Source organism: Parasphingopyxis sp. (assembly GCF_028279465.1).
Classification (GTDB): Bacteria; Pseudomonadota; Alphaproteobacteria; order Sphingomonadales; family Sphingomonadaceae; genus Parasphingopyxis.
In genome coordinates this window covers 1-56,107 of sequence record NZ_JANQNS010000008.1, presented here as the reverse complement: position 1 = coordinate 56,107, position 56,107 = coordinate 1, and the positions used below count along the sequence as shown (strand labels likewise).

Sequence of the window (56,107 nt, the reverse complement as noted above, 5' to 3'; positions counted from 1 at the left end):
CAAAGGCTTCGGCGGCTTCCGCTTCGCGCTGGTCGATCTGCGCGGCCGTGCGCCCGAAATCGAGCAGCGGGCCGGAGACCGATGCACCGAGCGAGCCGATAACGGCATCGTCAGTGAACAGGTCGCCAAAGGCGAGCGCGATCAGGCCGATGACGCCGCTGATCGAAAAGCTCGGAAACTGGGCGGCAGCGGCCGAAGCGATCTCGGCATCGGCGGCGGCAAGGCGGTTTTCGGCGGCGACGACATCGGGCCGCTGGCGCAGCAGGATCGACGGCACGGCGAGGTCTGGCAGGGCGTCCGTCACGGCCAATGCGTCCTGTCCCTCGGGCACCGCGTCGAGTGTCTGGGAGATGGCGGTAACGGGCTGGGCCGTCAGCGTGGCGAGGGTCGCAAGGGCTGTCACGCGGTCGGCCTGCACGGGCCCGCGCCGCGCCAGCGCATCGGCTTCGAGTGATTGCGCGCGGACGAGATCGAAGCCCGGGACGATCCCCGCACGCGAGCGCACGCCGGTCAGGCTGACGAGATCGCGCGCCTCAGAGAGGTCCTGCTCGATCACCGCGAGCCGTTCCTCAGCCGCGCGATAGGCGATGACGGCGCGGGCGATATCGGTGGCGAGCGCGATCCGGACGGCGGCCGCATCGGCGCGCGCGGCATCGACCCGAACCAATGCGGCGCGCTCGGACGCGCGCAACCGGCCGAAAATGTCCAGATCCCAGCCGGCGTTGATCGACGTGCTGTAGATCGTCTGATCGGTGTCGAACGGGATATCGGCGGGCAAACCGCCGAACGCGGCGACGCTGGTGCGCTCGCGCGTGACCGAACCGCTCGCCGTGACGTTGGGCAGCCGCTCGGCCCCTGCCCCGCGTGCGCCAGCGCGAGCTGCGTCGATCCGGGCAAGCGCCGCCTGCAGATCGGGCGCGCTGGTGAGCGCGCGCTCAAGCAGCACACCATATGCGGGATCGGCAAAGGGCAGCAGCGCGGCGGCATCAAGATTCGCATCGACTTCGCTTGCGACGGTCGCAAAGCGATCCGGCACCTCGACCTCGGACGGCGCGCGCGCACCCTGATAGGTAGCGCAGGCTGTAAGCATCAGTGCGAGCGATCCCGACAAAAGAACCGCTCGGGCTGAGACCGTCGAAGCCCTGCCCTTTTCTTTCGCCGTGGAAAAGAAAGAACGACCCTTCGACAAGCTCAGGGTGAGCGGATGTTGGATAGGCTCGGGGGTCATTCGTCCGCCCCCTCCCCTTCGCTCTCATCCTCTTCATCGCCCTGGGCGGGCACGAAGGCATCGACCTGCTGGCCGACGAACATCGAATGGCCTTGACCGGGCAGCGCATAGAGCAGTTCGAGCACGCGCACGTCGACAAGCTCGGTCGCGGCATTAGTCAGCGAGGTTTTGGGGACGACCAGCGGTTCAGTGCGAACATAGCGGGCCTCGACCTGCCGCGCCGCATCGCCGCGCGCGGAAACGATGGCCGGCGCGCCGATATCGAGCCGCTCGATCTCATTCTCATCGATGCTGACGCGCACATAGAGCGGTTCGGTGACGCCCATGACGATCAGCGGCTCGCTGCTCCCGCCCATGCCCGGCCCCGCATTGGCGAACTCGCCGGTGCGGATATTGAGCTGGAGCACGGTCGCGGTCTGCGGCGCGCGGACCGTGTGGCGCTCAAGCTGGGTGCGGGCGCTTGCAAGTGCAGCCTGCGCCTCGCGATACTGGGCCTGGGCGACGGCGAGCTGAGCCCGCGCCGTATCGCGCGCGCCGCGCCGCTCGATTACTTCCTGATCCGAAATCGCGCGGCTGTCCTCGACACCCGCATACAGGGCAAGCTGCTCATTGGCGACGCGCAGCGAGGTTTGCGCGGAGGCGACCGTCTGGCGCAGGCTGGCAACGCGCGCACCGGCTTCGTTGACCCGGGCGCGGACATCGCGCGTATCGACCCGGAACAGCGGCTGGCCCTGCGTCACGAGATCGCCCGGCGCGACATAGACCTGATCGACGACGCCCGAGATATGCGCGCCGATCTCGATTTCTTCGCTCGACGGTTCGACGACGCCGGTTCCGGCGACGGTTCCCGTCGTGCTTTGCGCGTCGGGCGAGCGCGGCGGCTCGATCATCGGATCGGTCATCGTGCGATCGGGCAGGTTCGCGAAGATGAAGATCGCCGCAATGACGATCCCGGCGATCGCGAGAATCGGCAATATCTGGCGGGAAAAGCTTAAATTTTTCATGAGCGTAGCCTTTGGGCGGAGAGAAAAACGGCAACAGGAGCTTTCGCGTTATCCCAGATTCCCTCTCCCACTTGAGGGGGAGAGGATATGGAAGCTTGCCAGCTTGTCTGGCTAGTTGGAGTTGGAGAGGGGGTGAGCGGAGCAGGGCTCCGCGCGCTTGCCATGCAAGCGCACCCCCTCACCCAGCTTCGTCTAGGCTCGTTCCTCGCCAAGACTGCACATCCCTCTCCCCCTTGCAGGGGGCGAGGGGAATTTACGTCAATGGGCATCGGGAAGCTCCTTCCCGTCATGGGTGATGCGGCCGTCCTCGATCTCGATGATCCGGTCGGCGAGGTCGAAGACGCGATTGTCATGGGTAACGATAATGACAGCGCGATCCGGGGCGAGCGCGACCTCGCGCAGCAGGTCCATGACCCGGCGGCCGGACCCGGCGTCGAGCGCCGCCGTCGGTTCGTCGCAGACGACGATGCGCGGTTCGTGAATCAGGGCGCGGGCGATGGCGACGCGCTGCTGCTGCCCGCCCGAAAGCTGACGCGGCAGCTTCTCGCACTGATCGGCGATGTTGAGCGCATCGAGGATCGCCTTCCCCCGCTCGACGCCCTCCTCGCGGGCAATGCCGTTGGCGTAGAGTGGAACGGCCGCATTCTCGGCGGCGGTCAGTGCCGGCAGCAGATTATATTGCTGGAAAATAAAGCCGATATTGTCGAGCCGGAAATTGACGAGCTCGGTATCGGTCAGATCGTAAATGTCCGTGCCGAAGATATTCACCCGCCCCTCGGTCGGGAACAGGATACCGGCGATAATCGAGATCAGCGTCGTCTTGCCCGAGCCCGACTCGCCGATCAGGTAGGTGAGCTCGCCGGTGTTGATCTCCAGGTCGATCCCGTGAAGCACCCGGATCGACTCCTCCTTGGTGATCGGGAACTCCTTGACGATATTCTCGACCGCGATGCCAACGCTCATCGGAAGACCTCCGCAGGTTCGGTCTTGAGCACGCTGCGCAAGGCGAGAAAGCCGGTGAGCATGATCATCACAAGCGTCACTACGGCCGTCAGCAACGGTATCTGCCAGGGCATGTAAAAGCCCTTGAACGTATCGACGCCGCTGTTGAGGATGAAAAACATCTCGGCGACAAAGATGCCGATCCCGTAACCGACCAAGCCCACAAACCCGGCCTGGATCGCGACCATGCTGCGAATCTTGGCATTGGTGACGCCAATCGCCTTCAGCGCTCCGAATTGCTTGATGTTATCACGAATGAACAGGGTGAAAGTCAGCCCGACAATCGCCACGCCGACGATAAAGCCGAGTACGACAGTGATCCCGAAATTGACGGGAATCCCGGTATTTTCGATGATGAACCAGAGCCCGTCATTGGCGAAATCCTCTGCCGTGCGCGCCCTCAGCCCGGTCTCGGACTCAATCGCGGCAACCAGCTCTTCCGGCGTGTGATCGGAGTCCGAGCGAACGAGCACGAAGGACAGACGGTTACGCGTGCCCGGCGCATAGCGCAGCGCGTTCGAATAGCGCGTGTAGAGTATCACCTGTGAGGTGAAGGTCGGCACGGCGTCGGCGATCCCGCGGATGACCGCGCGCTGGTCATTGAGCTCTAGCCGGGTACCGATAACCTGTTCATCTTCCGCGAACAGTTTGCGCGAGCCGGTATCGTCAATGAAAACGGAATCGGGCTCGGCCAGTGCCTGGCGATCGCCTTCGGCCATGCGGCGCGGCAGGCCGATCAGCGTGGCGTCGTCTACACCAACGATATTGACCCCTTCCAGATCGCCCGATGGCGTGCGCACCACGGCATTGGACCGCAGCATTGGCGAGGCATAGGCAACGCCGTCCACCCCGCGCACGCGCTCGAGCGCAGTCGATGGCATCGGCGCGAACACGTCTATCGTCCGGCTCGAGGGATCCATGACCCAGACATCGGCCGTGGACACTTCCTGCACCGCGACGGCGCCGCGCATGATGAGGTTGACGAAGATCGTCAGCTGCTGACTTATGAGCAGCGTCGAAAAGGCGACGCCGAACAGCAGCCCGATGAGCTTGACCCGGTCGCCCGTCAGCATTCTCAATGCGATCCAGCCCATCGGCGTTCCTTGTTGCGGTTAATATCGGGTCGATTGCGATTCGTTCGCAACCGATTGAATCTATGACGCCCTTATTTGTGAACGTCAACGTTTAGTATTATAGTGCAACTGGATTGAACGTGGCGCTAGGCCATGTCCTGTGCAAGGCTGGAGCCAATGACCGACGAGGACAGCGATACCGAAGCCCCAGCGCGCGCTGGGCGTCCGACCGACGAACGCAAGACCGAGGCCATACTTGATGCGGCCCGCGAAGCGTTTTTCGGACAGGGCTATGCGGCGGCGTCAATCGAGCGGATCGCCGAGCAGGCCGGTGTGTCCAAGGTCACGATCTACAAACGGTTCGGCGACAAGGCGGGCTTGCTCGAAGCATTGGTCCGGCGTCAGGCGGACAATATGACGACCACGATCGGCGAGGCCAATCGCGACGCGGCGACGCTCGAGGTGCAGCTCGTCAATTTCGGTTTCACCCTGTTGAGCTTCCTGTTCGACGAAAGCCATTTCCATTTCGATTCCATGCTCGTCATCGAACGGGATCGCCAGCGCGAGGCCGCGCAGCGCTTCTTCGATGCCGGACCGGGCACGATGCGCCGCGAACTCACAAAGATGCTGGCGGCTGCCCATAAGCGTGGCGATGTGCATATCCCGCAGCCGCAAAGGGCGGCGGAAGATCTGCTGTCTTTATGGAAAGGCTTCGCGGATCTCGAACTGCGCTTCGGCGTCGTCGATATGCCGGGCCCGGCCCGGATCAGGAGCCATGTCCGCCATGGGGTAAAGGTGTTTCTGCGCGCGTACCGCGCCGAGTGAGCCCTAACGGCCGAGCGAATGTTCGGCGACCATATCGGCGAGATGGCCATGCTTCGCCTCGGGCAGATCATGCCCCATCTCTTCGATCAGCGCGAACCGCGCGCCGTCTATATTGTCGGCGACATCCTTGCCGCAGGGATGCAGGATCAGCGGATCGGTCTCGCCATGGATGACGAGCGTTTTCGCCCGTACGCGCTGCGCCCAGGGCCGCAAATTGCCGGTTTCGATAATCGCGGCGAGCTGCCGCGATGGCCCTTCGGGATAGAGGCTGCGCGCGACATTCTTGCGGATCAGCTCCGCGATTTCGGCCTGCCGCTCCGCCCCGCCGGGCGAACCGATCGCATTGAAAAAACGGATGCCAGCCGCGACCGCTTCTTCTTCCGTTTCCGGCCGGTTGCGCGCCGCCTGGATCAGGGTCTTGCGGATTTCCTTGTCCGGGCCGGGCAGGCCAGGCGCATTGGTCGAGGTCATCACCGGCATCAGAGATAGGACCCTGTCCGGGTAATCGGCACCGACAATCTGCGCGATCATCCCACCCATCGACACGCCGAGCACATGCGCCCGCTCGACCCCCAGCGCATCGAGCACGCCGACCCCGTCGGCCGCCATGTCCGTCAGCCGATAAGGGGCCATCTGCCGGTTCTTGAGGATCCGCTTGACGAACAGCTGCCAGAGCGGATGCGGGGCCTTCACACCGTCGAATTTGTGCGAGAGGCCGATATCGCGATTATCATAACGGATGACGCGAAAACCCCGCCCGACCAGTTCGTCGACGAAAGCATCGGGCCAGAGAGAAAGCTGCCCCGAAAACCCCATGATCAAGAGCAGCGCCGGATCGTCCGGATTGCCATGATCCTCGACCTCGATCTCGATCCCGTTCGCCTGCACCTTCATTCACGATCTCCTTTACGCGAACGTTAAGTGAGGGATTGGCTGCATTTCGTCAAATTGGAGAAGTTTGCAATCGCCGTACTAAGGAACATGCTTCGCCTTACTGGCTCGCCAGCCGAAGCTCCCGTAGGGAGGGAAGGCTGGTGGACGGGGCTGGATTCGAACCAGCGTACGCTTGCGCGGGCAGATTTACAGTCTGCTGCCTTTAACCACTCGGCCACCCGTCCATTGGGGTTCGCGGTGCATGGATGACCGCGCCGAAGGGCGGGTCAATGGCGAAACACCGCTTGCCTGTCAACGCTGCGTGTTGGAAAGCATGGGGCCATGGCGAAACGACGCAAAGCCAAACAGCGCGACAGCCGCGCACCGCGCTTCTGGGGCCGGCATGCGGTCGCTGCCGCGCTAGACAATCCGGCGCGCACCATCCGCAAGCTTTGGGCGACCCATGAAGGGGTGTCCGGCCTCGATCTACCGTCCAACCTTGCAGTCGAAATGGCCGGCGCCGCCGATCTCGGACGACTGGTTCCGCATGACGCGCCGCATCAGGGGTTGGTGGCGGAAGTCGAGCCGCTGCCCGATATCGCAATCGAGGATTTGCTTGCTGGCGCCGAAGACGGCCGGCCGCTCGTGATCCTCGACCAGGTGACCGACCCGCACAATGCCGGGGCGATCATGCGCTCGGCCCTCGCCTTTAATGCGCTGGGCCTGGTCACGCAGGATCGCCACGCGCCGCCCGAATCCGGCGCGCTCGCCAAGGCGGCGTCGGGCGCACTCGAGACCCTGCCCTGGTGCCGGGTCGTCAATCTCGCCCGCGCGCTCGACCAGATCGCAGACGCCGGTTTCTGGCGGATCGGGCTTGCCGGCGAGGCGGATATGGAATTGTCCGAGGCGCTGGGCGGCAAGCGCGTCGCGCTCGTGCTCGGCGCAGAAGGTGCCGGGATGCGGCCCAATGTCGCGGGCCATTGCGACGCCCTCGCCCGTCTGCCGATCAGCGACCGGATCGAAAGCCTGAACGTATCGAATGCCGCCGCCATCGCTCTTTATGCCCATCATGAAAGGAGATCGTCATGACCTTCATTCGCACTGCACTCGCGCCTTGCCTTGCACTATTGCTCACCGGCTGCCTGTTGGTGCCCGGCCAGTTTGAGGCCGAGTTGATGATCACGCCGGACGGCGAATTCGCGTTCGTCTATGATGGCGAAATCCGTGTCGGGCCGGATGACGAACAGGACCGATCGGGGAGCGGCGCCGGAGACACGGACGTAAATGGCGAAGACGATGGCATGGGCGCGGCGATCGACGCCGGCATGGAGGAAGCGGCGCAGATTTTCATGGGCGGGCTCAATCCGCGCGACGAGGACTCGGTGCGCGCCTTCGCCGAACAACTGCAGGCCCGGCGTGGCTGGGACCGGGTCGACTATCTCGGCGCAGGCCTGTTCGATGTCGACTATTCGGTTTCGGGACGGCTCGACAGGGATTTCTTCTTCCCGGTCGTGCAGGATTTTCTGTTGAACTTTCCGATGGTCGCGGCGGTGCCGCTCGACGATGGCAGCGTACGCGTCACCGTTCCGGCGCTGATGCCGCCACCGTCTCAGCCAAGCAGCGGTGACGCAACACGCGAAGAGGAAGAAGGCCCGCTCGGCTCGGGAACGTTCACATTGCGGACGACCGCCGAAATCGTGAGCACCAACGGCGCGGTGTCATCGGGCGAACTGCCCGGTGAAACGGTTATCCGCTGGTCTTCGGACGATCCGCCGGAGGAGCGGCCGGAGGCGATTATCCGCCTAGAGCCCTAAGCTGACGTCCTAGTCTTGCGCACTAATCCTCTTGGGCGATCGTCACCTTGAGGCCGTCCAGCTCGTCCTCGAACGGGATCTGGCAGGACAGGCGCGAATGCTCGTTGCGATGGTCGGAGCTTTCGAGGAGATCATTCTCGTCTTCGTCCATCTCCGGCAGTTTGGCCGCAAATTCCGGATCGACATGCACATGGCAGGTCGCGCAGGAACAGCAGCCACCGCACAGCGCGAGGAGTTCGTCAAAGCCATTGTCCCGGATCACTTCCATCACGGTAAGGCCGTTATCCGCATCGACGGCAGTTTCTTCGCCGGCGCGATTGACGACAATGAGCTTGGGCATGGAGACTTCCTTCTGGATTTTGGCTTCTGGCGGATTCGAAAAATGCTGCGGCGCGGCTATGTGATGACAGGCAGACGAAATCAAGGGCGGCAAGGGGTCAGGAACCGATGGGCATAGATGCGGATACGCTGCGGCGCGCAATGGACCAGCTGGCGGAGATCGAACCGGCCTTCGCAACCCGGCTGACCGAGATCGGCTACCCGCCGCCCCGGATCCGCGATCGCGGCTATGCGACATTGCTCAGAACCATCATCGGGCAGCAGGTCAGCGTCGCATCGGCCGATGCGGCTTGGCGGAAACTGGACGAAACGCTCGGCGACGCGAACGACCCGGAAAAGCTGCTCGCGGCCGATGCCGACATGTTGCGCGGCGCGGGACTCAGCCGACAGAAGAGCGGTTATGCGCGATCGCTTGCCGAGCTTGTGGTGTCAGGCACACTGGATCTCGCGGCTCTCCCGGAGGACGACGAAGAAGCCGTCGCCCAACTTGTGGCCGTGAAAGGGATCGGACGCTGGTCGGCCGAGGTCTATCTGCTGTTCGCCGAAGGCCGGCCGGATATCTGGCCGGCGGGCGATCTCGCCGTGCAGATCGAGGTCGGGAACCTGTTGGGATGGACCGACCGCCCGGCCGAGCAGGCGGTGCGCGATGCCGCAGAACCGTGGCGGCCGCATCGCGGCGCCGCGGCGATCTTCGCCTGGCATTCCTACAATACGGAGGTGATTTAGGATCTAGGCGGCGCGGTGACGGCGCAGAAAATCGTCGAGAACGGCCGGGTGGAAGGGCTCGGTGAATTTGCAGCCTGCTTCGAAGCCCCGCGACCAGGCGATCGTCGCCTGCATCGGCTGTAGCCCGGGAAATCTGATCCAGACTTCGGCACCGATGCCGAGGCTCATCGCGCTGTCAACCTTACAGCCCGTCAGCGAGATGTCGCTAACATCGGCCTTGGCCGCCTCATATCCCGTCTTGCGGAACCCGGCGCGCACATCCACAGGTTCGCGATGCGCGGCGCGGCGTTCGTCGAAACCCGGGTCTTTGACCAGCAATTGAGCGCGAATAGGCATCGGAAGTCCTCTTTCGATGCATTCGCTTATCGCTCACACTTATGAAGATCGGATTGACGGCGATGGTAAAAATCCCGTTCACACTCGGCGCAAACATATGAAAAGCGGCTATTCCGATCGCGCATTGCCGCCCGCGAACCGTTAACGAACGGCTTACCGGTACGCAGCCGTGTCCGTTTGGCAGTTGACGTAAGCGTAAAGCCATGCTCGGTAGCTGCATGACCGCTTCCGCTCCACCCGCCGCCATTCTCTCCGCTTATCAAGGCGCAAAGCCGCCCGCGCCCGACTGGTTTCGTGACGCACTCGCCCGCGCGCCCGAGCGGCACAGTATCGAGAGCGGCGGATCGACGATCGAATATTTCACCTGGGGAGCTCCCGGAAAACCCGGGCTTTTCCTGCTCCATGGCGGCGGCGCGCATGCATTGTGGTGGGCCCATATCGCCCCCTTCTTTGCCGACGAATACCGGGTCGCAGCCATGTCGATGGCTGGCATGGGCGGATCGGACTGGCGCGACGAATATGCGATCGCGCAGCACGCCGCGGATATGCGCGCTGTCGCCGATGCAGCGGGATTGATGGCACAGGGCAAGCCCGTCGTCGCTGGCCACAGCTTCGGCGGTGCGCCGACCGCGACGGCGGCGTCGGACCCCAATGCCTGGGTCGGCCGCGCGATCATCATCGATTCCTCGCTGCAGATGCGCCACTCCCCCGGGGACGCAGAACGCCCGCAACGCGAGCGGCGCTTTTTCGGCAGCGTCGCCGAAGGGCTCGGCCGCTTCCGCTTCCTGCCCGCCCAAAGCTGCGACAATCATTATATCGCGGACATGATCGCGCGCGACGCCATCGTCGAAGTCGAGTCCGGCCGCTTCAGCTGGCGCCACGATCCGAACGGCTTCACCAATACGAAGCGGCTCGACAGTGCAAAACGCGCGCGCAGCGCCAATTGCCCCATGGCCATGATCTATGGCGACCGTTCGGCCATCATGGACGATGAGGCGCTCGCGCATCTCGAAAAGACGATGCCCGCGGGTACGCCCTTCGTCGCGATCCCCGATAGCGGCCATCATGTCATGGTCGATCAACCGCTGGCGCTCGTCGCCGCGATGCGCGCGCTGCTCGCTGGCTGATCGCCCTTCGCGTGCCCGGACGGGGATGGTAAGGCGCGGACATGGAAACGATCTCGGAAAATCGCGCCTTTGGCGGCACGCAAGGCGTGTACACCCATGCGAGCGCCGAAACGGGCACGGAGATGCAGTTTTCACTCTTTATGCCCGACCATGAACCGGGCGCGACGCTGCCAGTTCTCTGGTATCTGTCGGGCCTTACCTGCACCCATGCCAATGTAACCGAAAAGGGCGAGTTCCGTAGCGCCTGCGCCGAACACGGCATCGCCTTTGTCGCACCCGACACCTCGCCGCGCGGCGACGATGTTCCGGATGATGAGGGTTATGATTTCGGGCAAGGGGCCGGCTTCTATGTCGATGCGACCGAAAAGCCCTGGGCAAAGCATTTCCGGATGCGCAGCTATATCGAAGAGGAACTGCCGGCGCTGATCACCGCCAAATTTCCGATGCTCGACATGGCCCGCCAATCGATCACGGGCCATTCGATGGGCGGCCATGGCGCGCTGACCATCGCGCTGCGCAATCCCGGCCGCTTCCGCAGCGTATCGGCTTTCGCGCCGATCGTCTCGCCGCTCAACTGCCCCTGGGGCGAAAAGGCGCTAGCCGGTTATTTGGGACCGGACCGCGCAGCCTGGCGGCCCTATGACGCCTGCGCGCTGATCGAAGACGGCGCGCGCGTACCCGAAATCCTTGTCGATCAAGGCGAGGCCGACCAGTTTCTGGAGGAACAGCTCAAGCCCGAACTGCTCGAACAAGCCTGTGCCGGTGGAGGCATCGCGCTGACCCTAAACCGCCAACCGGGCTATGATCACAGCTACTATTTCATTTCGACCTTCATGGCCGACCATATCGGCTGGCATGCAAAGCGACTGGCCTAAACCAATCTCTTACACACTCTCCGTAACCGCCATCTTGCCCGGTACGGCAATCCTGTCGATAAGAGCGACCAAGACGCTAAGGGGGCGGCATGGACGACCGGACATCGCATGACAATTTCGTAAAACGCGCCTTCGTCGTTCTCGCGATCGTCGCGCTGGCGGCGGCAGTTTACCTGCTCGGCCGGCTGATACTGCTGATCTTCGCGGCCATCGTCGTCGCCGTCATATTGCGCGCCATAGCGCGGATTTTTATCCGCTTCGGCCTGCCCCAAGGCCTTTCGGTGACGCTGGCGGTCATTGCGCTGTTCACAATATTGGGATCGGTATCCTGGATATTCGGCGATCTGCTGGTCACGCAATTCGCCGCGCTCGCCGCGCGGATACCCGAAGCTGTAGATGCGACACAGGCCGCGTTCGACAGCTGGGGCTTTGACTATGACATTCGCCAAGCGAGCCGCGACATCGCCTCCCAGCTCTCCGGCCTGACCACCCGCGCCGGGAGTTTCGCCATCATGTCGGCCGGTGGGGCGCTGACCAACATCATCCTCGTCCTCGCCGGCGCCGTGTTTTTCGCTGCGCAGCCCGATCTGTATCGCCAGGGCCTTATTCGCATCGTGCCGAAGCAGCGCGAAAAACTCGCCGAGGAAACGCTCGACGATCTCGGCCGGGCATTGGGCCTGTGGCTGCGCGCGCAGATCCTGTCTTCGATCATCGTGGCGATCATGGTCTATATCGCCCTGTCCGCGATCGGCGTGCCATCGGCGGCGGCGCTCGCGGTGATCGCGGGGTTGCTCGATTTCATTCCCTTTATCGGCCCGGTCGTCGCGGGCATCCCGGCCGTGCTCGTCGCGTTCAGCGTCAGCCCGACGACTGCGCTGTGGACATTGGGCGTCTATGTCCTGATCCAACAGATACAGGGCAATATTCTCCAGCCGATCATCCAGAAACGCTCGGTCGACTTGCTACCGGCGGTGCTGCTCTTCGCGGTGGTGGCGGCGGGGATATTGTTCGGCTTGCTCGGCGTGCTGCTGGCCGCGCCGTTGACGGTGGTCGGCTTCGTGCTCGTGCAGCGGCTTTATATCGAACAGGTGTTGCAGAAGGAGCCCAAGCGCCCGGCCCCGCCGAAAAAGGCCGAATGAACCCGGTCTTCGCCAAGCTGCCGACGACGATTTTCGAGGACATGTCGGCGCGCGCCCGGGCGAACGGCGCGATCAATCTGGGCCAGGGCTTTCCCGATACGGATGGACCGGAGGACGTGCGCCAGGCTGCGGCCGATGCGGTGCTTACCGGCTGGAACCAATATCCGCCGATGCGTGGGTTACCGGAGCTGCGCGCCGCGATCGGCGATCATTATGCCGCGCATCAGCGGCTATCGGCCGATCCTGAAACCGATATTCTCGTGACATCGGGGGCGACCGAAGCGCTGGCGGCGTCCATCCTCGGTCTCGTAAGTCCCGGTGACGAAGTGATCATCGTCCAGCCCGCCTATGACGCCTATGCGCCGCTTGTCCGGCAAGCGGGCGGCGTGCCGCGCTTCGTTTCGACGCGCCCGCCCGGTTGGAAACTCCGCGCCGAAGACCTGGAAACGGCGGTCAGCGATGCAACGCGCTTCCTCATTCTCAACAGCCCGCACAATCCCACCGCCACGATGCTCGACGCGGCCGACTTGGCGCTGCTCGCCGATTTCTGTGTTTCGCACGACCTGATCGCGATCTGTGACGAGGTGTGGGAGCATCTTATCTTCGACGGGGCGGAGCACAAGCCGCTGATAACCATGCCAGGCATGGGGGATCGGACGGTAAAGATCGGGTCTGCCGGCAAGATTTTCTCGCTGACCGGCTGGAAAGTCGGTTGGGCGATCGCGCCGGAGCCCTTGGCGGCGGCGACCGCCAAGACGCATCAGTTCCTGACCTTCACGACCCCACCCAATCTGCAATCGGCGGTCGCCTACGGCCTTGGCAAAGACATGTCCTATTTCACGGATATGCGCGCCGGCTATCAGGCCTCGCGGGATCGGCTTGCCACCGCGTTGCGTGATGGCGGCTATGCCGTTCTGTCCAGCGCAGCAACCTATTTCCTACTGATCGATCTCCCCGCTTCGGGCATCGATCTCGATGATCGCGCATTTGCCCTGCGGCTGGTGGAAGAGTTCGGCGTGGCCTCTATTCCCGTGTCAGCGCTGTATGAAATCGACGCTGTCGCAACGGCGATCCGGCTCTGTTTCGCGAAAGACGATGCGACGCTCGACGCGGCCGCGAACCGGCTGATCGAGGCGCGAAAGGCCCTAGCTTAACGCGGCGCGCGCCAGCGATGGCTGCCCGAATAGAGCCCCGCCGTCGGATTGCCGGACGCATCGCGCGCAGGGCGGAAGCGCGCCCGGCTCATCACCATGTTGCAGGCGCGCGCATCGAGCTGGAAATGTCCGCTCGAACCGATCGTGAAGCAGGCGGTCGGGATGCCGTTCGCGCCCACTCGCACCTGGAAGCGCGACGTCCCCTCCTCGCCATTGCGCAGGATATTCGCCGGATAGTCGCTGGCGCGCACCCAGCTCGACGGATTGCCAATCGGCTGAGGCGGTGTGGTCCGGGACTGGCGCGGCGGGTCTGGCGTCGGCGTGGGCCTGGATCTTGGTTCGGGCGTGCTCGGTGTTTCGCGTGTCGGCTGGCTCGGCCGCTCGGGGACCGGTGGGAGTATCGGCGTGGCCGTATCGGGTTGGTTGGCCGGCGCGGAGTCCGGCGTATCGGCTTGCGGTTCGGCGATAGCGTCCTGTTCGGCGCCCTCGGCCGGAGCGCTGTCTTCCGGAAGCGCATAGGCGCTGAGTTCGCCCTCGCGCGCATCGTAAACGGTTGTGATGCACGCCTCGGTCCGGCATTCGTCGCGGCGCGCCTGATAGGCAGCATAACCCTGCTGCAGGGCGACGCGCTCCTCGCCTTCGGCCTGTTCGAGCGCCGCATCATAGCGTTGCGACAGTTCGGTTTCCCGGGCGCGCAGGGCTTCGCTGCCGCAAATGATGGCGTGGCTCGGCAGATCGGTATTCGCACAATCGACGGTCGGCGACAGAACGCCGCCCGCTGCGGAATCGGTCTCTTCACCGCTCGGCCAGAGCAGGAACGCCAAGACGATGGCGACAAGCGCGGCGAGCCCTAATGCGCCGTACAACAGCATAGGATTTTTGGGCGAACCGCCATCCCCATCGGACTGCTCCGGATCGCTCCGTCCGGCCGATACCGGCGCGACCTTCAGCGGCGCCTCTGTCTTGGCCTCCGCTGGCGGCGCTTCATCCCTCGCGTCTATCGCGTCCGCTTCGTCAGCCTCAGGCTCAGATACCGGTGTAACGGGTTCGGGCGTGGCCGGCTCCGCACTTTCCGTTTCCGGCTCATCGCCTACTTCAGCAGAAGAGTCCGCTTCGTCCGGCGGCGGCGCATCGACCGGGATCGGCACGGGCGGCGGCTGCGTGCTGACCGGAGGCGGACCCAATTCCTCTTCTACCGTGTTGATCTGCACGAGCCGCTTGATCGTATCGATCATGCGCTGGATCGTATCGTCACGCCGGTCGAACCAGTCGATCCACTGATAATCGTTCAGCCAATAGGCAAGGCCGTCGGCATCGATATTTTCAAGCCGGACGGGGAAAATGAGCTTGTCGCCATTTTCGGCCATCATCAGCTCGCGCTTCACATGGCGCGACTGATCAGAGCGCGAGCAGAACAGCAGGATGATCAGATCCGACGTGCGCACCTGTTCGATGATCGCCTGATCGAATGGTCGGCCCGGGTCGATATCGTCGGGCGCCATCCATCCGTCGACGCCGTTATTCGCCAACACCTGTTTGAGCTGCCGCGCCGTTTCGACCTGGGAACTGTGATGGCTGATAAAGGCGATTGGCCGCCTCACACCGTCATTTCCAGCGCCGTCAGCGCGCATCCCCGCCCCCAAACTTCGGTATCGGCCTGCCTCTGCCGTCCCCCTGACAGCAAAGAGCCAATATGGCCAACGCGCTACGTCCTAGGCCAGTGTCGCGGCAACGGCAACGATGCCGTCGGGATAGCTTAGTCGGCGAATATCAGAACCGGCGTCTCGAGCAGGTGCTTGAGCGCCTGAACATAGCTCGCCGCGTCATAGCCATCGACGACGCGGTGGTCGCAACTGATCGAGAGATTCATAAGCTTCCGCGCCTCGATCCCGCCGTCCACGATAACCGGACGTTCGACGATCTTGTTCGGGCCGATGATCGCCACCTGCGGCCGGTTGATCACGGGCGTCGTCGCGATGCCGCCGAGCGGGCCAAGCGATGTGAGCGTCAGCGTGCCGCCAGTCAGTTCCTCCTGCTTGGCCTTACCGCTCCTTGCGGCATCCGACAGGCGGGCGATCTCCATCGCGAGCTGCCAGACATTCTTGTCCTGCGCATCTTTGATGACCGGCACGATCAGGCCCGTATCGGTCTGCGTGGCCATGCCGAGATGGACCGCACCGTGACGCGTCACGCGCCCGGCCTCGTCGTCATAGGTCGCATTGATCATCGGGAATTCCGGCAGCGTCTTGCAGATCGCTGCGATGATCAGCGGCAGCACGGTGAGCTTGGGCCGCTCACCGCGCGTAGCGTTGAGATCGGCGCGGGCCGCCTCCAACTCGGTAACGTCGATTTCCTCGACATAGGTGAAGTGCGGGATGTGGCGTTTGGAGGCGGCCATATTTTCCGCAATCTTCCGCCGGAGGCCGATAACCTTGAGTTCCTCGTCATCGCGCTTTTTCGACGCGCCCGGCGTGAGATAGGTCGCGCCATAAGTCAGATACTGGTCGAGATCGCTGTGCCGGATGCGCTCGCCCGTCTGCGGCTTTACCTGCGAGAGATCGACGCCGAGATCGGCTGCCCGCTTGCGCACCGCGGGCGATGCGAGGACACGGGTTTTAGGTTCGTCCGCTGCAGGTTCGAGCTCTGCCTCCTCTACCGGCTCGGGTTCTGGTGCCGGCTCTTCTTCCGGTTCCGGCTCTGGCTCGGCTTCGTCCTCGTCTGCAACCTGTTCGTCGGCCTGCGCTTTCACCTTCTCGGCGATTGCGGCTTCTTCCTCCTCATCCGGCAGTTCGTCCGTCTCGATCACCGCCAGCACGGAACCGATAGCGAGCATATCGCCCTCTTCGCCGTTGAGCTCGACGATCGTGCCGGATACCGGCGATTCCATTTCAACGGTTGCCTTGTCGGTCATCATGTCGGCGATGCCCTGATCTTCTTCGACCTCGTCGCCGACCTTAACATGCCAAGCGACGATTTCGGCCTCGGCGATGCCCTCGCCGATATCGGGCAGTTTGAAGCTGAACTTAGCCACTGACATTCTCCATGACGCGTTCGATGGCGAGGCGGGTGCGGACCGGCCCCGGGAAATAGGCCCATTCGAGGCTGTGCGGATAAGGCGTGTCATAGCCCGTCACCCGCTCGATCGGCACCTCGAGATGGTAGAAGCAGCGCTCTTGCACGAGCGCCGACAGTTCGGAGCCAAAGCCCGAAGTGCGCGTCGCCTCATGCATGATGATGCAGCGGCCCGTTTTCTTGATCGATTCCTCAATGGTCTCGATATCGAGCGGCAAGAGCGTGCGCAGATCGATCACTTCGGCATCAACGCCGAGATCCTCCACCGCGCGCATCGCGACATGGACCATCGTGCCATAGGTGACGATTGTCAGCGCCTCGCCCTCGCGCAGGACCTTGGCCTTGCCGAGCGGAATCGTGAAATAGCCTTCCGGCACCTCGCTCGCCGGGTGTTTCGACCAAGGCTGAACCGGGTTATCATAATGGCCGTCGAACGGGCCGTTATAAATGCGCTTCGGCTCGAAAAAGATCACCGGATCGGGATCCTCGATGGCGGCGATCAGCAGGCCCTTGGCATCGTACGGCGTGGACGGGATGACCGTTTTCACGCCGCAGATATGGGTGAAGATGCTTTCCGGCGACTGGCTGTGCGTCTGGCCGCCGAAGATCCCGCCGCCCGAGGGCGTACGGACGACCATCGGCGCGGTAAACTCGCCGGCCGAGCGATAGCGCAGCCGCGCGGCTTCCGAGACGATCTGGTCGAGGCCGGGATAGATATAGTCGGCGAACTGGATTTCGGCGATCGGCTTCAGGCCATATGTCGCCATGCCGACCGCGACGCCGATAATGCCGCATTCATTGATCGGCGTATCGAAGGCGCGGGTCTTGCCGTATTTCTTCTGCAGCCCGGCCGTCGCCCGAAACACGCCGCCATAATAGCCGACATCCTCGCCGAACACGCAGACGCTATCGTCGCGCTCCATGGCGACATCCATGGCGCTGTTGACCGCCTGGATCATATTCATCTGTTTGGTCGCGCCCTCGCTCATCGCGTCTTCGCCACGTTGTTGGCCGCCTCATTCTCGTCGAGCATGTCCTGCATCTGCTCTTTCAGATGCCAGGGCATCTCCTCGAACACGCCTTCAAACATGGTCTCAAGAGGCTGGTGTAAACCATGGCCGAGAATGCCGTTTTTCTCGGCTTGTTTAGCCGCCGTCTTAACTTGTTCGGCGACCTCCTTGTCCATCTCCGCCTGTCGCTCTTCGCTCCATTCGCCCAGCGCAATCAGATGGTTTTTCAGCCGCGCGATCGGATCGCCGAGCGGCCATTCGGCGGCTTCGTCGGCCGAGCGATATTGCGAGGGATCGTCCGATGTCGAATGGCCTTCGGCGCGATAGGTGAAATGCTCGATCAGTGTTGGGCCGTTATTGGTCCGCGCGCGTTCCGCCGCCCATTGCGTCGCCGCATAGACGGCCAAAGCGTCGTTGCCGTCGACGCGCAGCCCCGCGATGCCATAGCCGACGGCCCGTGCCGCGAAGGTCGTCTGATCGCCGCCGGCGAAGCCCGAGAAGCTCGAGATCGCCCATTGATTGTTGACGACGTTCATGATCACGGGCGCCTTGTAGACGGCCGCAAAGGTGCAGGCGGAATGGAAATCGCCCTCGGCGCTCGATCCCTCGCCCGTCCAGGTCGCCGCGATCCGCGTATCGCCCTTCGCCGCGCTCGCCATCGCCCAGCCCACGGCCTGCGGATATTGCGTAGCAAGATTGCCGGAGATCGAGAAGAACGCGCCCTGCTTGGTCGAATACATGATCGGGAGCTGGCGCCCCATCAGCCGGTCCTTCTTGTTCGAATAGACCTGGTTCATCATGTCGACGAGCGACCAGTCTCGCGCGATCAAAATGCCCTGCTGGCGATAGGAGGGAAACGTCATATCGTCCCGGTCCAGGGCGAAGGTCGCGGCGATCGCCACGGCCTCCTCGCCCGTGCACTTCATGTAGAAGCTGGTCTTGCCCTGACGCTGGGCGCGGAACATGCGCTGATCGTAAGCGCGGGTCAGCGCCATCGCGCGCAGCATTTTGCGGAGCGTATCAGGATCGAGCTTCGGGTCCCATGGCCCCACGGCCTTGCCCTCGTCGTCGAGCACGCGGACGAGGCCATAGGCGAGATCGGGCATATCCTCGTGATGGTCAGCCATATCCGGACGGCGCGTTTCACCGGCGGGCGGCACCACAATATCGGAAAAATCCGCTTCGTCGCCGGGCCGGAATTTGGGCTCGGGCACGTAAAGTTCGAGGGGCGGCAGATTGCGCCGGTCTGTGTCGCTCGCCATCAGATATCCTGTCCAACCGATTCGGTATGTGGCCGCTTATAATATAATTACACGCCAGTTTGATAGCTCTGTCGCGCGGTGGCATCTGCGAAGGGAACCGGGCGCACGAGATATTAGGAAGTGATTCGATGAAGAGACTGTTTTCCGCGTGCGCCATCGCCGCCGCAATCGCGCTTGTTCCGGCGAGCTCGGCATTCGCCGATCATCACGAAACGGTTACCGAGGCCGCGCCCGATCCCTGGACCGGCTATCGCGGCATCGGCACCGAACCCTTTTGGTCGGTGACTATCGGCGAAGAACGGCTGATGTTCGAGCATTCCGGCGTCTTCACTGCGGAAGCCGACCGGCCATCAGAGACTTTTTCGCCCGGAGGTGTGGTTTTCATCAGCCGGTCCGAGAATGCAGGCAATCGTGACTTCATCGTCCTGATCGAAGAGAACCTGTGTGGAGACGGCATGTCCGACCGCACCTATCCGCAATCGGTGCGTGTCTTTGTCGACGGCTCCTATTTCTTCGGCTGCGGCGGCGATCCGCAGGACGTGCTCAGCGGCGCGGACTGGCATGTGACATCCATCATGGGCGAAGCCGTGCCGGACAGCGCGGATATCAACTTCCGCTTCGACGGTGAGGGCGGGATGTTCGGCACGGGCGGATGCAACCGCTTCCGCGCCGATTACGAGCTAACCGAAGGCCTGAGCATAGGACCGGTCGCTTCGACCCGGCGCGCCTGTATCAATCCGGAGATCAGCCGGCTGGAAAACCAGTTTTTCACGGCTCTGGGTTCGGTCATCCGCGTGGAAATATCGGACGATGGCGTGCTGACGCTATACGCCGAAATGGACCCGGTACTGACCGCCGAACGCCGCGGAGAGCGCGGCTAGTTTCTGAGCCTAAAGATCGCCCAAATGCGCAAGTGCGGTGCTGACGCGAGTTCCTTTGCTGGCAAGCGGTGTCGGCCGATGCTAGTTATTTCGACCGCCAGCTATTGATCGGGAACCTCTGATGCCGCAACTGTTCCAAGCCCTTACGTTTCTTCTGATGATGGCCGTCGTGACGCCTGCCGGCGCGCAAGGACCGGCATTCCACTCCGAAGAGGTCAACGAATCATGGACCGGCTATACCGCCTCCGGCACAGAACCATTCTGGCAGCTCATTATCGATGACGAAGTAATTTCATTCGAGAATTTCGAAATTTTCTGGACTTTGGCGCCGCGAACACCCGCTTATGATCTGATTGGAGCCACCGCATTCCAGACGCGCATCGAAATGGTATCGGGCGACGATGCGCCCGAAAATCTGGACGGCCGCGATATGGTCGTCATCATTCGCCCCGATGTCTGCACTGACGGAATGTCGGACCACGCCTACCCGCAAACGGTCAACATCTTCATGGGTGATGAATATTACGGCGGATGCGGCGGAGATCCGGCCACAATACTGCACGGCGATTGGCAGGTTATCCAGCTGGGGAGCGAGACCATGCCGCAAGATGGCGCGAGGATCACCATTTCGTTCGGCACTGACGGATCAGTCTCGGGCAGTGGGGGATGCAACCGCTACGGGGCGAGCTACGAGATCCATGGGAACCTGACGATCGACGCTGTCCGTTCAACCCGGCGCGCCTGCCCCGAGCCGATCGGCGGCAATGAAAGCCGGTTCTTTGCATTGCTCGGTGAAGTCGTAGGGTATGGGGTGCCGGATAGCGGCGGTCTGTCGCTCTACACAGTAGATAGGACCGATATCGTCCTGCTCCCGGCGGAAGACTAGGGCGGGCACGCCATAACCATGTTGCAGCGCGAATGGAGCACTGGAGGATCAGGGCCCTAGAGATCGCCGAAATGCTTGAGCGCGGCGCGGGCGATGGGTTCGCCCCATTCCTGCACGAAATGACCGCCCCCCTCGACCATCATCGGTTCTGGGCAGCCTCTGATATTCTCGCGCAGCCGGTTCATCACATCGGGGCCGAGCACGGGATCGGCATCGCCGACCGCCATGAAGCTCGCCCCGTCGAAATCGTCCTTCCAGAAGGCCGCCGCCTTCAGGCTGACTTCGACGCCTTCCATCTCGGGTGCGATCGGCACGAGTTCGGGGAAGCGCCGCGCGCCCATCTTGTAGTCGGGCGAGGGAAAGGGCGCGTCATAGGCGGCCTTTTCCGCATCCGTCATCTGCGGCGTGCCGCGCGCAATCAGTTCGCCGATGGGGAGATCGGGCGTGGAGGCCGCATAATTTTTCCAGGCAATGAAACCGTCGCTCGGCGTCTTGCCGATGCCGAGGCCAGTGTTCATGACGATCAACCGCGAGAAGCGCGCGCGGAATTTCTCGTCCACCGGCAAGGTCAGACCGATCAGGCCGCCCCAATCCTGCACCACCAGGGTGATGTTCTTGAGGTCCAACCGCTCGACCAGCGCGAGGATATAGTTCCGGTGAAAATCGAAACTGTAGGTCTCCGCTTCAGTCGGTTTGTCCGACCGGCCGAAACCGAAGAAATCGGGCGCGACGGCTCGGGCCCCGCTTTCGAGGAACACCGGGATCATCTTGCGATAAAGAAAGCTCCAGCTCGGCTCGCCATGCAGACACAGAAAAACGCGATCCGCATCGTCCGGCCCCGCATCGACCCAGGCCGCACGCAGCCCCTCATAGCCGGGCAGGTCGTCGACATAATGCACGGGATAATCGAAATCGGGAATGTCGGCGAAGCGTTCCTCCGGCGTCCTGATAGCTTGGATGGTCATCGAATACTCCTTCTATGCGATCATTGCGTCCATGACGGAGGCCGGACGAGGTGATCTATCTTATTCAACCGGCGATCGTCCGGCCAGCCATGGCATCGAATCTATCCCAGTCGCCGCGATCATAGAGAGTGCACGCTTCGGCAATCATATCCCTGCGCGTAGCGACGCCTTCGCGTAACCGGTATTTCTGCTGGCGAATCTGCGTCCATTTGCCATAGCACAGATCGGCCAACCGCCGGTCTTTAGGCGATACGGAATAGAACTCGTCTTGCGAAAAGGCGAAGAACGCAGCAGCGAGCGCGTTCTGATCGATCCACCAGTTCGTGCTTTTCTCCTCGTCATATGCCGCCAGAAAATAGCGGTTGGCCTTATCGAGGAACATATGCGCGAACTCGCTGCCATGATCGAAATATAGCTGCGATGCATTGATCTTCCGCCACGGCAAATGCCCCGGATATCCCTGATTGACGTTCAACCCGATCTCGGCCTTCCCGAAGAGCTGATCGAATTTCTTCATCGGCCGCCACGCCTCCATATCGGCATCGAGGATCAGCAGATCTCGGTCGATATGGGCCGCGATGGCCGCCGCGCTCAGGAAGCGTGCCGATGCGAAAACCGGTTTCTTGTCCGAAACATGGACGGTCTGACTGAACAGAAATACCGCGCTCTCCTCCGGCGCCCATTCCCGCACCCGTGCGGCGGCCCATTCGAGGAAGTCAGGCGATGCATCCAGCACGGACATCACGACTGCATGCCCCGGATTGCTGGAAAGCAGACTGACCAGATAGCGACGGGCGAAACAGATAAAGAAAACCGGATCCATCGTTGAAAAGAAGGCGGGGTTTTGCGGCGCGCCCTGCCCGGTCTCGGCGACAAGCACCGGTTCGGATATGATACCGCCGCGCTTCCTGCCTCGCCTCTCGTCGATCGTCAGCGGGTCATACACGGTCATCACCCCAGCATGATGCTGGCTATGATGTTCCTCCGGCAGCTTCAGGCGCGCTTGTCCGAAATGCCGGTAGCCGCTTTCATGTTCGCCGACGGCTACGCGCAAGGCGCCGCGAATGATATGGGACAAACCGGTTTCGCCATGGCGAACGATGTCGTCCTCCAGCTCGTCCAGCACGGAGCGGACATAGCCAAGCTCTTCTCCTTCCAGCCCGTGTTCAGCGGGATGAAAGCGGGGAAGTCGAAAAAGCGCATCGAAGATGATCTCGCGGACAAGGTCTCGATAGTCGGGGCGGGAATCCTCGAGCATAGCGAGGAATTGGCGCGCCTTCGCGTGAATCCTCTCCGACGTGGCGCTATCCACCCGATCACCGAAATATCGCCAGAATTCCCGGCGGAAGGTGAATTTGAGCTCTATCTCCTCATGCGATTCCTGTTCGGGATCCCAACTCAGGAGCTGTTGATAAAGAAATGTCATGCCGGCGTCTGGTCGGCCTCCGCCTCTACAAGCGCGTCGTTGCTGTATCCCGGCTGGAATCTGGGATCGTCTTTCTTCAGAAAGATGCAGTCGAGATAGATATTGTTCTTCCGGTCGACATTTAGCACATCGAACAGTTCGAAATCGACGGCCGCGAGATCGGCGATGATCTCGCTCGGCAAGCTGCGTTGGCCATACAGGTCCTGCAACGTCACTTCGATGATCACGAACCGGGTCTGCCGCAAGGTCTCCTGGGCGCCCGCCATCACGAAACGTTCATAGCCCTCGGTATCGATTTTGACGCCGTACGGTGGCGGCAAATCGGCCTCGGCCATAATTTTGTCGAGCGGTCTCACCGCGACCTCGCGGCGTATCAATTCGCGCTTGCGCCTGATATGAACATTGCGACGCAAGAGGCTCGATCCCGATCGGTTTTCGCCGGGGGGTACGTGCAAATCGATGGCCATCTCCCGATCGCCCACACCCATCTCGACGAATTTGACATCGCGATAGCGCGCAACCTTCTCGGCAACGACCCTGGCCTCGGCGAGCGGATCGATGAGAATCAACTCGGCGTCCGGAAACGCGCGGTACAGTTGTAACGTCCCGCGATACACGCCGATATCGACGATGGTGCGGACATCGAACTCGAAAGCCGCGAGATACTCAGCTCTGAACTTGTTCATGGTCGGAAAATCGACGCCTTCCAGTGCGATATCGGTCAACCTGAATACACATCGATACCCCTTAAGAGGGACAGAACGCCCGGTTACGAGCGGTTGATGAGCTGACCGCTACCTAGGCAAAATCTCCCCGTTTCGCAAAGCCTGAGCGATGGCAGGCGCGCTTTTTGCCATATCGCGGCCGCGGCCTGCAGAAAACCGCAAAAACTACGCCAAATCGCATCTTAACCAAGCATCAAAGAGTTCATGGCTATATGCCCGGCGAACTGCATGAGCCGGGAATCTATGGCCACTCAAGACGACACGCCCAACGGTCAAACGCAGCTTTCGCGGCGCCGCGAAGGCGATGCGCGTGGTCCGGCGCATATGATCGAAGAGCGGCACGCGCCGGCCGGCGAGGTGCGCACCGCGCAAATCAATATCCTGTCGCGTTTCACCCTCTATTCCGGGGTTACGCAGACCGTCTGCGCCCTCGTGTTCGTAATACTCGAACGTCAGAGTCTATCGCTAATGATGCTGCTCGGCTGGCTCGCACTCATAATCGCCGCGACTTATCTCTCGGCCCGTTGGCTCAACCGCACATCGATGGTCCGGCGCACCGACCAGCTGCCCGTTTCGAAAATCCAGATGGCGATCTTCGACAGCGCGATTCGCGCCGTGTTATGGATTTCGCTGCCCGTCTACGCCGCAATGTCCGGCGCGCCTATCAACTACACATTCACCGGCGGGCTCGTCGCCATGATGATCGTCAGTGGCATTTCCGTCGCCGTGATACCCATTGCCGTTGCTTCCTGGGTTTCGATCCTTGCCGGCGGTTTGGCTTTCGCGGCCCTGTCCGGCGTCGGCACGATTGCGCTGCCCGGCGTCGGCATTCTGGCAGCTTTTGCTGCAGCCGCAATGGTTGGTTTCCTGTTACTGGCCCGGTCCTGGCAGGGACAAATCGATCGTGCTGGCGTACTCGCCGCGAAACGCGCCGATATCCGTTATCTGCTAAAGGAATATGAGGACCGCGGCGCTGGATGGCTGTGGCAGATCGATGCCCAACATTGCCTGACCTATGTATCGCCGCGCATGGGCGAGTTGCTCGGCACGGCAACCTATCAGCTGCTTGGCAAGTCTCTCTCCAGCGCCCTTGGTAAGGGTTCGGGGATCGGCACACTATTGGCCAAACGTGAGCGTTTCGAAAAATTCGAGCTCGAACTCGAAAACGGCAAGACCAGCCGCTGGATAACCCTTTCGGGCAGTCCAATCGTATCGGAAGAAGGCGAATTTCAGGGCTATCGTGGTGTCGGACTCGACATCACCGATTCCAAGAGCTCGCATGCGAAGCTCCAGCATCTGGCCAATCTCGACGTATTGACCGGCCTGCCAAACCGTTCGCGCGTGCGGACTTTGCTCGATACCGCGCTCAGCGACGCCAAGGAGAAGGGCGTCCCCTGTGCAATCATGTTCCTCGATCTGGACGGGTTCAAACCGGTCAACGATACCTTCGGGCATCCCAAGGGCGATGCTGTTCTGAAGACCGTCGGACGGCGGCTCAGCGATCTGGTCGGCAAGCGCGGATCGGTCGGGCGGATCGGCGGTGACGAGTTCGCCGTCGTGGTCGACGATGCGCAAAGCCGGATCGGCATGGAAGCGCTGGCCGAGAAGCTGATTTCGGCGATCAGCGAGCCATATATGATCGACAATGTTCAGATTCGCATCGGGTTGAGCATCGGTTGCGCCTATGGGCCGATCGACGGCGACACGGTCGACGATCTTGTCCGCAAGGCCGATCTCGCCCTTTATCACGCGAAATCGATGGGCCGGGCAACCTTCTGCAATTTCGATCCGCAGATGCAGGTCGCCGCCGAGGAACGCGTGCGGCTTGAGCATGATATGCGCCAGGCCCTCGGCACAGAGCAATTCCACCTGCTGTACCAGCCGCTTGTGTCGGCGGAAACGCAACGCGTAACCGGCTTCGAGGCCCTGCTGCGCTGGAACCATCCGACGCGCGGACCCATCTCACCGGCGGTATTCATTCCGATCGCCGAAGAGAGCGGGCTGGTGGAAGAACTGGGCGGCTGGGTATTGCGTCAAGCGTGTATGGACGCCGCGACCTGGCCCGACGATATCACCGTCGCCGTCAACGTATCGCCGTCCCAGCTCGTCGTTCCGGCACTGCCCAACACCGTGTCGGACGCGCTGCGGAAATCGCGTATTCCGGCGAACCGGCTCGAAATCGAAGTGACGGAATCCGTCTTCATGAGCGCCGCTGGCAATGCCGTGGACGTGCTCAAACGTCTTCGCACGCTCGGCGTCGGGATTGCGCTCGATGATTTTGGCACCGGCTATTCCTCGCTCGGCTATCTGAACAAGGCCGTGTTCCACAAGCTCAAGATCGACGGCAGTTTTGTGCGCGAAGCCGCGACCCGCGAGGAAACGGTGTCGATCATCCGCGCCATCGTGATGCTGGCCAACAGCTTCCGGCTGACGATCACCGCGGAAGGCGTCGAAACCGCTGAGGATTTCAACCGGATGCGCGATCTCGGCTGTCACCAGATTCAGGGTTATCTGTTCGGACGCCCCATGCCAATCGAACGCACGAGGGAGATTGTCGGAAGCAAGTGGGAACATCGGCTGGTCGGATAACGGACGCGGATGTCCGGATTCGACGAAAATCCCTCTAATTTCGGTATTTTCACGTCAAATCCTACTGTTCTTTAACCATATACCCCTATCCGTTTCGGGGTATGGGAGATCGTAATGCCGACTGTCGGCACTAAATTACGGCATTTGGCGGCCTCTGAGAGTTCGCTGGCGCGCCAGGTTCGCGCAGCCCTTGTCGGCACCCTCTACACATCGCCAGGCTCGCTTGCGATCGGCGCCATTGCGGGCAGCGTTACGGCCGCAGCCATCGCCTATGTTTCGGGCAGTTTGGCGCTGCTGATCTGTTCGATCGCCATTCACCTGGTCGGTACGCTGCGTATCGCGACGGCGATCGTTTATCTGCGGGGCGAGGCCAAGGGATCGCCGCGCGAACAGCTGCATTGGGAACGAATCTACGAAGTCGGCGCCTGGCTATACGCCTCTCTGCTCGGCGCCCAGGCTTTCTTCACGCTCACTCACAGCTCCGAAACGCTGCTGCTGCTGATGGCGACGATCATGGCCACGGGTTATTCGGCCGGCGTCGCGGCGCGCAATGCCGGGCGCCCTGTCATCGCGATCGGCCAGCTGTGTCTCGGCACAATGCCGATGGCGCTAGGCCTTTTCGTCATGGGCACGCCGCTCAGCATCACGCTCGGTCTGTGCATCGTCATCTTTGTGCTCGGCATGGTCGATATCAGCCTGCAGACCTATGAGGTTGTTTACTCGGCCCTTTCCGGCAAACAGGAAAAAAGCGAGGTCGCCGCGCGTTTCGAGAAGATGGCGCGGAGCGATATGCTGACCGGCCTCGATAACCGGCTCGCAATGCAGATGCGGCTCAGCGAGCTGCTCGACACTATCGACGAAGATGGCGATGAAAAATTGACGGTGATTTGGATGGATCTCGATCACTTCAAAAGCATCAACGATACGCTCGGACATCTGGCCGGTGACAAGGTTCTCATCGTAACGGCGCAGCGCGTAAAGGCCGTGCTCGGCAATCGCGGCTGGCTGGCGCGTTTCGGCGGCGATGAATTCGTCATCATGGCGACGGTCGAAAGCGTCGAAGAAGCGCATCTCCTCGGCGCCGAAATTCTCGAATCCATCTCCCAGCCGGTCAGCATCAACGAGAATACCGTCGAAGTGGCCGCGTCGCTTGGCGTCGCGGTCGCGCCGGATCATGGGCGTCAGAGCGAGATCATGCTGAAAAACGCCGACATCGCTCTCTATCATTCGAAGAACGATGGCGGCCGAAGCGTTCGGGTTTTCGAACCCTTCATGCATGAGGATTTCCTCATGCATCGCAAGATCGAGTCCGGCCTCACCGACGCGCTGGCCAATGACGAGTTCACGGTGCTTTTCCAGCCGATCATCGATCTCGAGACCGGCCGCACCAAGAGCTGCGAAGCGTTGCTGCGCTGGAACCATACCGAACTGGGCGATGTCAGCCCGGCCGTGTTCATTCCGGTCGCCGAAAGCGCGGGCCTGATCGGCGACATCACCCAATGGGTCTTGCGCAAGGCATGCGAAGCGGCCGCGGAATGGCCGGAAAGCATCAACGTGTCGGTCAATATCTCGCCAGCGCTGCTGAAGCGGAACAACCTGCCAGTCACGATTATCGAGACGCTCGTCAATACGGGCATGGTCGCGCGACGGCTCGAGCTCGAAATCACCGAGTCTGTGCTGCTCGACAAAAACCCGCACACCAATTCCCTGTTGCGCCAGCTGCAGAAAATGGGCCTGCGCCTGTGCCTCGACGATTTCGGCACGGGTTTCTCCTCGCTGACCTATTTGCGCAGCTGGGAGTTCGACACGATCAAAATCGACAAGTCGTTCATCCGCAATATCGGCAACAGCCCAACCGACCAGAAGATTATCCGCGCGGTCGTGCAGCTTGCCCGGTCGCTGAACGTTGCGACCGTGGCCGAGGGCGTGGAAACCGAAGAACAACTAGACCGGGTGCGCGAAGCCGGGTGCAGCCGCGTGCAAGGCTATTATTACGCACGCCCGATGACGGCGGCGCAGGCGACGCAACGCTTCGCGCTCGAGGAATTCCCCGATCCCGACGATGGAAAAATTGCTAATTTGGGCTGATCTTGGCCGATAGTTTCGTCTGAGCGCGCACCAAGCGCTCCATCAGCCGCAAATCGCTTTCTTTCAGCTTCAGTGCTGTATCCGCCCATATCTCGACGATGGCGTTTAGCTCTTCAATCGCGACCGGCCAGACTTCGCGGCTCGCCTTGAACACGGCGTGGTTCCCCGCATGGCGGCGGCTATTCTGCTTGATATAGTCCCGCACACCTTGCTCGCCCTCTCCATCCTCGACGAGAAAATGAACAAGGCCGAGATCGTACATCTCTTCGGCGGTATAGGTCTTGCCGCTCAAGATCATCTGTTCGGCCTTCGCAAAGCCGAGCCGGCGCGAGAGCAAGGCATGCGCGCCCATGCCGGGGAACAGGCCGAACGCGATCTCGGGCAGGCCGAATTTCGCGCTGCGCTCGGCAATGATGACGTTGAACGACATCAGCGCCTCGAAACCGCCGCCCAGCGCCTGCCCCTGCACCAGGCCGATCGTCACGATCGGAAGGTCCAGCGCCCGCATATTGCGCGTCAGAATGGTGTTGCAGGCCTGGCCATAATCGACGAGCGACTGCCGGTCCCCGTTGCGGATATATTTGGAAAACAGGCCGAGATCGCCGCCGAAATTCCATACGCCAGGGAAACGCGAACCGAGGATCAGGTAGCGCAACTCCTCCCCGTCATCGCCATAAAGCCGCGAAATCTCGTCCTGCCAGACGTCGAAATCGCGGAGCATCGGGAGGTTGAAGCTGGGGCGCCCGTTCGGCGTCATGAAAGTCCAGAGCGCTTTGAGATCGTCATCCCAACTGACATCGAGCTGCCCGAGATCGAAAAGCGGCGATGCTGGAACCTGCGGCAAATCCGAAGGTAACGGCCGATCGAGAAGAGCATCCGTCAGTTCGCTTGCAAACGATTGGCTCTCCGGCGATCCGATCCTGCTCTGGTCCAATGCAAATCTCCGAACAAGGTATATGGAATCTAAACATATTTAGTTACGGCGAGCAAACGATATTCACCGCTTATCCCAACCGTCTCGCAGCAAGACAGAATTACCGGCTGGCCGCTCAAATGGTTAACGAGCGGATAGCGGATTGGGTCCATCCACCATATTTTAAGGTCTGTGCCGCATTCCGGGCGCATGAAGCCCGATCCGATCCCGAATACCGTGAACTGCGCCGTACAGAACCGCATCGCGCGGTTTCATGCCGCTGATGGTACAGCCTTCACCTGCCTGATGAGCCCGGGCTGCGAACAGTTTATCGGGCGTTTTGTGCGGATTTCAGAGCTTCGGCATCACGACCATGTCGTCCGCTTCGCCCGTCTGGAGACAGCCACCTAACATCAACCGAAGCGCCCGATTGGCGCTAAATCGCGCTGCTGAACCGCTTTTCCTTGGGTGCGCGATAGGCATCGAAGCGGCTGGCGATGGTCCGTCCATAGGGCCGGCCATCGGCGGTCATGCGGATAAGATCACCGTCGATCTCGACCAGACCGAGCCGTTGCAGACGGCGAAAATCGGATCGCATCGGTCCGGCCAAGTCCAGACCGCTTATGTCCGCTTCGCCGCGACATAACAGGCTTTCGATCACCGCGCCGTGCCTCCGATCTGCCGCGCTGCGCACGATGCCGCGTTCGGCGGTAAGCTTATGAGCGCTCGCCAACATACGATATCGGCCGCTATTCTTCTCATTTTGTACGAGCCGGTCGGGAAAACTGCTGATCGCGCTGGCACCGAGGCCGATCAACGCATCGCACGGATCGTCTGTGAAGCCTTGGAAATTGCGCCGCATATCGCCAGCCTCATAAGCTTGGGTCAGGCTATCGCCGGGCAGGCCGAAATGATCGAAGCCGATCGGTATATAGCCAGCGCTCGCCAATAGTTCGAAACCGAGCGCCGCCATATCGAAGCGCTGTTTCGCATCGGGCATGTCGCTATCGTCGATCCGCTGCTGCCGCTTGATCATGGCCGGTAGATGCGCATAGCCGAACAGGGCGATCCGGTCCGGTCGTAGCGCGATAGCCTGATCCAAGGTTTCGGCCAGCATCGCGCAGCTTTGCCCGGGTAGCCCATACATCAGGTCGAAATTGAGCGACGAGACACCGTTGGCCCGCAGCCCGTCCACCGCGCGCTTGATCCTGTCCGTCGGTTGAATACGGCCGATCCGCGCCTGTAGATGCGGGTCGAATGTCTGGACGCCGAGGCTCGCATGGCTGAATCCTGCCCGCCCCAAGACCGCCATCCACTCTTCCGTCAGGCTGCGCGGATCGAGTTCGGTCGAGAGCCGCGTGCCAAACGCATCGAACGCAATCGAGAGATGATCGAGCAAGCGCACGAAATCGACGGGCTCGATCGCATTGGGGCTACCGCCGCCAAAAGCGATCTGCGTTACCGGACGCTGATTGCCGAGCCGGTCAGACACGGTTTCGATCTCGCTATGGAGCGCATCGAGATAGGCGGTCAGCCGATGCGCGCGATTGGCCGCACCGGTATTGCACCCGCAATACCAGCAGATTTTTTCGCAAAAGGGGATGTGGACATAGAGCGAGATGGCCGCCGCCGGCGCAAGTGCGTCGAACCCGGATTCGTGAAAACCCTGCTCGACCGCGTCGAACTCGGCTGCGGTCGGATAGCTCGTGTAACGCGGCACGGGCCGGTCGAGCAGTTCTGGCAGGTAAGGCCACATGCTCGAACTAAGAGCATGCCGGCGCGCGCGCCTCCTTGACCATGATCAAAGTTTCGATTGATCCGGATCAAGGCGATTCCGGCATCCGAAGCGCACAGCACTGGCACTGCAAAACCGAACTGAAAGGCATCACAATGCGTGCGTTATCTCTCGTGCCCCTTCTGGCAACAGTCGCCATTCCGACTCCCGTTTTCGCGGAAGCCGGGGATGTGCTGCTGCGCATCCGGGCGGTGGTCGTTTCTCCCACCGAAAATTCCGGCTCGATCCTGCCGACATTTCCGGGCGAGGAAGTCGAGGTCAGCGACAGCTTCGCGCCCGAAGTCGACATCACTTATATGGCAACAGATCATATCGGTTTCGAACTGATCGCCGCGACGACCAAGCATGATTTCACCGGAACCTCAGGCACGACAGGCGGCATCGGCGAACTGGGATCGACCTGGGTGCTGCCGCCGACGCTGACCGTGCAATATCATATTGCGCCCGAATCATCCGTCCGGCCCTATATCGGCGCGGGTATCAACTATACGGCCTTCTATTCGGAAGACGCGTCGACAGGCCTGGAGAACGCCGTCGGACCGACATCGGTTTCACTCAGCGACAGCTGGGGCTGGGCGCTGCAAGCAGGCGTCGATGTCGATATCAGCGAGAATATCTTCCTGAACTTCGACGTGAAATATATCGACATCGACACCACGGCAACGATCCGCAACGCGACGATCGGCACGCAGCAGGTCGATATCGACCTCGATCCGTTCGTCTTCGGTATCGGTATCGGTTTCCGGCTCTAGGCCGGGCGGACATTCGGCAGGCCGTACCCCTTAGCGGCCTGCCGTCTTCTTTTACGCGCGCTCGGATTCCGCTTCGAGCGCGAGGCGATTCACGATTTCGATCGCCCGGCGGTCCGGCGTCAGGATGATGCCGGCTTCACGCAGGCGGCCGAGCTGACGGCTCACCGTCTCGATCGTCAGGCCTAAAATGTCGGCCGTCTGCTGACGCGACAGCGGCAGCTCGAAACGGTCGGCCGGGTCCTCCGGCCCTTCGCAGGCATTGCCGCCCAGCCGTTTCGACATTTCAAGCAGGAAAGACGCCACGCGCTCGGTCGCACTCTTGCGGCCCAGGAGCAGCATCCATTCGCGCGCCCGGTCCAGTTCGCCCAGCGTGCGTTCGAGCAACTCATGTTCGAGGCCCGGATGCTGTTTCGCAAAGGCATCGAAACTGGTGCGCGTGAAGACGCAAAGTTCGGAATCGGTCAACGCCGTAACCGAGTTCGCGCTGCTTGCGCCGAACGGGCGACCGATAAAGTCGGACGGAAAGGTAATACCGACGATCAACTCGCGACCATCGCCGGTCGCCGTCGTCAGTTTGAGCATGCCCTCAATCACATTGGCGACGATCGGCGCATCGTCCCCTTCCCAAATCACCGTTTCGCCGCGGCGCACTTTCTTGCGGCGGCCGATCCGGTTCAGGTTATTGAGCGCGTCCGGTTCGAGCACGGAACAGATCGCCCTGTTGCGGACAAGACAGGTATCGCAGCTAGACATTCGACCCGATTAACCGAAGAAATCGCTCAGGTCAGCCCTTTTCGGAATCTGCCTATGTGATCAATCAGACGAGGGCGCCCTGCCCGTCCCCTTTCTTGATAGTATCAATCGTCTTGCGGCATAGCGCGGCATGGCAGGCTTCGGCGCAATCGCGCCGCTCTTCCTGGTCGCGATCGTTGCCCAGTTCGATAGCGATGCGCATATCCGGACGGCCGCACACTTCCGCCCACAACACACCGCCAGAATCGCTCGGCTGCGCCACACCGTTGGTCGACAGGCCGATCAGCGCGCCGGCGATCATCATCGTGTCGAACCGCCTCATGCCTCGTCATCCTCGTCGGTCAGGATGCGGGCCGCCGCGCCGTCGGGATCGTCGAACTGGTCGTCGGACAACGCCCAGAAAAAGGCGGCGAGACCGGCTAGGCCGAGTCCGATCGCGACCGGGATAAGGATCGCTAGGCCCGTCACCTTGCGCTTCTCAGCCGCAGCGAATTGCCGATCACGATCAGCGAGGAAAGCGACATCGCGACCGCCGCCACAAGCGGCGTCACGAAGCCCGCGATGGCGAGCGGTACGGCCAGCACATTGTAAATGATCGCCAGTGCGAAATTCTGCCGCACGATGGCCATGGTGCGGCGGGCGACCCGTACCGCTACGGGCAGCGGCGCAAGACTATCGCCAAGAAATACGAGATCGGCCGCATTCTGCCCCACATCGCTGGCCGACCCCGGCGCCATGGAGACATGCGCGGCGGCGAGGGCCGGGCCATCGTTCAATCCGTCGCCGACCATCAGCACATGATCGCCAGCCCGGCCGAGTCGTTCGAGTGCTGCGCACTTGTCATCCGGCCGTGCGGACGCCTGGGCGGTCAGGCGCAATTCCTTCGCCACCGGCCGAATAGCCTCGGCCGTATCGCCGGACAGGATGGAGCCGGGCAGGCCGAGTTCCGCCATAGCGTCAACCATTTCGGCAGCGCCCGGCCGCAGGGAATCGCGGAAACGGATAACGATGTCTGGCGCATCGCCTGCTCTGAGCGCGACGGCCGGTGTCGATTGGGCCGTATCGGGCCGTGCCAGCGAAACGGGCTGGTCGCGATACCGGCCGAAAACACCTTGCCCTGCCCGTTCCTCGGCAGCGTCTATGTCGGCAGCGCGCACGCCTTGATTCTCAAGCGCGCGGCGGAGCGACGATGCCAGAGGGTGACGGGATGTCCGCGCAAGTGCGAGCGCGACGCGTTTCTGGTCCGCGTTCAAATCGTCCAGATTGTCCGGCGCAGGCCGGTCGAGCGTGAGCGTACCGGTCTTGTCGAATACGACGCGGTCCGCTTCCGCCAATCGCTCCAACGCGGATTCATGTTTGACGAGGATACCAAGCTTCATCAGCGCGTCCGTCGCGACAACCTGTGCGACCGGCACGGCGAGGCCGAGCGCGCACGGGCAGGTAATGATCAGCACAGCGACCGATATCAGCATCGCCTGATGCCAGCCCGCGCCCGCGATCATCCAGCCAACAAAGGTCAGCGCCGCCAGCGCATGGACGACCGGCGCATAGAGCCGCGCACCGCGATCGGCGATGCGGACATAGCGGGACTTGCTCTGTCCCGCCGTTTCCATAAGCCGACCGATATCGGCGAGCGCCGTTTCATCCGCTGCCGCCGTTACCTCCACCGTAATCGGCGCATCGATATTGAGCGTACCCGCGAACACCTTTTCGCCGGCCGCAACCGGCTGCGGCGCGCTTTCGCCGGTCAGTAGCGAGGCATCGATCGCGCTAGTGCCGCTCCGGACTACACCGTCCGCCGCCAGCCGCTCGCCGGCCGCCAACTGCATGACCATGCCGGACTCAAGCTCCGCCGATTTGCGCCACTGGCTTGCCCCATCGGAGTCGATCACGAGTGCGCCAGGCGCCGATTGGCGTGCCAGCGCAGTGACACCGTCGCCGACTTTGCGGCGCATCATCGCATCGAGCGCCCGGCCTGCCAGCAGGAAGAAGAGCAGCATCAGCGCGCTCTCGAAATAGGCATGCTCGCCACCGACGATCGTCTCGTGCAGGCTCATCGCCGCAGTGATCGTGACGCCGATGGCGATCGGCACGTCCATATTGGTGCGGCCGTGGCGCAGAGCGCTCCAGGCCGAGCGATAGAAGGGTCGGCCGGAATAGGTGATGGCGGGCAGCGCGATCAGCGCCGAAATCCAATGGAACAGTTCGCGCGTCGCGCCGTCCGCACCGGACCAGACGCTGACCGAGAGCAGCATCACGTTCATCGCGGCAAAGCCCGACACGGCAAGTGCGCGCAAAAGTTCGCGCATCGTATCCGTCTCGTCCTTCGCCGCGTCGATATCGGCGATCAGTGTCGGTTCGAAGCCCAGCGCGCGGATCGCTTCGCCGAGATCGGCATCCGAAATCTCCGGATCATGCGCGATCGACACCTGCTTGCTGGTGAAATTCACCCGCGCCGCATGGACGCCCGTGCGCGCGTTCAGGCCATGCTCGATCTTCGAGATGCAGCCGGCGCATCGCATGCCGGGCACCGCGAAGCGGCTTTCGGCGGCGACAATGGCCGTGCCTGGTTGGAACGGTCCGTTCATGAGAGATCGAACAGCACGCGTTTGCGGCTATCGCCCTGCGTGATTTCGATCCGTAGGACCCAGCGGCCGGAATCGAGCGACTGATCGCTCACATAAACGCCGGGCTCGGTCTCGACGAAGTCAAGCGTGACCGGTTCCATCCGCGCGATCGGATGTTCGGCGGTGGCGGTGATTGTGCCGCCAGCGAGCGCCCCATCCGGCGTCGTGACCTGCAGGCGCACCTGTTCCCCCGCTCGAGACACGGTTTCGGTCCATTGCAGATCGTCCTGCCTGCGCGCCGCCTCGAGCCAGTCGTTGAACCGCTGGCTCGCAACATAGCTGTTATCGACGACCGTGCCGCCAAAGCCCCGCGTGGCGAACGTCGCCATCGTGAAATTGACTGCCGCGATGATCCCGAAAAAGCAAACCAGGATCGCCGTCATGTGCCAGCCGCTAAACCGTTTCGTCATCATTCGCCTCCCGGGCGCGCAAACCGTGCCGCTTCGATTGCCTGTTCCGCATCCTCGCCCTCGCCCGTCGCGACGACGAAGCTGAAATCCTCCGCCGCCGCCCCATCTCGCGGTGCCGCGACAAAAATGCGTGTGCTGAGCAGCTGATCCGCCGGCACCGTGATGGCGAAGCTTCGCAGCGCCTGATCGCGATTGCCGGAGCCTGCCCACATCACACCGCCGTCCAGACCGTCGAGCGTCAGCGTCATCTCGCGCGGACGGTTTTCCATATTGCGGATGCGGACATCGAAACTGTTGCGGATATCGCCGTCGGAGAGCTGCACGAATGTCGGATTGCGTTCCTGTATTGCGTTGATCGTGAGCCGGTCGCGCGTGCCGACAGCGAACAGCATGGCAAGGCCGATCCCCGCCCAGAGCGCGAAATAGATCATCGTGCGCGGCCGGAAGATCGAGCGCACCGCGCCCGGTACTTCCTCGCCCCTCTGCTCCTTCTCCGCGCCTTCCAGCGTCACATAGTCGATCAGCCCGCGCGGCCGGCCGACCTGATCCATCACACGATCGCACGCATCGATGCAGAGCGCGCAGGTGATGCAGCCGATCTGCGGCCCTTCGCGGATGTCGATGCCGGTCGGGCAGACCTGCACGCATTGCATGCAATCGATGCAGTCGCCGAACGCGCCGGGATTCTTTTCGGCCTTCTTCACGCTGCCGCGCGGTTCGCCGCGCCAGTCCTTGTAAGTGACGGTCAGCGAATTCTCGTCCATCATCGCCGCCTGGATGCGCGGCCAGGGGCACATATAGATACACACCTGCTCACGCATGAACCCGCCGAGCGCCACCGTCGTGAAGGTGAGGATCGCAACCGCGATATAAGCAGCAGGCGCCGCTTCGCCGGCCCAGAAATCGCGCACGAGCGTCGGCGCATCGGCAAAATACATGATCCACGCGCCGCCGGTCCAGAAACCGATGACGAGGTAGATCGTCCATTTGAACGCGCGGCGCGAAAGTTTGCCCCATGTCCACGGCGCGGCGTCGAGCCGCATTCGCGCATTGCGGTCTCCATCGACGAAGCGATCGACATGCTGGAACAGATCGGTCCAGACGGTCTGCGGGCAGGTATAGCCGCACCAAGCCCGGCCGACCGCGCTGGTGATCACAAACAGCCCGATCCCGGCCATGATGAGCAGGCCGGCGACATAGTAGAATTCATGCGGCCAGATCTCGATGCCGAACATGTAGAAACGGCGATTGGCAAGATCGACCAGCACCGCCTGGTCGGGCGCGTAGGGCCCGCGATCCCAACGGATCCATGGAGTGCCGTAATAGATGCCCAGCGTCACCGCCATCACCAGCCATTTGAAGCGGCGGAACGGGCCGTCGATCCGTTTGTTATGGACCGCCTTGCGCGCCTCGTAGAGCTTTGGGGGCCCGTCCGGAGGTATGGGTTCAACCCGGTTCATCGCTCTCCGCCTCGGCGAGCTCTTCGCCCTCGGGCTCCGGAGCAGGCGTTTCGCCGCCGCCCAGATTCCAGACATAGGCCGTCAGCATCCGGATCGTCACCGGATCGAGCCGATGGCCCCAGCGCGGCATCACGCCATAGCGGCTGTTCGCCACCGTATCGGTGATCGATGCCCGGTCCTCGCCATAGAGCCAGATCGCGTCGCGCAGATTGGGCGCGCCTTGGGACTGGTCTCCGCCGCCATTCGGGCCGTGGCAAACCGCGCAATTGGCCGTGTAGAGTTCAGAACCCCGCGCCGATGCGGCGCTCGCCTCTTCCGCGCCACTCAGCGTGCGGACATAGGAGACAACGTCGCTGATCTGCCGGTCGGTGAGAATGCCGTCCGCGCCGAACGCCGGCATCTGCGAGATACGCGTTTCCAGATGATCGGGATTCCGGATGCCGTGGATCAGCGTATATTCGATGCCCTCCATCGTGCCGTCCCACAGCCAGTCATCGTCATTGAGGTTGGGATAGCCTTCGCTGCCGGCCGCACCGGACCCATGGCATTGCACGCAATGCACGACATAGGCCGAGCGCCCGCCATTGATGGCAGTCTGCATCAGCTGCTCGTTCTGCGGCAGTTCGTTGATATCGATATTGGCAATTGCCTCGCGCAACGGCGCGCGCTCGGCTTCGACCTCGGCCAAGTCTTCGGCCAGCGCGGCACGGCTTGACCAGCCGAACACCCCCTCGGTCGCGCTGTTGATCAGCGGCCAGGCCGGATAGAAGACGGTGTAAGCGAGACCCCAGACGACCGTCGCCCAGAAGATGATCGACCACCAGCGCGGCAACGGCGTATCGAGTTCCTCGATACCGTCCCATTCATGGCCGACAAACTCGGTGCCGGTCGGTTCGTCGACGCGTTTATCTTCAGCCATCATTCTCACTTTCATCGAAAATCATGTTGGCGGCATCGTCATGGTGTTGCTTGGAGCCGGGCCGGAACACCCAGAGCACGAAGCTCGCCCACAATATGACCATGAACAGCAGGCCCCAGCTGTCGGCGAACTGGCGGAAGGCCTCGTAGGTCATCGCGGTTCCTCCAGCGCCTCGGCGGATTCGAAATCGACCAGAGTGCCGAGCATCTGCAGATAGGCGACGAGCGCATCCATCTCGGTCACCCTAGTCGGATCGCCGTCGAAATCGCGAATCTGCACATCGCCATAGCGTTCGCGGATACCGCTTGCGTCGGCGAAAACGTCGACCTGCACGGCAAAATCGGCCTCGGCATTCTCGATCATCGCATCGTCATAGGGGACACCGAGTGCACGCAGCGCCCGCAGGTCCGCGCCGATATTCGTGCCATCGAGTTCGCGATCGGCGAGGAAGGCATAGGGCGGCATGATCGATTCCGGCACGACCGAGCGCGGATCGATCAGATGCTGGACATGCCATTCGTCCGAATAGCGGCCGCCGACCCGCGCCAGATCGGGGCCTGTTCTCTTGGAGCCCCATTGGAACGGGTGATCGTACATGCTCTCGGCCGCTAGGCTGTAATGGCCGTAGCGCTCCACCTCGTCGCGAAACGGCCGGACCATCTGCGAGTGGCAGACATAGCAACCCTCGCGGATATAGACGTTGCGGCCGGCCAGCTCGAGCGGCGTATAGGGCCGCACGCCCTCCACTTCCTCGACGGTAGAGTCGATATAGAAGAGCGGCGCGATCTCGACGATGCCGCCGATCGCGACGGCGATGAGCGAGAACACCGACAGCAGCGTTACGTTGCGCTCGATTTTCTTATGGTCGAAAATTCGGGATGCCATTGTCGCGTCCTTTATTCGGCGGGAACGGTGGTCGAAGCTACGATCGGACGATCCTTTTCGGGATCATGCGGGGTATCCGTCATCGCTTTTTCGTCGCGGGTTTTGCCGGCAATGGTCTGCCACACATTGTAGACCATGATGGCGGCGCCAGCGAGGTAGAGCGCCCCGCCCGCAGCGCGGATCAGATACATCGGATGCATGGCGCTGGTGACTTCCGAGAAAGCGTAGACCAGATAGCCATCGGCTCCATATTCGCGCCACATCAGGCCCTGCATGATACCCGCGACCCACATCGAAGCGGCGTAGAGCACGATGCCGACCGTCGAGAGCCAGAAGTGCCAGTTGACCATGCGCAGCGAGTAGAGCCGCTCGCGCGCCCAGAGCCGCGGGACCAGGAAGTAGATCGCCGCGAAGGTGATCATGCCGTTCCAGCCCAGCGCGCCGGAGTGCACATGCCCAATCGTCCAGTCGGTATAGTGGGAGAGCGAGTTGACCGCGCGGATCGACATCATCGGGCCTTCGAAGGTGCTCATCCCGTAAAAGGCGAGCGCCATCACCATCATCCGGATAATCGGGTCGGTGCGGATCTTGTCCCATGCGCCGTTCAGCGTCATCAGGCCGTTGATCATGCCGCCCCAGCTCGGCATCCACAGCATGACCGAGAAGACCATGCCCAGCGTCTGCGCCCAGTCGGGTAGCGCGGTATAGTGGAGATGGTGCGGACCCGCCCAGATATACAAGAAGATCAGCGACCAGAAGTGGATGATCGACAGCCGGTAGCTATAGACCGGGCGCTCGGCCTGTTTCGGCACGAAATAATACATCATGGCGAGGAAGCCGGCGGTCAGGAAGAAGCCGACCGCGTTATGCCCGTACCACCATTGGGTCAGCGCATCCTGCACCCCGGCAAAGGCTGGATAGCTTTTCGAGCCGAAGATGCTGACCGGGACCGCCAGATTGTTGACGATATGCAGCATCGCGATCGTGATGATGAAGGCGAGGAAGAACCAGTTCGCCACATAGATATGCGGCTCCTTGCGCTTCGCGATCGTACCGATGAAGACCGCCGCATAGGCGACCCAGACGATGGTAAGCCAGAGGTCCACATACCATTCGGGCTCGGCATATTCTTTGCTTTGCGTAATGCCGAGCAGATAGCCGGTAGCCGCCAGCACGATGAATAGCTGGTAGCCCCAGAAAACGAAGCGGGCGAGGCCAGGGAAGGCAAGCCTCGCCCGGCAGGTGCGCTGGACGATGTAGAAACTCGTCGCGATCAGCGCATTGCCTCCGAAAGCGAAGATGACGGCCGACGTATGGAGCGGACGCAACCGCCCGAACGTCGTATATTCGAAATTGAGATTGAGCGCCGGGAAGGTCAGCTGCAGCGCGATATAGAGCCCCGCCAGAAAGCCCGCCATGCCCCAGAAGATCGTCGCGATGACGCCCCAGCGAACCGGATCGTCGTCATAACGGCTCTGGTCGGGCCGAACCGCGCCAAAGCGAGCGAGCGCGGCAAAGTCCGTCTTGTTCGCGATCACGAATGTCGCGATCAGCGCCGCAGCGACGACGATCCACATGTGGATCGCAAAACCCGTATCCACAGCGAACGCGGCGGCGACGAATGCCAGAAATGCGGCAACCAACAGGCTGCCGACCTTGAGTGTCAGACTTTCCATGCGCCCTTCCCTTTTCAAAGCGTGCCTTGCTCTTAGGGGGTGCAGGGACGGACTCTTTGATCGGGATCAAGAACGGACGGGACACGCTAATTCTTTGTGCAAATCTCTCGAATTTCAGAACGAATCTGTCAGCTTCGAAGATAATGGGACCGCTGTCGCGCTCTAACGCAACGCCAGTCAGCGTTACGAAAACTCGTCCTCCGCGACGAAGCGTTCGATCGCCTCGGGCCGTGTAAGACGCAACCACTTATACCCGCTTTCCAGCCAGCCGTTGCGCCGAAACTTCGCGATCGCCCGGTTCACATTGTCGCGAGAGGCATTGGCGACCTCGGCGATCTGCGACTGGCTCAGTTCAACGAGCCCGCCATCTTCGCCAGATATGCCATATGGATATTTGGCCAGGCGCAGGAGCATCGCAGCGATCCGCCTTTCGGCCGATGGAATAGTCATATCGCTCAGCGTATCGATGGCGATATCGAGATACCATTCGCTGATCGATGCGATCATCGCCCCGCCATCCGGCACGCTGTCCATGAAGACCCTGAGCGCCGGCAAGGGGATGTTGAGCAAAACGACTTCGCCAACGGAACGATAGCTTATCGTACGGGGCGAACCGGTCAGCGACGGTTTCTGCCCGAACCACCCGCCCGGCGTCTGGATTCCCAACAGCCGATAGCTGTCGGTCCGCGAGGCAACCTCCATCAGCAGCGTGCCTTTCACGACCGCATACAGGCCGCCCGGTGGATCGCCCTGGCGGAACAGATAGCTTCCCGGCTCAAGGTGAATAAGTAGCGCATTGGCCAGCAGTTGATCGGCGGCCTTCGCGGGAACCAAGGCCAGCCACCCGCCGGTCTTCACGATCTGCTTGGCGACGTCCTTATCCATCAGTCCACGACCTCTGGCCTGTTGCAGCAATGGTAGATCGAAGCCCGATCCACATCTCAGTCGTCATCATCCCGCGAAACGAACGCGCGCATTGCCTCGGGCTGGGTGAGCCGGATCCACTTATAACCGCTCTCCAGCCAGCCACGACCGCGGAATTTGGTCAGGCAGCGATTTACATTGTCGCGTGATACGTTGGAGAGATCGGCGATCTGCGTCTGACTGAGCTCGATCGTCCAGCCGTCGGGACCGGCTATGCCGAACGGATAGTTGGCGAGCCGCAACAGGATGGATGCGATCCGCTGCTCGAGCGACGGGATCAGCAGATCGGCGATCACGCCGACAGCCATGTCGTAATGCCATTCGCTCAACGAGGCGAGGATCTTGGTTTCTTCCGTGCCGCCGGCCAGGAATTTTGCCGTGGCCGATAGCGGCAGATGGAGCGTTGTAAGATGGCCGGCGGCCTCAAAGGTCATCGTACGCGGCACGCCAACCAATGACCCCTTCTGGCCCAGCCAGCCGCAGGTCTTGCCATAGCCGACTAGCTGATTGCTGTTTGTCGGCGTCGCGATACCGACCAGAACCGCACCCTCTACGATCCCGTACAAACCGCCGGGCGGATCGTCCCTGCGAAAGAGGAACTGGCCGGGCTCGAACTCGACGAGCAGCGCGTCGGCCATGAAGCGGTCGGCATAAGGTTCGGGCACACCCGCCAGCCATCCGCCGGACTTCATGATCTGCTTAGCCGTATCCTTGTCCATCGGCCATCTCGTGCTCGGAAAATCGCCAAACCGCGAATATTTATACACAAAATACGAAAATTCGACAATCGCCCCATGCCGACCTCTCTAGCTGTCCTGCGAATCGTTTCGGGGCTGCATGTCATTAACCAGGCACCGCCGGATGACAGGTTTGAAGCCGCGTCCGAAACGCATCGACAGTTTCGAACGCCGGCCGACACTGGCGGAGGGAGAGCTCTCTTTCCGCCGCATACCGGCACAAACGTATCAAAAGTCTGAGTGATATTACCAGGGAGACGAAAACCATGAAGACCTTCACCTACCTCGCCAAGGCTGCGACATTTGCAACTGCGGCCGTATTGATGACACCAGCCGATCTGGCCGAAGCGTGCACCGGCATAACCTTGCGCGGTGCCGATGGCACAGTCGTCCGGGCCCGGACCATGGAATGGGCATCGTTCGACCTTGAAGCGGAAATCTCCGTGTTCCCACGCGGTTATCAGTTTACTGCTGACAATATGCCGGACGGGCATCGGGGCCGAAGCTGGGAAGCACGATACGGAATGGTGGCTACGACCGGCATGGGCCGCCCCGTAGCGGTTGACGGTATCAACGAAGCCGGGCTGTCGGCGGGCGCCTTCTATCTGCCCGGATTCTCCGAATTTCCGCCCTTCGATCCGGCCGATGCGGAAAATACGATAGCACCAACCGATGTCGTCGCATTTGTTCTCGCGCAGTATGCGACCCTCGATGAGGTCCGCGAAGGATTGGACGGCATCAGAGTTGCCGCACTTTCCGACCCGTCGCTGGGTTTCCCGGCGCCGCTACATACGGTGGTCACCGACCGGCAAGGCAATTCCATCGTGATCGAAATTGTCGAACAGGAGATGCGTATTCATGACGCTCCCCTCGGTGTGATTACCAATTCACCGACATATGACTGGCACATGACGAACCTGCGCAATTATCTGAATTTGTCGGGAACTGCCCTACCACATCGCACGGCTGGCGAGATCGATTTTGCGCCGCTGGGCGCTGGCAGCGGCATGCTCGGTCTGCCGGGTGACTTCACGCCGCCTTCGCGGTTTGTCAGGGCCGTAGCTTTCACGCAGAACGCGAGGCCCACAGAAGGTGGCTTCGACACGGTGCGCGAGAGTTTTCGTATCCTCGACAATTTCAATGTCCCGGTAGAGGCAGTCGCCAATAGCGAACATGCCCAGGAAGCCAATCTCGTTTTGAGTGCGACGCAGTTTACGACAGCCGCCGATACGCGAAACCTGCGCTTCTACTATCACACGATGCACAATCGTCAGCTACGCATGGTTGATCTCAATGAGATCGATTTTGCAAATATTGGCACGGACGTGATCTCGCGACCGGTGGATCCGGGGCGGGATCCTGGCGTCGAAACTTTGTCATTGGTCGATTAGCGAAGCGAAACGCGGACACGGATGCATCGGCGAGTGCTGACAACAGTGCTCGCCGTTCTCCCGGCTGGCTCCGAGTTATCGAAATCAAGGGGAACGACAGTGAAGAATGCAATGAAGACGATTATGGCGGCGGGCATGCTCGCCGCCGCGCCGATGCCGTTGCTGGCGCAGGATGCGGCCGCCGCGGACGACAATCTGGTCGGCGTGACCTGCGCCGATTTCAACGTCGCCGCGCAGCTCGCCGTCGCCGAAGAGGGTGCGACCGAAGATCGTGTGGAACTGGCCCAGACGGCGCGCGACGAGATCGTGCTCGGCCTGACCTGGATGCACGGCTATCTTTATGCCTATCGCCGCGACGCCATGCCGGCCCTGAGTCAGGACTGGCTGCGCTCTTCGGCCGAAATGCTCGCCGAACGCTGCGCGGCCGCGCCAAACCCGGCGGCGGTGCGGATCATCGATCTGGCGGACGTGCAATGAGCGCCCGGTTCGCTTTTCTCGCAGCGGCCGGTGCCGCATTGCTGGCTGCACCGATCGCCGCCGAAAGCCAGACCCGTCCGCCCTATAATCCGGGCGCCGGACAGGGCGGCAGCGGCTCGCATAGCGGCGGCCAGTATCAGATCCGGCCCGGCCACGGGAATCACCGCCCGAACCACCGGCCCGATTATCGGCCGGGCCATGGCGGCCATCATCACGATCACGGCCATTGGCATGACCGGTGGGACAACCGCCGCGACGCGCGGCGCGCCGGCGTGATCACCCGGTCCGTCGTCGGCGGGATCGCCGGTGCGGCTGCTCAGGATGCCGCGCGCGAGCATTACGAAGAGTGTTTGCGCGACGGCTATTACGACCGCGATTGCGAGCGCATCTATTACGAAGAGCGCGCCGATGCCCGCCGGGCCGCGCGCAGGGCGGGGATTACCGCCGGCGTCATCGCACGGGAGATCGTCCGCGACTGACCGCGAACGGACAGCACAAGAGGCACGACCTATGACCATCATGAGCCGCCGGGGCGGGGCAGCATTCGCTGCCGCCGCAACCCTTCTCGCGACCTCTATCGCCATGCCGGCATCGGCACAAGAAGCCGAGGAAGCGCCGTCCGAAGAGACGATTTGGACGCAGCCGGTGCTGCTCGACGGCCCCGACAGCTTCCGCTACGATCTGCGTGCAAACGGCATCAACCTCGATCTGTGGCTGACCCAGTTCGGCCAGTCCGCAGTCGGCGGCGACGGCGATAGTGCCCTGCAATATGGCGGCAAGATCGATGCGCGGGTGACGCTGATCGGCGACCAGCTGGATATCTGGCCCGGGCTCGTCATCAGCGTGCATCAGGAATTCATTTATGGCGACGACGCCAATAATCAGGGCGACGGCACCTATCTGCCGGTCAATACCGCGCTCGCCCTGCCGCGGCTGGGCGATGGCGATGCCGAAACCTCGATCGTCGTGTCGCAGCGTTTCAGTGAGCAATTCACTGTCAGCGCGGGCAAGTTCAACATGCTCGACGCGGCGTCGCGTGCGCCGCTGATCGGCGGCGGTGGGCTCGATACGTTCCAGAATATGGCGCTGGCCGCGCCGATCAGCGGCGTGACCCCACCCTATATCATTGGCATCTCGCTTTCGCTCGATACCGATCCGGTCAATTTCGGCCTGCTGATCTACGATCCGCGCAACGCGCAGGACGATTCCGTGATCAACTCGCTGTTCGGCGAGGGTGTGACGTTCAGCCTGTCCGCGACCATACCCCTCACCATCGGCGGGCTGCCCGGCTTTCACAGTTTCCGGGGCGTATACAGCACGCAAAGCGGCATCGATCTGCGTGATATCCCACAGATCGTGTTGCCGCCTGAATTCGGCGGCATCGTCCGCGAGCAATCGAGCTATGCCTATGGTTCCTACACCTTCCAGCAATATCTGGCTCGCAACCCGGGCAATCCGCGCAAGGGCTGGGGCCTGTTCGGCGAGATCGGCGTGTCGGATGGCAATCCCAACCCGTTCAGTTTCCACTATTATCTCGGGATCGGCGGGGACAGCCCGATCGGTGGGCGCTCGAACGACCGCTGGGGCATCGCCTATTTCCATTACGAGCTGAGCGACGATATCCGCGAGTCCGTCGAACAGCTTGGCCTCGATCTCGGCAATGAAAGCGGCGTCGAAGCCTTTTACAATCTGGCCGCGACACAATGGCTGCGCATTTCGGCCAATATGCAGATTATCGACCCCTTCCCTTCGGCCAGCGATACGGCGATATTCCTCGGCATGCGTACGCAATTGCGATTCTAGGGCAATCCAACAGACAGGGGCGTGATGGAAAATTCGGAAGCGCTCTCGGCCATCGCCTTTTTCGGCGCCATCGCGCTCGCCTCTTTTCTGCCGGTCGTCATACGCTTCGTGCTGGTGCCGGCGGTCGTGCTCGAAATCCTGTTCGGCGTAGTGCTCGGCCCCCAATTTCTGGGGATTGTGCAGCCCGGACCTCTGCTCGAAAGCCTGTCAGAACTCGGCCTCGCAGTACTCTTCTTCATGGCGGGTTTCGAGGTCGAGCCGTCCGAGATAGGCGGCCGGCCGCTGCGGCTGGCGATGCGCACCTGGGTGCTCTCATTGGGTATCGCCCTCGCATTCGCCTATGGCGCATACGCGCTCGGCGCCCTGCCCGCACCCGGCTATGTGGCGCTCGCGATCAGCACGACCGCGATCGGCGCACTGATGCCGATGCTGCGCGATAATGAGCTGCTCTCGCCGCCCTATGGCCCCCATGCACTCGCCAACGGATCGATCGGGGAAGGCCTGCCGCTCGTCATGCTGTCGCTGCTGCTTGCCGGCTATGCCGGTTTCGGCGCGCAGGCGCTGATATTGGTCGGCTTCACCCTCGCCGCCGTCGCGGCCATCGTCCTTGCCGATCGCTACGGCGAAAAGGGCCTCGCGCCGATCCTGCGCAAGACGATGCACCATTCGGGCCAGTTTCCCTTGCGCTTCGCGCTGTTCCTGACCGTTGCCTTCGTGTTTCTCGGTGAGCATTTCGGCCTCGATCTGGTGCTCGGCGCATTCGTCGCCGGGGCGGTCGCGCGCGCCGCCATGCCCGCCGATCTGCGCGAACAATTGAACAGCAAGCTCGACGGTATCGGCTATGGTTTCCTGATCCCCTGCTTCTTCGTCTTTTCGGGCCTGACGCTGGACATCGCCGCGCTGATCGAAAGCCCGATGGCCCTGATCGCGATCCCCATTTTCGCCGCGGTCATGCTTGTGGTGCGCGGCGCGCCGGTATTGCTCTACGACAAGGACCTGTCCGCATCCGAGCGCCAGGCGCTCGCGCTCCACAATGGCACGCAACTGCCGCTCGTCGTCGCGATTACCGCAATCGCCGTCGAAGCCGGCGCCATGCCGACCTGGCTCGCCGCCTCAATGGTCGCCGCCGGCGTGCTCACGGTGCTCGTCTACCCCGCACTCGGCGTCCGCCTGCTGCGTGCACGATCAGCGGGGTGATTGGCGGAGAGGGCGTCCGCCCACATCCTCAATGGGTTCGCCAGTCGCTTAGCAATGGCCGAGTAGATTGACGGAGAACTATGCCAATATCGCCGCAAAAGCGGTTTCCAGCTCCTCGCGATTTTCGGCATCGACCACCGTCATCAAGCGCTCGACATGCGCTCGTGCCTCATCATGGACACCGTTTATTGCCAAAGCCTGCGCCAGATGCAGGCGTATCTGCATGTTGCCGGGATCCAGCCGGAAAGCCCGCCTCAAAATTGCCAGACTCCCCGAGCGATCCTCTGCAACGTTGAGACGGATCCAGCCCAGTGTATCGAGCACCGATGGGTCGTTCGGGGCAAGTTCGTAAGCGCGTTCGGCCATTTCCAAAGCTCTCTCGCCATTGCCAGTTCGCAGATGCGCCATGGCCGCATTGTTGAGCAGCATTGGGTGATCCGAAAAGTCGCCCTCTATAACTCTGTCATAGACTGTGGCTGCGGACCGCCAGTCATTTGTTGTCATGGCCTGCTGGCTGCGCGCCAACTCCTCCTGAATCTCGGCAAGCGGGGGCATCGACGCCCGGCGAGCGAGGATCGGCGCCGACGGATCGTCGATCCGCTCGGCAAGGTGCGCGGCATATGAAACCACATGATTGGGGCTTGATGCGCGCGATGCCGCGCGTGCGATAACCGCAAATGCGCGCCGTGAATCTCCGCTTTCCTCGAGTGCGTTCGCCAGCAACAGGCTCGCATTGGGATGATAGGGCGAAAAACGCAAAAATTCGGTGAGAGGTGCGATGCCTTGTTGCACATTCCCTCGCCGAATCTGTATCTCGCCGAGCAAGAGTAGCAGTGGCGGATTGTTGCGCGATGCCTCTTCCAAACCCTGGCTGAGCTCATGAGCACGATCGACGTCACCTTGGTTCAGCGCATACCGCGCCATAATGTATATGGCGCCCGGATGCCCTGGTATAATCCTCTGAACATTGGCCACCGCATCTTCCATTTCCTCGGTTTCCTGACGATCCGCATGGATCGCGGCCTTGGCGACATACAGTCGAACATGATCGCGAAAATGCTCGATTCCGCTATCATATTGCGCAAGCGCCTGTTCGAGATTCCCCTGGATCGAGTGAATCCGGCCCATAAGGAGATGGGCTTCAACGCTGGGCTGCGGCGCGGCGAGTGCGCGGTCGGCAAATCTCTCTGCTTCCGCGATATTCCCCACCGATAACTGATACTGGCCGGCGAGAGCTAGGATGTTGGCATCCTCCGGCGCCGCCTCGATCGCGTCCTCTATGACGGCCCAGGCCTCGGTAATTGCACCGCTCTGCAACAAAGCTTGCGCTAATAGCCGCAACGCATAGGATTCACCGTCCTGTGGCTCGCCGATCAACGCCAGCGCCTCTTCGACTTCGCCCTGCAACAGATGGGCGTGAGCCAGATAACGATTGACGTCCGATGCGAGTGTGCCGTCTCGTTCAATGGCTTGCCTGAAGGCCGTTTCGGCCACTTGCCCATCGCCCAGTGCCAGCGCTGTTTCCCCGAGCAAGCGGTAAAGCGCAGGATTATCGGGGTCTTCATCGATCGCGTTGGCCAGATGTACGCGTGTGTCGAGATAGTGTCGATCTTCGAACGATGCGTAAGCACGTTCCGCCGCGGTTCGCCCGTCGATGCCGCAGGCCGTCAAACCGATGGCGAGCAGAATTATGAGCGAGCAGAAGATGAAACGAGCCATAACAATCGCCTTGTTTTCGTATCGATGATCACCCATCGCCTGCGCGCGAATGTGCGGAAGAGAGGTCCCCGGGGTGCAGGGAGGAGACGCCAAACCAGCGCCCCTCCCTGCTGGGGGTAAAACCAGCCGTTAGCCGGCCGTAATCTTTTCCTCTTGCCTTCGCGCATGGGCTGCGCGCGCAAACGAAGCCGCTTTATCTGCCTGTCGGGTGCGGTTTGCAGTGCTTGGCGATGATCCTAGCCTGGAGAACTGAGATATCCGCATCGCCATCATATGTGAAAGTTGTGAACGGTCGAACACCCTGATCCGAGACTCGCATTCCGCCATGTAAGTCCTTTGTGGCGTCACCATCATAGACATGGGTGAAGACCGGACGGACGCTGTCATCCGGGTTTTTCGACAGCTCTGCGGCGGGTTTAAGTCTGGATTCATTTGAGTTGCTCGTATCGTGTACTTCGCCGTTGATAGGCGATCCTCCCTAGTCGAATCTTGTCTGAGACTTTTTGCGTCTCCGGCTTCGGGCGAAGGCAAGGCCTGCAATACTGAGTCCGAAAAGCGCCATCGGTGCGGGCTCAGGAACATCGGTCGGTCGATGATGAAGATCGCCATAGATATCCCAATTTACCGGGTTTCCGGTCTCGGGGTGAATGAATTGCAGCCATGCCGCAAAACCGAACTTCTCCGGGTCGGTGTAATTGGCTCCCTCGCCGAACTGAAACACGGAATTGCCGGTTATCGGATCATCCGGATTGAGCCGGATAGGTTCGCCGAAAGGCTGGTAATCGAATGTTCCGCTGGCATTGGTGAAATAGTCCTGGGTTGCGGGATTATACGGCCCGCCTGAACCTTGCACATAGTAGAAATTGGTGCCGTCCAGCGTATCCAGGAGCCCGGAAAGCTCGAGTTCCAGCGGCGTCAATACACCCAAACTGTTGATCAGCGTAGCCGAAAGCGAGCCGCGGCCGGTACCGTAGTCGACACTGAAGGTCGATCCAGGTTGAAAACTCCAATACGGACGGGGCAAGACACCGCCTCCGGCGACCAGACCGGTACCGTCCGGGCCGGCGGAATTGTAAATGTCATAGGTAATAATCTCGGCCTGCGCCGGCTGGACAAAAAAGGCTGCCGACGCCAGCGCGGCGGCCATGAGAGCTTTCGATCTAAGCGGTTGGTACATCATTTCATAATCTCCTGAATTCAATCGCCAAAGCCTGGCTACGCCGGTTACGCGGTAGCGAGTCGGCGCTTGCGTCTGCGGCTTCGGGTAAAAGCGAGGCCGGCGAGACCGAACGCCAACAGCGCCAGCGGGGCAGGTTCGGGAACATGGGTCGGATCGCGCGGGGCAAGCTGAATGCCGATATCCCAGTTATTATCGATATGACCGGTAACGGGATTGATGAAGCGCAACCATGCGGAGAGGCCGTCGCCGCCATAATAGGCAGCGCCCTCACCAAACTGGCCCACAGAGTTTGCGGTGAAGGGGTCCGCCACGTCTATGATGAAGGGTTCGGCGAATGATGCGCTATCGAACGTGCCGCTCGCTTGTGTGAAATAGACCTGGGTTGCCGGATTATAAGGCCCTCCGCCAGGACCCTGCGCATAGGTGAATGCGGTGCCGTCCAGCGTGTTAATGAGGCCGGAAAACTCGATATTCAGAACGCCCGTCTCGCCGAAATTGTTAATTACCTCGGCGGAGAAGCTTCCCGTTCCAGCCAATGTGTCATAGATGAAAGTGGGAGTGTTCGGTGGTGAGCCGGGGGGACTGCCGTTAAAGACCCAACTGTTATCGGCAAACGTGGTGCCCGTGTAAAAGCCATAACCGCCCGGACCGCTGGGATCGCCCGCCCGAGGACCGCGAACGTCATACATATCATATTCTATGATTGCGGCCTCGGCCGTCTGGGCGACGACCACTGCCGAAGCCAGTGTGATAGTCGCTAGCGCTAAATGCTTCATATCTGGATGCCTCCTGCATTAACGCTTTGTTAGTCGCCCGAAAAAATTAACAATTTCTTTAGAATTTTGGTTAATTAGCATCCTATCATACTGTTTTTCCTTGGTTTTTCGGGTAGGGTGAACGAAACCTTACCTACCAATTCGGGTAGGGCACTGCCGCTGAGCGCGGGTTTTCGGCAGTCACGCGACCGGTTGCTCCAAGGCTCGGCCAACTTTTCTCCGCCACAATCCGAGCACAAGCTGGTCCGGCGATCTGCGCTTCACATCCGGGTCCGATTCACGAGGAAAAGTTGAGCCTAAGTGACTCGCTCTCGCCAATGAGCGGCGCAGCCAAGCTCGCGCAGGGCCTTGAAGTAAACGCGGACTTCTATTTGGCACCGTCACCGCCAATGGCTCGCCGTTTCGAGCGGTCTGGAATCCCTCGCAACCGGAACCGCCAGCGCGAATCACTACCCATTCGGGTAGGTTAGAATTTTTGCCTACCTACCCAAAAAACCGCAGTTTTCCGCCATTTTCTTAAGTTAAAGGTAGGGAATTGGACCCATCTTGCGACGCAACAAAGCGAATGCTGATCCGAACTGGAATGCATTGGCACCACGATAATTGATGAGGGACGAAATGCTCAGCTTTTTAAAAAGGCGCCCAATCGGCGATATCAAGAGCGATAAAAGCGGTTCTACTTTAGTAGAATTTGCGATCATTTTGCTACCTCTAATGTATATTCTGATAGGCATAGTGAATTTCGGTTACGCTTTCTATGCATATAACAGTATACAGAACGCATCCATAGAGGCTGCGCGCGCATTCTCGCATGGTGAGTTAAACAGAGCACAGGCCATATCATTCGTTAATCAAAAGGCCAGAGAGTATAACCCTTCTCTGGGAGTTGCCTGGATGACAAATCCATCCAGTCAAAGTGCACAGATGAACGTCCTTATTACTACTGACGCTTTCGAACTTATAGATTTCCCCTATGCGTCTCTGAATTATTACACGCCTTATGTAATTCTTAGCCACGAAACACCGACTTACAACACGAGTCCATATTCCTGAGTAGAGGTGTCGAACCGATTTTCGATCTATGGGAGCAGAAAGATGTTCAAGAAAATCCGCAGTTTCATTAATGACCGTCGAGGAAATGTGCTCGTAACCACGGCCATTGCAGCGCCCGTCATGGCGGGTTTTGCCGGACTGGCCGTCGATGTCGGCCATACATATTATTCGCAATCCCAGCTTCGCGGAGCAGTCGAGGCATCGGCGCTTGCCCATGCCGAGAATTACACGGCATCCGAGGTTTGGTCGATCGGGTACGGCCAGTTTCGCAATCATGCTAACGATATCGCATCCAGTATATTGATATCGCAGCAGAATCTGCCCGATAATCATGGTTATGTAGCAATCGATTCAAGCGATTTCGAGCGCGGTCAATGGGACATCGAGAACGAAGTCTTTACGCCATTCGAACCTGGCCTCATTCTGAACGCCGTGCGCGTGCGCGGGGAAATGAGCGCGGATCGGGACAACGCGGTTTCTACATTTTTCGGACGCATGTTCGGTTACAGTCCTGACCTGACTGCGGAAGTATATGCCGCAGCGCCGATCATACCGACGTTCCACCTGCTCGATCCGCATGCGTCCAACGCATATTACCGGGATGCTTCGTCCGATACGGATGGCGGCGATATCTGGGTCAATTCCGATGCAGTCGACGCGTTCTTTTCCGGAGACAGCACCGGTATGGGTTCGGTAGGGATTTACATCAAGGGAGGTGCCACCGGAGCTTTGCGAAGCAAGGTGCGGCAAAACATGTTCAGGTTGCCGGATTTGCTGGTGGACCAGGCAGAACCCCATCGGCCTTCATGCAGCCATACCGATATGGAGATCGATACACCCAGCCACGTTGTGCTCAATCCGGGTGCCTATTGCGGCGGCCTGACGATCACGCGCGCCGCATCGGTAACGTTCAATCCCGGCATCTATAACTTCCTGGACGGTCCGTTCAGCGTGCTGGCGTCGACAAGTGTGCGGGGCAGCGACGTGCTCCTCCATTTCGATGGCCGGGACGCCGCTTTGGATATACAGAATGGAGATATCGATTTCGGGGGGCGGCGCACCGACGAATTCCGCGGTTTCGTTGTATTCAGCAGCCGGGACTCCACGGATGAGATCCCGCACCGGATAACCAATGCGCGAGCGCAGTTTGCGGGCGTCGTCTACATGCCGGACAACCCGCTCTTCATAAATGATTCGTTCGTCAACGGAAACTGCCACACGCTGTGCCTGGTTTCCGCCCGGTTGAATATCAGCAACAGCTCATTCCTGAACTGGTACAGAAACTTCAACCTGCAGGCGCCCTTGAGCGCGGAACCGCGCGTAACACCGGCGGTGCTGGAACCATTCCTTCGCCCCTATCTCATCTTCCCGGAGGCCTAGATGCGCGCCGAGGAGCTTCCTGGCAGCGCACCGAGCGGATTTCGCGAGGGATCGAAGGGATGGATTCGTGGCTAAACCCGCCGCCCTTTTGGATGACGCGCCGCCGCTCTGGTTCTCGAGATCGAAGACCAGAGCGCCCGAACCATCGATCGCGCTTGTTGAACGCACACGCTTGCTGGACAGGCTCAATGCGGGTCTCGAAAAGCCGACTACCTACCTTGTAGCACCGGCTGGCTACGGGAAATCGATCTTGCTGTCGCAATGGCGCTCGCAGTTGATCGAGGATGGCATAGCGTGCGCATGGATCAACGTGGAGGATAGCGATCGCGAGATCCGCCAGTTTTTCGCCTATTGTGTGCTTGCGCTTCATGAAGCCGGGCTCGACGTCGGCGCGTTCAAGGAGGGGGCCGAGCAGGGTTTCGCCAACATGTCGACCACGGTTATCGGTGCCGAACTTCTGTCATTGATCGAGAGTGTCCCGGTGCGATTTGTGTTGATACTCGATGATTTTCATCGGGCAGAAGCCGACGAAATCGATGCCTTTGTGCGCGCCATGCAAATGCAATGCGCGGACAAGCTGAACCTTGTTTTGGTCAGCCGAGGCTGGGTTGGATCGGACATTTCGGCACAGATCGCATCGGGGAACGCAACGGAAATTCAGGCACACGAACTTTGCTTCACAAACGAGGAGGTCTGCGCCGCGCTCGGGGGGGCGGTGGAGCAGCAGGCCGTTTCGGAACTGCAGAGCAAAGTCGAGGGGTGGCCGGTTGCGGTTCAGATGACCAAGCTGCTTGGTCAACAACGGGGGGACCTGCAATCGGCCATTTCTTCCATTCGCGGTGATCACGGCCATATGGCCGAGTATCTCGCCAATGAAGTGATACATGGCCTTTCAGACGATCTGCGCGAGTTCGTACTGAAAACCGCCATCCTGGATCGCTTCAACATGGCGCTGGCCAATGAAATCTGCGGCCATAATCGATCCCACAGCATGATGAAGCGTCTGAGTTTTCTCGACGCCCTTATCGTCCCGGTGGATAAAGATCAGCAATGGTATCGCTACCATCACCTGTTTTCGGAATGCGTGCGCGACATGCTGAAGGCCGAGGACAAGGAGACGTTCGAATCCATTCACAGAAAGGCAGCGCAATGGTGCAGCGATCATGGCCATCTTTCCGAAGCGGTTAGCTATGCCAATGCGATCGAAGCCTACAATATCAGTCGAAAAGTGATCAACGAAAATGGCGGATGGGCCATCTCGGTCTCGTACAGTGCCGGCTATTTCAGAGGACTGTTCGCCGATATCCCGGAAGAGGAAATCTTGAAAGATCCGCTTCTGATGATGGACAAGGCCTATATCTATTTAAGGTCGGGCGAACTGCAAAAGGCAGTTCAATATTGTCGCAACGTTGAGGCGCTTGTGGCCCGGGAAGGCACCGACCCAAAGATCGAAAAAAAGCGGCTCGCCCTCTGTTCGAGCATTTTCGGCCGATCGGAAGTATCGCTCGAAAAAGGCAATCAGTTCCTGGAGCGCCGGCTCGCGCAAGTCGATGCCGATGCGCATTTCACACAGGCCTTTATCGAGGTCGCTTTGGCCAATGAGAAGCTGATTCTTGGCGATTTCTCGCTTTCGCGGGAATATGCGGAAACCGCCATCAAAAGCCTCACGCGCGCGGGCCAGAGGATCGTCATGAGTTCAGCGCACATGGCCATAGCAACCGGGGCGGCCTATCGTGGGAAATTCGATCTCGCGCGAAAACATTTTCAAGACGCCGCAGATCTTACAAACGAGATCTGCGGCGAACAAAACACAATGAAGTTTCTCAGTGGCGTCGGACGTCACACCATCGACTATTGGCAGGGCATCGCGCCAGAAGAGACTCCGACTGTATTGAAGAAAGAGCTGTTTTCGATCCTCGATGCCGATGGCGGGTTCGATGATTATGCTGTCGGCTTCGATGCGCTGGTCCACCGCGCCCTTTCCATCAGAGATTATCACGAAGCCCGCAGCCTCATCAGCACGCTCAATCGGGCGAACGAGCGTTATGGCCTTCGCCGGCTGACCAGGTTAGGCGAGCTTCTCTTGCTCGACCTTTACGCCAATGAAGACCGGCTCGCCGAGGCTGAACTCCTGTATTTCAGAGTGAAGGGCTGGCACACGAACGAGCATGTGCACTGGTTCCTGGACATCATGGCAGGCTATTCCTGCGCTCGTTTCCTAGCAGCATCGGGATTTGTCGAGCCGGCCATCAAGCTCGTAGACAACGCTCTCGAGGTTGCCGACACATATGGCGTGAAACCGTATCTGGTGCGCGGCCTTCTCTTGAAAGCGGCTTTGTTAGACGCCGCGGGTCAGGACGATTTATCCAAGAGCGCGTTTATTGCTGCACTGGAAAGTGCGGCGCCCATCGGCATGACGCAAGCTTTCCCAGGAAATGGGGTAACGCGGAGAATTTTGGGCGGAATCGATCAAAAACTGCTCGGGCGAAAGCTCAGTCCGGCGGCGCAGGCCTTGTTAAAGAAGATTTCGGCGCCGGATGACAACGACCTTCTGACAAGTCGCGAAAAGGATGTGCTGGCGGAACTCTCCACAGGCAATACGAACAAGGAAATAGCGCGAACTCTGGGGCTTACGGAAAATACGATAAAGTTCCATGTAAAGGCGCTTTATAGGAAGCTGGACGTTTCTAAACGCGTCAAGGCGGTTGAGAAGGCCCGGAAAATGGGCCTTGTGCCTTAGATATCATCAACGCTCGCTAATGGCCCATAGCTTTATGATATAACGAAAAACTGTTACGTCCGAACCGGTTCTATTCACTCGATATGACTCCGGGGGAAGCGATGTCACAGTCGGCTGCGGT

At 60.9% G+C, this 56,107-nt stretch carries 53 protein-coding genes and 1 tRNA gene (1 of these 54 cut by a window edge); 22 read left to right on the top strand and 32 right to left on the bottom strand.

Annotation, left to right across the window (positions count from 1 at the left end):
- From Q0974_RS04570 to Q0974_RS04555, 4 genes are all read right to left on the bottom strand, one after another.
- Positions 1–1,090 carry the 5' portion of an efflux transporter outer membrane subunit gene (locus Q0974_RS04570; RefSeq protein ID WP_299323182.1) on the bottom strand. The gene continues 338 nt to the left of window position 1, outside the view, so only the first 1,090 of its 1,428 coding nucleotides appear in the window; the start codon lies at positions 1,088–1,090; its stop codon lies beyond the left edge, outside the window.
- A 134-nt stretch (positions 1,091–1,224) separates the two neighbouring features.
- The gene (locus Q0974_RS04565; RefSeq protein WP_299323181.1) at positions 1,225–2,232 is read right to left on the bottom strand and encodes an efflux RND transporter periplasmic adaptor subunit; all 1,008 of its coding nucleotides are present in this window, start codon (positions 2,230–2,232) and stop codon (positions 1,225–1,227) included.
- Between the two features lie 258 nt (positions 2,233–2,490).
- Positions 2,491–3,195 (bottom strand): ABC transporter ATP-binding protein, encoded by a 705-nt coding sequence (locus tag Q0974_RS04560; RefSeq protein ID WP_299323179.1) that lies wholly within the window; start codon positions 3,193–3,195, stop codon positions 2,491–2,493.
- A complete protein-coding gene (locus Q0974_RS04555) occupies positions 3,192–4,328 on the bottom strand; it encodes an ABC transporter permease (RefSeq protein ID WP_299323177.1) in 1,137 nt (378 codons plus the stop codon). The genes Q0974_RS04560 and Q0974_RS04555 overlap by 4 nt, the downstream gene beginning before the upstream one ends.
- 156 nt (positions 4,329–4,484) lie before the next feature.
- Between Q0974_RS04555 and Q0974_RS04550 the strand changes: the two genes are divergently transcribed.
- Positions 4,485–5,132, top strand: coding sequence for a TetR/AcrR family transcriptional regulator (locus Q0974_RS04550; protein ID WP_299323175.1), 648 nt, complete (start codon positions 4,485–4,487; stop codon positions 5,130–5,132).
- Between the two features lie 3 nt (positions 5,133–5,135).
- Here the strand turns inward: Q0974_RS04550 and Q0974_RS04545 are convergent, their stop codons facing one another.
- Both Q0974_RS04545 and Q0974_RS04540 read right to left on the bottom strand, forming a co-directional pair.
- Positions 5,136–6,026, bottom strand: a complete 891-nt coding sequence (locus Q0974_RS04545; RefSeq protein ID WP_299323173.1) for an alpha/beta hydrolase — start codon at positions 6,024–6,026, stop codon at positions 5,136–5,138.
- Positions 6,027–6,164: 138 nt separating this feature from the next.
- A tRNA-Tyr gene (locus Q0974_RS04540) sits at positions 6,165–6,250 on the bottom strand.
- Between the two features lie 97 nt (positions 6,251–6,347).
- Between Q0974_RS04540 and Q0974_RS04535 the strand changes: the two genes are divergently transcribed.
- Together Q0974_RS04535 and Q0974_RS04530 are read left to right on the top strand one after the other, a co-directional pair.
- On the top strand, positions 6,348–7,094 hold the full coding sequence (locus Q0974_RS04535) for an RNA methyltransferase (protein ID WP_299323170.1): 747 nt from the start codon (positions 6,348–6,350) through the stop codon (positions 7,092–7,094).
- Entirely contained in the window at positions 7,091–7,819 is a 729-nt protein-coding gene (locus Q0974_RS04530; protein WP_299323168.1) for a hypothetical protein, read from the top strand. Before Q0974_RS04535 ends, Q0974_RS04530 begins: the two co-directional genes overlap by 4 nt.
- Positions 7,820–7,841: 22 nt before the next feature.
- On the opposite strand, the gene Q0974_RS04525 is transcribed toward Q0974_RS04530, so the two are convergent.
- Positions 7,842–8,159 carry a 2Fe-2S iron-sulfur cluster-binding protein gene (locus tag Q0974_RS04525; RefSeq protein WP_299323166.1) on the bottom strand — a complete coding sequence of 106 codons (318 nt, stop codon included), beginning with the start codon at positions 8,157–8,159 and terminating at the stop codon, positions 7,842–7,844.
- 107 nt (positions 8,160–8,266) lie between these two features.
- Here Q0974_RS04525 and Q0974_RS04520 point away from each other — a divergent pair, with 107 nt between their 5' ends.
- On the top strand, positions 8,267–8,884 hold the full coding sequence (locus Q0974_RS04520) for a DNA-3-methyladenine glycosylase 2 family protein (protein WP_299323163.1): 618 nt from the start codon (positions 8,267–8,269) through the stop codon (positions 8,882–8,884).
- 3 nt (positions 8,885–8,887) lie between these two features.
- Here Q0974_RS04520 and Q0974_RS04515 read toward each other — a convergent pair whose 3' ends face one another.
- Entirely contained in the window at positions 8,888–9,220 is a 333-nt protein-coding gene (locus Q0974_RS04515; RefSeq protein WP_299323161.1) for a PilZ domain-containing protein, read from the bottom strand.
- A gap of 218 nt (positions 9,221–9,438) precedes the next feature.
- Between Q0974_RS04515 and Q0974_RS04510 the strand changes: the two genes are divergently transcribed.
- From Q0974_RS04510 to Q0974_RS04495, 4 genes are all read left to right on the top strand, one after another.
- Positions 9,439–10,347 carry an alpha/beta hydrolase gene (locus tag Q0974_RS04510; RefSeq protein WP_299323159.1) on the top strand — a complete coding sequence of 303 codons (909 nt, stop codon included), beginning with the start codon at positions 9,439–9,441 and terminating at the stop codon, positions 10,345–10,347.
- Between the two features lie 41 nt (positions 10,348–10,388).
- Positions 10,389–11,222: an S-formylglutathione hydrolase gene (gene fghA, locus Q0974_RS04505; protein WP_299323157.1), complete on the top strand. Its 834-nt coding sequence runs from the start codon at positions 10,389–10,391 to the stop codon at positions 11,220–11,222.
- 89 nt (positions 11,223–11,311) lie between these two features.
- Positions 11,312–12,361: an AI-2E family transporter gene (locus Q0974_RS04500; RefSeq protein WP_299323154.1), complete on the top strand. Its 1,050-nt coding sequence runs from the start codon at positions 11,312–11,314 to the stop codon at positions 12,359–12,361.
- Positions 12,358–13,515 (top strand): aminotransferase, encoded by a 1,158-nt coding sequence (locus tag Q0974_RS04495; RefSeq protein ID WP_299323152.1) that lies wholly within the window; start codon positions 12,358–12,360, stop codon positions 13,513–13,515. The genes Q0974_RS04500 and Q0974_RS04495 overlap by 4 nt, the downstream gene beginning before the upstream one ends.
- Here the strand turns inward: Q0974_RS04495 and Q0974_RS04490 are convergent.
- The 4 genes from Q0974_RS04490 to Q0974_RS04475 all read right to left on the bottom strand — a co-directional run bounded on the left by Q0974_RS04490 (position 13,512) and on the right by Q0974_RS04475 (position 18,859).
- Positions 13,512–15,146 (bottom strand): TIR domain-containing protein, encoded by a 1,635-nt coding sequence (locus Q0974_RS04490; protein ID WP_299323149.1) that lies wholly within the window; start codon positions 15,144–15,146, stop codon positions 13,512–13,514. The two genes, Q0974_RS04495 and Q0974_RS04490, sit on opposite strands and share 4 nt — an antisense overlap.
- 125 nt (positions 15,147–15,271) lie before the next feature.
- Positions 15,272–16,546 carry a dihydrolipoamide acetyltransferase family protein gene (locus tag Q0974_RS04485; RefSeq protein WP_299323147.1) on the bottom strand — a complete coding sequence of 425 codons (1,275 nt, stop codon included), beginning with the start codon at positions 16,544–16,546 and terminating at the stop codon, positions 15,272–15,274.
- On the bottom strand, positions 16,539–17,552 hold the full coding sequence (locus Q0974_RS04480) for an alpha-ketoacid dehydrogenase subunit beta (RefSeq protein WP_299323721.1): 1,014 nt from the start codon (positions 17,550–17,552) through the stop codon (positions 16,539–16,541). The genes Q0974_RS04485 and Q0974_RS04480 overlap by 8 nt, the downstream gene beginning before the upstream one ends.
- A gap of 20 nt (positions 17,553–17,572) precedes the next feature.
- Entirely contained in the window at positions 17,573–18,859 is a 1,287-nt protein-coding gene (locus Q0974_RS04475) for a 3-methyl-2-oxobutanoate dehydrogenase (2-methylpropanoyl-transferring) subunit alpha (RefSeq protein WP_299323144.1), read from the bottom strand.
- 128 nt (positions 18,860–18,987) lie between these two features.
- Here Q0974_RS04475 and Q0974_RS04470 point away from each other — a divergent pair, with 128 nt between their 5' ends.
- Complete coding sequence (locus Q0974_RS04470) at positions 18,988–19,740, top strand: META domain-containing protein (RefSeq protein ID WP_299323142.1); 753 nt, start codon at positions 18,988–18,990, stop codon at positions 19,738–19,740.
- Positions 19,741–19,861: 121 nt separating this feature from the next.
- On the top strand, positions 19,862–20,626 hold the full coding sequence (locus Q0974_RS04465) for an META domain-containing protein (RefSeq protein WP_299323139.1): 765 nt from the start codon (positions 19,862–19,864) through the stop codon (positions 20,624–20,626).
- A gap of 56 nt (positions 20,627–20,682) precedes the next feature.
- Here the strand turns inward: Q0974_RS04465 and Q0974_RS04460 are convergent, their stop codons facing one another.
- The 3 genes from Q0974_RS04460 to Q0974_RS04450 all read right to left on the bottom strand — a co-directional run bounded on the left by Q0974_RS04460 (position 20,683) and on the right by Q0974_RS04450 (position 23,742).
- The gene (locus Q0974_RS04460; protein ID WP_299323137.1) at positions 20,683–21,591 is read right to left on the bottom strand and encodes a haloalkane dehalogenase; all 909 of its coding nucleotides are present in this window, start codon (positions 21,589–21,591) and stop codon (positions 20,683–20,685) included.
- Between the two features lie 64 nt (positions 21,592–21,655).
- Positions 21,656–23,017 (bottom strand): hypothetical protein, encoded by a 1,362-nt coding sequence (locus Q0974_RS04455; protein WP_299323134.1) that lies wholly within the window; start codon positions 23,015–23,017, stop codon positions 21,656–21,658.
- Positions 23,014–23,742, bottom strand: a complete 729-nt coding sequence (locus Q0974_RS04450; protein WP_299323132.1) for an FkbM family methyltransferase — start codon at positions 23,740–23,742, stop codon at positions 23,014–23,016. Before Q0974_RS04450 ends, Q0974_RS04455 begins: the two co-directional genes overlap by 4 nt.
- A gap of 228 nt (positions 23,743–23,970) precedes the next feature.
- On the opposite strand from Q0974_RS04450, the gene Q0974_RS04445 reads away from it, so the two are divergent.
- Positions 23,971–26,331, top strand: coding sequence for an EAL domain-containing protein (locus Q0974_RS04445; RefSeq protein ID WP_299323129.1), 2,361 nt, complete (start codon positions 23,971–23,973; stop codon positions 26,329–26,331).
- Between the two features lie 114 nt (positions 26,332–26,445).
- Entirely contained in the window at positions 26,446–28,419 is a 1,974-nt protein-coding gene (locus Q0974_RS04440; protein WP_299323128.1) for an EAL domain-containing protein, read from the top strand.
- Here the strand turns inward: Q0974_RS04440 and Q0974_RS04435 are convergent.
- Complete coding sequence (locus tag Q0974_RS04435; RefSeq protein WP_299323126.1) at positions 28,406–29,263, bottom strand: crotonase/enoyl-CoA hydratase family protein; 858 nt, start codon at positions 29,261–29,263, stop codon at positions 28,406–28,408. The two genes, Q0974_RS04440 and Q0974_RS04435, sit on opposite strands and share 14 nt — an antisense overlap.
- Before the next feature lie 279 nt (positions 29,264–29,542).
- On the opposite strand from Q0974_RS04435, the gene Q0974_RS04430 reads away from it, so the two are divergent.
- Positions 29,543–29,743 carry a hypothetical protein gene (locus tag Q0974_RS04430; RefSeq protein WP_299323124.1) on the top strand — a complete coding sequence of 67 codons (201 nt, stop codon included), beginning with the start codon at positions 29,543–29,545 and terminating at the stop codon, positions 29,741–29,743.
- A gap of 25 nt (positions 29,744–29,768) precedes the next feature.
- On the opposite strand, the gene hemN is transcribed toward Q0974_RS04430, so the two are convergent.
- Entirely contained in the window at positions 29,769–31,088 is a 1,320-nt protein-coding gene (hemN, locus tag Q0974_RS04425) for an oxygen-independent coproporphyrinogen III oxidase (RefSeq protein ID WP_299323121.1), read from the bottom strand.
- A 134-nt stretch (positions 31,089–31,222) separates the two neighbouring features.
- Between hemN and Q0974_RS04420 the strand changes: the two genes are divergently transcribed.
- The gene (locus Q0974_RS04420) at positions 31,223–31,879 is read left to right on the top strand and encodes an OmpW family outer membrane protein (RefSeq protein ID WP_299323119.1); all 657 of its coding nucleotides are present in this window, start codon (positions 31,223–31,225) and stop codon (positions 31,877–31,879) included.
- 51 nt (positions 31,880–31,930) lie between these two features.
- On the opposite strand, the gene Q0974_RS04415 is transcribed toward Q0974_RS04420, so the two are convergent.
- The 12 genes from Q0974_RS04415 to Q0974_RS04360 all read right to left on the bottom strand — a co-directional run bounded on the left by Q0974_RS04415 (position 31,931) and on the right by Q0974_RS04360 (position 42,252).
- A complete protein-coding gene (locus Q0974_RS04415; protein WP_299323117.1) occupies positions 31,931–32,632 on the bottom strand; it encodes a Crp/Fnr family transcriptional regulator in 702 nt (233 codons plus the stop codon).
- 64 nt (positions 32,633–32,696) lie between these two features.
- Positions 32,697–32,954 carry a hypothetical protein gene (locus Q0974_RS04410; protein ID WP_299323115.1) on the bottom strand — a complete coding sequence of 86 codons (258 nt, stop codon included), beginning with the start codon at positions 32,952–32,954 and terminating at the stop codon, positions 32,697–32,699.
- On the bottom strand, positions 32,951–33,100 hold the full coding sequence (gene ccoS, locus Q0974_RS04405; protein ID WP_299323113.1) for a cbb3-type cytochrome oxidase assembly protein CcoS: 150 nt from the start codon (positions 33,098–33,100) through the stop codon (positions 32,951–32,953). The genes Q0974_RS04410 and ccoS overlap by 4 nt, the downstream gene beginning before the upstream one ends.
- On the bottom strand, positions 33,097–35,220 hold the full coding sequence (locus Q0974_RS04400) for a heavy metal translocating P-type ATPase (RefSeq protein WP_299323111.1): 2,124 nt from the start codon (positions 35,218–35,220) through the stop codon (positions 33,097–33,099). Before Q0974_RS04400 ends, ccoS begins: the two co-directional genes overlap by 4 nt.
- Positions 35,217–35,672 carry a FixH family protein gene (locus tag Q0974_RS04395; RefSeq protein WP_299323109.1) on the bottom strand — a complete coding sequence of 152 codons (456 nt, stop codon included), beginning with the start codon at positions 35,670–35,672 and terminating at the stop codon, positions 35,217–35,219. Before Q0974_RS04395 ends, Q0974_RS04400 begins: the two co-directional genes overlap by 4 nt.
- Complete coding sequence (gene ccoG / locus Q0974_RS04390; protein WP_299323107.1) at positions 35,669–37,129, bottom strand: cytochrome c oxidase accessory protein CcoG; 1,461 nt, start codon at positions 37,127–37,129, stop codon at positions 35,669–35,671. Before ccoG ends, Q0974_RS04395 begins: the two co-directional genes overlap by 4 nt.
- The gene (gene ccoP / locus Q0974_RS04385) at positions 37,116–38,048 is read right to left on the bottom strand and encodes a cytochrome-c oxidase, cbb3-type subunit III (protein WP_299323720.1); all 933 of its coding nucleotides are present in this window, start codon (positions 38,046–38,048) and stop codon (positions 37,116–37,118) included. The genes ccoG and ccoP overlap by 14 nt, the downstream gene beginning before the upstream one ends.
- On the bottom strand, positions 38,041–38,202 hold the full coding sequence (locus tag Q0974_RS04380) for a cbb3-type cytochrome c oxidase subunit 3 (protein WP_299323105.1): 162 nt from the start codon (positions 38,200–38,202) through the stop codon (positions 38,041–38,043). Before Q0974_RS04380 ends, ccoP begins: the two co-directional genes overlap by 8 nt.
- The gene (ccoO, locus tag Q0974_RS04375; protein WP_299323103.1) at positions 38,199–38,933 is read right to left on the bottom strand and encodes a cytochrome-c oxidase, cbb3-type subunit II; all 735 of its coding nucleotides are present in this window, start codon (positions 38,931–38,933) and stop codon (positions 38,199–38,201) included. The genes Q0974_RS04380 and ccoO overlap by 4 nt, the downstream gene beginning before the upstream one ends.
- An 11-nt stretch (positions 38,934–38,944) precedes the next feature.
- A complete protein-coding gene (gene ccoN / locus Q0974_RS04370; RefSeq protein ID WP_299323100.1) occupies positions 38,945–40,609 on the bottom strand; it encodes a cytochrome-c oxidase, cbb3-type subunit I in 1,665 nt (554 codons plus the stop codon).
- Positions 40,610–40,792: 183 nt separating this feature from the next.
- Complete coding sequence (locus tag Q0974_RS04365) at positions 40,793–41,494, bottom strand: Crp/Fnr family transcriptional regulator (protein WP_299323098.1); 702 nt, start codon at positions 41,492–41,494, stop codon at positions 40,793–40,795.
- 56 nt (positions 41,495–41,550) lie between these two features.
- The gene (locus Q0974_RS04360; protein ID WP_299323096.1) at positions 41,551–42,252 is read right to left on the bottom strand and encodes a Crp/Fnr family transcriptional regulator; all 702 of its coding nucleotides are present in this window, start codon (positions 42,250–42,252) and stop codon (positions 41,551–41,553) included.
- A 284-nt stretch (positions 42,253–42,536) separates the two neighbouring features.
- On the opposite strand from Q0974_RS04360, the gene Q0974_RS04355 reads away from it, so the two are divergent.
- The 5 genes from Q0974_RS04355 to Q0974_RS04335 all read left to right on the top strand — a co-directional run bounded on the left by Q0974_RS04355 (position 42,537) and on the right by Q0974_RS04335 (position 47,138).
- Positions 42,537–43,661: a choloylglycine hydrolase family protein gene (locus Q0974_RS04355; protein WP_299323094.1), complete on the top strand. Its 1,125-nt coding sequence runs from the start codon at positions 42,537–42,539 to the stop codon at positions 43,659–43,661.
- Positions 43,662–43,760: 99 nt separating this feature from the next.
- Complete coding sequence (locus tag Q0974_RS04350; RefSeq protein ID WP_299323092.1) at positions 43,761–44,138, top strand: hypothetical protein; 378 nt, start codon at positions 43,761–43,763, stop codon at positions 44,136–44,138.
- Positions 44,135–44,617, top strand: a complete 483-nt coding sequence (locus Q0974_RS04345) for a hypothetical protein (RefSeq protein WP_299323089.1) — start codon at positions 44,135–44,137, stop codon at positions 44,615–44,617. The genes Q0974_RS04350 and Q0974_RS04345 overlap by 4 nt, the downstream gene beginning before the upstream one ends.
- 31 nt (positions 44,618–44,648) lie before the next feature.
- Positions 44,649–45,941, top strand: coding sequence for a carbohydrate porin (locus Q0974_RS04340; protein WP_299323087.1), 1,293 nt, complete (start codon positions 44,649–44,651; stop codon positions 45,939–45,941).
- Between the two features lie 24 nt (positions 45,942–45,965).
- Positions 45,966–47,138, top strand: coding sequence for a cation:proton antiporter (locus Q0974_RS04335; RefSeq protein WP_299323085.1), 1,173 nt, complete (start codon positions 45,966–45,968; stop codon positions 47,136–47,138).
- 78 nt (positions 47,139–47,216) lie between these two features.
- On the opposite strand, the gene Q0974_RS04330 is transcribed toward Q0974_RS04335, so the two are convergent.
- The 3 genes from Q0974_RS04330 to Q0974_RS04320 all read right to left on the bottom strand — a co-directional run bounded on the left by Q0974_RS04330 (position 47,217) and on the right by Q0974_RS04320 (position 50,813).
- Positions 47,217–48,857 (bottom strand): tetratricopeptide repeat protein, encoded by a 1,641-nt coding sequence (locus tag Q0974_RS04330; RefSeq protein WP_299323082.1) that lies wholly within the window; start codon positions 48,855–48,857, stop codon positions 47,217–47,219.
- Between the two features lie 478 nt (positions 48,858–49,335).
- Complete coding sequence (locus Q0974_RS04325) at positions 49,336–50,037, bottom strand: PEP-CTERM sorting domain-containing protein (protein WP_299323080.1); 702 nt, start codon at positions 50,035–50,037, stop codon at positions 49,336–49,338.
- A 44-nt stretch (positions 50,038–50,081) separates the two neighbouring features.
- Positions 50,082–50,813 carry a PEP-CTERM sorting domain-containing protein gene (locus tag Q0974_RS04320; protein WP_299323077.1) on the bottom strand — a complete coding sequence of 244 codons (732 nt, stop codon included), beginning with the start codon at positions 50,811–50,813 and terminating at the stop codon, positions 50,082–50,084.
- Between the two features lie 606 nt (positions 50,814–51,419).
- Between Q0974_RS04320 and Q0974_RS16270 the strand changes: the two genes are divergently transcribed.
- The 3 genes from Q0974_RS16270 to Q0974_RS04310 all read left to right on the top strand — a co-directional run bounded on the left by Q0974_RS16270 (position 51,420) and on the right by Q0974_RS04310 (position 55,986).
- Positions 51,420–51,866: a TadE/TadG family type IV pilus assembly protein gene (locus Q0974_RS16270; protein WP_366943574.1), complete on the top strand. Its 447-nt coding sequence runs from the start codon at positions 51,420–51,422 to the stop codon at positions 51,864–51,866.
- A 42-nt stretch (positions 51,867–51,908) separates the two neighbouring features.
- Positions 51,909–53,246, top strand: coding sequence for a pilus assembly protein (locus Q0974_RS04315; RefSeq protein WP_299323076.1), 1,338 nt, complete (start codon positions 51,909–51,911; stop codon positions 53,244–53,246).
- 67 nt (positions 53,247–53,313) lie between these two features.
- On the top strand, positions 53,314–55,986 hold the full coding sequence (locus Q0974_RS04310; protein ID WP_299323073.1) for a LuxR C-terminal-related transcriptional regulator: 2,673 nt from the start codon (positions 53,314–53,316) through the stop codon (positions 55,984–55,986).
- The last annotated feature ends 121 nt before the right edge of the window (positions 55,987–56,107 follow it).

Excerpts from the sequence above, each read along its gene's own strand:
- Q0974_RS04565 (WP_299323181.1), bottom strand. The coding sequence starts at position 2,232 with ATGAAAAATTTAAGCTTTTCCCGCCAGATATTGCCGATTCTCGCGATC.
- Q0974_RS04560 (WP_299323179.1), bottom strand. The coding sequence starts at position 3,195 with ATGAGCGTTGGCATCGCGGTCGAGAATATCGTCAAGGAGTTCCCGATC.
- Q0974_RS04555 (WP_299323177.1), bottom strand. The coding sequence starts at position 4,328 with ATGGGCTGGATCGCATTGAGAATGCTGACGGGCGACCGGGTCAAGCTC.
- Q0974_RS04550 (WP_299323175.1), top strand. The coding sequence starts at position 4,485 with ATGACCGACGAGGACAGCGATACCGAAGCCCCAGCGCGCGCTGGGCGT.
- Q0974_RS04545 (WP_299323173.1), bottom strand. The coding sequence starts at position 6,026 with ATGAAGGTGCAGGCGAACGGGATCGAGATCGAGGTCGAGGATCATGGC.
- Q0974_RS04535 (WP_299323170.1), top strand. The coding sequence starts at position 6,348 with ATGGCGAAACGACGCAAAGCCAAACAGCGCGACAGCCGCGCACCGCGC.
- Q0974_RS04530 (WP_299323168.1), top strand. The coding sequence starts at position 7,091 with ATGACCTTCATTCGCACTGCACTCGCGCCTTGCCTTGCACTATTGCTC.
- Q0974_RS04525 (WP_299323166.1), bottom strand. The coding sequence starts at position 8,159 with ATGCCCAAGCTCATTGTCGTCAATCGCGCCGGCGAAGAAACTGCCGTC.
- Q0974_RS04520 (WP_299323163.1), top strand. The coding sequence starts at position 8,267 with ATGGGCATAGATGCGGATACGCTGCGGCGCGCAATGGACCAGCTGGCG.
- Q0974_RS04515 (WP_299323161.1), bottom strand. The coding sequence starts at position 9,220 with ATGCCTATTCGCGCTCAATTGCTGGTCAAAGACCCGGGTTTCGACGAA.
- Q0974_RS04510 (WP_299323159.1), top strand. The coding sequence starts at position 9,439 with ATGACCGCTTCCGCTCCACCCGCCGCCATTCTCTCCGCTTATCAAGGC.
- fghA (WP_299323157.1), top strand. The coding sequence starts at position 10,389 with ATGGAAACGATCTCGGAAAATCGCGCCTTTGGCGGCACGCAAGGCGTG.
- Q0974_RS04500 (WP_299323154.1), top strand. The coding sequence starts at position 11,312 with ATGGACGACCGGACATCGCATGACAATTTCGTAAAACGCGCCTTCGTC.
- Q0974_RS04495 (WP_299323152.1), top strand. The coding sequence starts at position 12,358 with ATGAACCCGGTCTTCGCCAAGCTGCCGACGACGATTTTCGAGGACATG.
- Q0974_RS04490 (WP_299323149.1), bottom strand. The coding sequence starts at position 15,146 with ATGCGCGCTGACGGCGCTGGAAATGACGGTGTGAGGCGGCCAATCGCC.
- Q0974_RS04480 (WP_299323721.1), bottom strand. The coding sequence starts at position 17,552 with ATGAATATGATCCAGGCGGTCAACAGCGCCATGGATGTCGCCATGGAG.
- Q0974_RS04475 (WP_299323144.1), bottom strand. The coding sequence starts at position 18,859 with ATGGCGAGCGACACAGACCGGCGCAATCTGCCGCCCCTCGAACTTTAC.
- Q0974_RS04470 (WP_299323142.1), top strand. The coding sequence starts at position 18,988 with ATGAAGAGACTGTTTTCCGCGTGCGCCATCGCCGCCGCAATCGCGCTT.
- Q0974_RS04465 (WP_299323139.1), top strand. The coding sequence starts at position 19,862 with ATGCCGCAACTGTTCCAAGCCCTTACGTTTCTTCTGATGATGGCCGTC.
- Q0974_RS04460 (WP_299323137.1), bottom strand. The coding sequence starts at position 21,591 with ATGACCATCCAAGCTATCAGGACGCCGGAGGAACGCTTCGCCGACATT.
- Q0974_RS04455 (WP_299323134.1), bottom strand. The coding sequence starts at position 23,017 with ATGACATTTCTTTATCAACAGCTCCTGAGTTGGGATCCCGAACAGGAA.
- Q0974_RS04445 (WP_299323129.1), top strand. The coding sequence starts at position 23,971 with ATGAGCCGGGAATCTATGGCCACTCAAGACGACACGCCCAACGGTCAA.
- Q0974_RS04440 (WP_299323128.1), top strand. The coding sequence starts at position 26,446 with ATGCCGACTGTCGGCACTAAATTACGGCATTTGGCGGCCTCTGAGAGT.
- Q0974_RS04430 (WP_299323124.1), top strand. The coding sequence starts at position 29,543 with ATGAAGCCCGATCCGATCCCGAATACCGTGAACTGCGCCGTACAGAAC.
- hemN (WP_299323121.1), bottom strand. The coding sequence starts at position 31,088 with ATGTGGCCTTACCTGCCAGAACTGCTCGACCGGCCCGTGCCGCGTTAC.
- Q0974_RS04420 (WP_299323119.1), top strand. The coding sequence starts at position 31,223 with ATGCGTGCGTTATCTCTCGTGCCCCTTCTGGCAACAGTCGCCATTCCG.
- Q0974_RS04415 (WP_299323117.1), bottom strand. The coding sequence starts at position 32,632 with ATGTCTAGCTGCGATACCTGTCTTGTCCGCAACAGGGCGATCTGTTCC.
- Q0974_RS04410 (WP_299323115.1), bottom strand. The coding sequence starts at position 32,954 with ATGAGGCGGTTCGACACGATGATGATCGCCGGCGCGCTGATCGGCCTG.
- Q0974_RS04400 (WP_299323111.1), bottom strand. The coding sequence starts at position 35,220 with ATGAACGGACCGTTCCAACCAGGCACGGCCATTGTCGCCGCCGAAAGC.
- Q0974_RS04395 (WP_299323109.1), bottom strand. The coding sequence starts at position 35,672 with ATGATGACGAAACGGTTTAGCGGCTGGCACATGACGGCGATCCTGGTT.
- ccoG (WP_299323107.1), bottom strand. The coding sequence starts at position 37,129 with ATGAACCGGGTTGAACCCATACCTCCGGACGGGCCCCCAAAGCTCTAC.
- ccoP (WP_299323720.1), bottom strand. The coding sequence starts at position 38,048 with ATGGCTGAAGATAAACGCGTCGACGAACCGACCGGCACCGAGTTTGTC.
- Q0974_RS04380 (WP_299323105.1), bottom strand. The coding sequence starts at position 38,202 with ATGACCTACGAGGCCTTCCGCCAGTTCGCCGACAGCTGGGGCCTGCTG.
- ccoO (WP_299323103.1), bottom strand. The coding sequence starts at position 38,933 with ATGGCATCCCGAATTTTCGACCATAAGAAAATCGAGCGCAACGTAACG.
- ccoN (WP_299323100.1), bottom strand. The coding sequence starts at position 40,609 with ATGGAAAGTCTGACACTCAAGGTCGGCAGCCTGTTGGTTGCCGCATTT.
- Q0974_RS04365 (WP_299323098.1), bottom strand. The coding sequence starts at position 41,494 with ATGGATAAGGACGTCGCCAAGCAGATCGTGAAGACCGGCGGGTGGCTG.
- Q0974_RS04360 (WP_299323096.1), bottom strand. The coding sequence starts at position 42,252 with ATGGACAAGGATACGGCTAAGCAGATCATGAAGTCCGGCGGATGGCTG.
- Q0974_RS04355 (WP_299323094.1), top strand. The coding sequence starts at position 42,537 with ATGAAGACCTTCACCTACCTCGCCAAGGCTGCGACATTTGCAACTGCG.
- Q0974_RS04345 (WP_299323089.1), top strand. The coding sequence starts at position 44,135 with ATGAGCGCCCGGTTCGCTTTTCTCGCAGCGGCCGGTGCCGCATTGCTG.
- Q0974_RS04340 (WP_299323087.1), top strand. The coding sequence starts at position 44,649 with ATGACCATCATGAGCCGCCGGGGCGGGGCAGCATTCGCTGCCGCCGCA.
- Q0974_RS04335 (WP_299323085.1), top strand. The coding sequence starts at position 45,966 with ATGGAAAATTCGGAAGCGCTCTCGGCCATCGCCTTTTTCGGCGCCATC.
- Q0974_RS04330 (WP_299323082.1), bottom strand. The coding sequence starts at position 48,857 with ATGGCTCGTTTCATCTTCTGCTCGCTCATAATTCTGCTCGCCATCGGT.
- Q0974_RS04325 (WP_299323080.1), bottom strand. The coding sequence starts at position 50,037 with ATGATGTACCAACCGCTTAGATCGAAAGCTCTCATGGCCGCCGCGCTG.
- Q0974_RS04320 (WP_299323077.1), bottom strand. The coding sequence starts at position 50,813 with ATGAAGCATTTAGCGCTAGCGACTATCACACTGGCTTCGGCAGTGGTC.
- Q0974_RS16270 (WP_366943574.1), top strand. The coding sequence starts at position 51,420 with ATGAGGGACGAAATGCTCAGCTTTTTAAAAAGGCGCCCAATCGGCGAT.
- Q0974_RS04315 (WP_299323076.1), top strand. The coding sequence starts at position 51,909 with ATGTTCAAGAAAATCCGCAGTTTCATTAATGACCGTCGAGGAAATGTG.